Below are 53,808 nucleotides of genomic sequence, written 5' to 3' on the forward strand. Positions count from 1 at the left end.
CGAGGGCAGACGTACGGTCGTGCGGTGGAACGGGGACGGGGTCGCGGCGCCCGCGCCGAGGGCGGCGCCGCTGCATGATGCCGTATCAGACTTCGCGGCAACAGACCGCGGACATACAGCGGCAGAGATCGACATGCAGGCGCGCCACGAGCGGGGTGCTCGCGGCATGACGGAGGCGCACTGCTGTCTTCATGCCGAACACGTTAACACTTGAACTTTGAGAACCTCAAAGTCTTTCTTTGACCATGAGGCAGGGGAGAGACACGGAGAGACGGGACGAAACGCCTCTCGGTGGCGCGGAAAACGGCAAGAGCCCCAGCACGGGAGCGGGTGCTCCGGCCTGGGGCCCTGCGGGACGGCTCACGGGGCGCGCCCGACGACGGGCGCACGTGTGAGGAAGCTTACTGAACGGCGTCCTCGCGGGTACGGTTGGCATCGAGGCGGGCCTTCGTCCGGTCCACCTTGGTGACGATCTGCTCGGACATCTCGTCGCGCTGCTTGCGCAGCAGCACATAGCTGAGCGGGGCGGAGAAGACGAGGCCGAGCAGCATCACCCAGACGACGTTGGAGCCGCCGAGGCCGGAGGGCACCAGCCCGAAGTGGACGGCGACACCGGCGACGAAGAAGCAGCCCACGAAGATCAACAGGCGCAACGCCGTGTACCGGATCATCGCACTCGGCTTGGCAGCGGACACGGCAGGCCCTCTCTTCCCATGAACTGTCGACACACTCCTGCCCGTCCAGTGAAGCATGGCCCGAATTCTCAGGGTTCAGGGGGTTCCCGGGGCAGGCGCCCACCGGTTCAGACGGCCGGACCCAGCGGGAGCAGCATGACGATGTCGTCGCGGTCGTCGCCCGGGGCGACCCGGATGGCGCCCGGGACCCGGCCGACCTCCTTGTACCCGCAGGCGGCGTAGAAGCGGTCGGCGCCGGTGCCGCCGCGGCAGGTGAGGCGGATCGCCTCGATGCCCTCGATGGAGCGGGCCGCGCCGGCGGCGGCGGCCATGAGGTCGCGGCCGTATCCCTTGCCCTGGTGGCGGGGGTGGACCATGACGGTGTAGAGCCAGAGCCAGTGCTTCATCAGCCGGTGGGTGTTCAGGGTGAGGAAGGCGGTGGCGGCGACGGCCCCGTCCTCGTCGCGACCGACCAGCAGCCGGGTGCGGCCCACCTCGATGGCGACGAGGTGGTTGAGCAGCTCTGGCCGGATCTCCTCGGCCGTGACCGGAGGGACGAAGCCCACGGCGCCGCCCGCGTTGCTGACGTCGGCCCACAGGGCGGTGATGCCGTCGCGCAGGGCGGGCGAGAGCGCGGGATCCAGCTCAAAGGTAAGAGTCACGGTAGGAGAGTAACCATTACCCCCCTCGGTCGCCCAAACTGTCCGCAACGCGAGAAGGCCCCGGCCGGGGACGACGGCCGGGGCTTTCGCACGACGCGGTGCACGGAGGTGGGCTCAGACCCGCATCGGCTGCGGCGACTCGCGCCGGTCCGCCTCCGGTCCCGGGTACTCGCGCAGGATCTCGTACCGCGTGTTCCGCTCCACCGGCCGGAAACCGGCGTCGCGGATCAGGTCCAGCAGGTCCTCACGGCCGAGCTTGTTCGGCGTACCGAAGTCGTCGGCGTCGTGCGTGATCTTGTACTCGACGACGGAGCCGTCCATGTCGTCCGCGCCGTGCTGGAGCGCGAGCTGAGCGGTCTGCACGCCGTGCATCACCCAGAAGACCTTGACGTGCGGCACGTTGTCGAACAGCAGCCGGGAGACGGCGAAGGTCTTCAGCGCCTCGGCGCCGGTCGCCATCGTGGTCCGCGCCTGGAGCCTGTTGCGGACCTTGCCGTCCTTCATGTCCACGAAGTCGTGCTGGTAGCGCAGCGGGATGAAGACCTGGAAGCCGCCCGTCTCGTCCTGCATCTCCCGCAGTCGCAGCACGTGGTCGACGCGGTGACGGGGCTCCTCGATGTGCCCGTACAGCATCGTCGCCGGGGTCTTGAGCCCCTTCTCGTGCGCGAGGCGGTGGATGCGCGACCAGTCCTCCCAGTGGGTACGGTGGTCGACGATGTGCTGGCGGACCTCCCAGTCGAAGATCTCCGCGCCGCCGCCGGTCAGTGACTCCAGACCGGCCTCGATCAGCTCGTCGAGGATCTCGGAGGCGCTCAGCCCCGAGATCGTCTCGAAGTGGTGGATCTCCGTGGCCGTGAACGCCTTCAGCGCCACGTCCGGCAGGGCTTCCTTCAGCGCGCTGAGCGAGCGCGGGTAGTAGCGCCACGGGAGGTTGGGGTGGAGGCCGTTGACGATGTGCAGCTCGGTGAGGTTCTCGCCCTCCATCGCCTTGGCCAGGCTGACGGCCTCCTCGATCCGCATCGTGTACGCGTCCTTCTCGCCCGGCTTGCGCTGGAACGAGCAGTACGCGCACGAGGCGGTGCACACGTTGGTCATGTTGAGGTGGCGGTTGACGTTGAAGTGCACGACGTCACCGTTCTTACGGGTACGCACCTCGTGCGCCAGCCCACCGAGCCACGCCAGGTCGTCGGACGCGTAGAGCGCGATCCCGTCCTCGCGGGTCAGCCGCTCGCCGGCCCGGACCTTCTGCTCCAGCTCGCGCTTGAGTCCCGCGTCCACCTGGCCGCCTCCCATTTCCTCCGTACAACGGACCGCACCAACCGTACTCCCCCACCCTTCGGGCGGGAGGTGCCCCCTCTACGGCGCTCCGCGCCTACGGCTCCTCGGGAAGTTCCCCGACCCGGTTCTCCCACTTGGTGGAGAGCACGATCGTGGTACGGGTCCGCGAGACGCCCTTCGTACCGCTCAGACGCCGGATCGTCTTCTCCAGTCCGTCCACGTCACCGACCCGGACCTTGAGCATGTACGAGTCGTCGCCCGCGATGAACCAGCAGTCCTCGATCTCCGCGAGATCCTTCAGCCGGCGCGCCACGTCCTCGTGGTCGGCGGCGTCCGAGAGCGAGATCCCGATCAGCGCGGTGACGCCGAGGCCGAGCGAGGCCGAGTCGACGGTGGCGCGGTAGCCGGTGATGACACCGGCGGTTTCCAGCCGGTTGATGCGGTCGGTGACGCTGGGCCCGGAGAGCCCCACGAGCCGTCCCAGCTCGGCGTACGAGGCCCTGCCGTTCTCCCTGAGGGCCTGGATGAGCTGCCTGTCCACCGCGTCCATATGACTGAAACCTTCCATTGTTCAGCAGTACCGCGAGTCTACGTGTAGAATCTAAGGCATGCAGGGCTCAGGTCCTGCAAATCTTCTAGAACATCCAAGAAATGCTTTCGAATCTTCAGGAGTGAACTTCACCGTGTACACGATCGAGATGGCCTACGCCCGGATGCGCGAACTGCAGGACCTGGCCAACCGCTCGCGTGCCCACCAGCCCGCCGCCGCGCACCGCGTCGACAAGACCCACGCCCCGCGCGCCACCAAGAAGCGCTGACCCCCACCCCTCGCTCCACTCACTCACCCGGGCTGCGGGAGCCGCCACCGAGCTCTCCCTCCCAGCGGCGGTACAGCCGGTGTTCCACCCCGGCCGCGTCCAGCACCCGCCCCGCGACGAAGTCCACCAGGTCCTGGATGTGCGTCGCGCCCGCGTAGAACGCCGGAGAGGCGGGCAGCACGACCGCGCCCGCCTCGTCCAGGGCCACCATCTGCTTCAGCGTCTGGCCGCTCAGCGGGGTCTCGCGCACCGCGACGACGAGCGGGCGGCGCTCCTTGAGCGTCACGCTCGCGGCCCGCTGGAGCAGATCCTTCGACAGGCCGAGCGCCACTCCGGCCACACAGGCCGTCGAGGCCGGCACGATGAGCATCCCCTTCGCCGGGTACGACCCGGAGGACGGCCCGGCGGCCAGATCACCGGCCGGCCAGTGGCGTACGCGCTCCAGCTCCGCGTCGCCCACCGCGAAGGTGTCCGGCTTTCCGTCGGCGCCACGTTCCAGCCAACAGCGCAGGTCCCCGCGCCAGTGCCCGTCCCGGAACGCGATGCCGGTCTCGTCCAGCAGGGTGAGCCGCGAGGCCCGGCTCACCACCAGGTCCACGCTCTCGCCGCCCGCCAGCAGACCGCGCAGGACGGCGGCCGCGAAGGGGGTACCCGAAGCACCGGATACCCCGACAATCCAAGGCCGCCGCTGCTGATGAGTCACTGAAGTCCCGGATTCCACACCTGCGAGCCTATCCGGCACACCCCGGCACCCCGCACCCGGAACCGGGCGGCGGCCCGGGACGTTCCACAGATGACGGCAACCCGGGGCAGGGGCAGACCATGGGCGATTACTGGACCACCGACCGGAACACGGGCTCCACCACGACCGGCAGCGCTCGGGCGCTCACGGCGGGCATCCTCATGGTGGGCTGGGTCGCTCTGCTGTGGATCCTCGAAGTGCTCGACGTGGCGACCGGTCACGCACTCGACACCTATGGCATCAGCCCGCGCGAGATGGCCGAGCTGCGCGACGTGGTGCCCGCCGCGTTCCTGCACAGCGGCTGGGAGCACGTCGCCTCCAACAGCGTCCCGCTGCTGGTCCTCGGCTTCATAGCCGCCCTCGGCGGCCTGCGCAGATTCGCCGCCGTCGTCGTGACGATCATCCTGATCAGCGGCGTGGGCGTCTGGCTGACCGCCCCTGCCTTCACGGTGACGCTCGGCGCCTCCGGCGTGGTCTTCGGGCTGCTGGGCTATCTGCTGGTCCGCGGCTTCGTGGACCGCCGGCCCTGGGACGTCCTGATAGGCATCGGCGTCGCCGTGGTCTACGGCTCGCTGCTCTGGGGCGTCCTGCCCACCGACTCGGGCGTCAGCTGGCAGGGCCACCTCTTCGGGCTCATGGGCGGCGTGGCGGCGGCCTTCTTCTTCCGCCGCCCGCCCGCGCGCCGCGGCCCGGACAACCTGGTCACGGTCTGAGCGGTCCGCTCACGGGGTGAGGCCACGCACCAGCAGGTCCAGCAGCGCGCAGGCGAAGAGCGCCATGCCGATGAAGCCGTTGACGGAGAAGAAGGCGCGGTTCAGCCGGGACAGGTCGTGCGGCCGCACCACCCGGTGCTCGTAGACGAACGCCACCGCGACGATCGCCATGCCGATCCAGTAGAAGACCTCGGCGTCCGTCGCCAGGCCGAACCAGACCAGCAGCCCCGTCGTGACCACATGACAGACCCGCGCACCCCAGAGCGCCGCCGGGATACCGAAGCGCGCCGGGAAGGAGAGCACCCCGTGGGCCCGGTCCGCCCGCACATCCTGGCAGGCGAAGATCAGGTCGAACCCGCCGATCCAGATGCCGACGGCCAGCCCCAGGATCACCGCGTCCCACGACCAGCTGCCGGTCACCGCGAGCCACGCGCCGATCGGCCCGATGGCCTGAGCCAGCCCCAGGATGGCGTGCGGGAAGTTCGTGAACCGCTTGCCGTACGGGTAGACCACCATCGGCACGACGGCCAGGGGCGCCAGCATCAGGCAGAGCGGGTTGAGCAGCGCGGCGGCGCCGAGGAAGACGGCGAGCGCGACGAGCGCCCCCGTCCACGCCGACCTGACCGACACGGCACCGGTGACCAGCTCGCGGCCCGCGGTGCGCGGGTTACGGGCGTCGATCTCCCGGTCGATGATCCGGTTGGCGGCCATCGCGAACGTCCGCAGCCCCACCATCGCGAGCGTGACGAGCAGCAGGACCCCCCAGTGGACCGTGGCGTCCAGCTGGAACATCGCGGTCAGCGCGGCGATGTACGCGAAGGGCAGCGCGAAGACGGAGTGCTCGATCATCACCAGCCGCAGGAAGGACTTCACCCCGCTGTCCGACGGCGCGGACCCGGACACGGACGCCGCCGCCTCTGCCGCACTGCTCACAGTCCGTACTCCTTCCAGCGGCGGTCGACCTTCGCCGCCGTCTCCGGGTCGGACTCGACCATCTCCGGCCAGCCCCCGTCCCGGGTGTAGCCCTCGGTGGGCAGCTTCCGGGTGGCGTCGATGCCCGCCTTGCCACCCCAGAACTGCTGGTAGGAGGCGTGGTCCAGGTGGTCGACCGGGCCCTCGGTGACCGTGAGGTCCCGGGCGTAGTCGGTGTTGCCGAGCGCCCGCCAGGCGACCTCGTGCAGATCGTGGACGTCGCAGTCGGAGTCGACGACCACGATCAGCTTGGTCAGCGACATCATGTGCGCGCCCCAGATCGCGCTCATCACCTTCTGGGCGTGCTTCGGGTACTTCTTGTCGATCGAGACGATCGCGCAGTTGTGGAAGCCACCCGCCTCGGGGAGGTGGTAGTCCACGATGTCCGGCACGATGATCTTCAGCAGCGGCAGGAAGAACCGCTCCGTGGCCCGGCCCAGCGGCCCGTCCTCGGTCGGCGGGCGGCCCACCACGATGGACTGGAGCAGCGGCCGCTTCCGCATGGTGACGCAGTCGATGGTCAGTGCGGGGAACGGTTCCTGCGGGGTGTAGAAGCCGGTGTGGTCCCCGAACGGGCCCTCCGGCAGCATCTCGCCCGGCTCCAGCCACCCTTCGATGACGACCTCGGCCTGCGCCGGGACCTGGAGCGGCACGGTCTTGCAGTCGACCATCTCGATCCGCTTGCCCTGGACGAACCCGGCGAAGAGGTACTCGTCGATGTCCCCGGGCAGCGGCGCGGTGGAGGCGTACGTCACGGCGGGCGGTGCGCCGAAGGCGATGGCGACGGGCAGCCGCTCACCGCGCCTGGCGGCGACCTGGTAGTGGTTGGCGGAGTCCTTGTGGATCTGCCAGTGCATCCCGATGGTGCGCTTGTCGTGGCGCTGGAGCCGGTAGAGCCCCAGGTTCCGGACACCGGTCTCGGGGTGCTTGGTGTGCGTGAGGCCCAGGTTGAAGAAGGAGCCGCCGTCACCGGGCCAGGTGAAGAGCGCGGGCAGCTGCTCCAGGTCGACCTGGTCGCCCTTCAGCACGACTTCCTGGACCGGCGCGTCGTCCGACTTCACCTTCTTCGGCGGTACGTGGACCATCGACCCGAGCTTGCCGAAGGCCTCCCGTACGCCGACGAAGCCCTGCGGCAGCTCCGGCTTGAGCAGCCCGCCGATCTTGTCGCTGATGTCGCTGTACGACTTCAGCCCGAGCGCCTTGAGCAGGCGCCGGTCGGTGCCGAAGACGTTCATGGCCAGGGGCATCGAGGACCCCTTGACGTTCTCGAAGAGCAGGGCGGGGCCGCCCGCCTTGTTCACCCGGTCGACGATCTCACCGACCTCCAGGTGAGGATCGACCTCGGCCTTGACGCGCTTGAGATCACCATCGCGTTCAAGAGCCCGGAGCAGGGAGCGGAGATCGTCGTAAGCCATGCGGTCCAGTTTGTCATCCCCGCCTCCGCGGTCCCGCCGGGGCTCCCCCGGCTCCTGGCCCCGGATGGGCGGCGGCCAGCCGGTACCCTGGCCGCGACACCGGGGAATCCGAGCCCCGCCGCCCGCTCCACTGAGGGACGCGCCATGAGAGCCCTGATGTTCATCCTGCCGCTGGCTCTGATGATCTACGCCTTCATCGACTGCCTGAACACCTCGGAGGAGGACACCAAGCATCTGCCCAAGATCGCCTGGGTCTTCATCATCCTGCTGTTCTGGGTGGTCGGCTCGATCGGCTGGCTCGTCGCCGGCAAGGTGCGCCACAGCGCTGCCGGAGGCGCCGGTCTCTCCTCCTGGCAGCCGGGCAGGCGGCGGCAGTGGGTCGCCCCGGACGACAACCCGGACTTCCTGAAGTCGCTCAAGGACGACAAGGACGCCAAGAAGGCGGAGTCGGAGGCCAGGACCGAGTCCGAGGCCACGGCGGAGGCCGAGGCGAAGAAGGCCGAGGAGGAGCTCAGGCGCCGCGACGGCGGTACGGGCCCCGACGACAAGGCCCCGCCCACCTCCTGACGCTATTCCTCCTGGCAGGGGTGATCTTTCCGACCGGCGCGGTGGGCGCGTCAGCGGGGTGGCGTCGGCCATCCTCGAAGGGGTAACGCAGCAGCAGGCACCGCACGCGTGACCTTCTCCACGGTCCCGCGTGACCCTCTTGAGGAGCCCCCAGATGTCCGCCACCCCCACCGAGACCCCCACCGAGCTCGTCGCCCGCCTCCGCACCACCTTCCGCACCGGCCGCACCAAGGACCTCAACTGGCGCACCGGCCAACTGGAGCGGCTGCGGGCCCTGCTCACCGAGCACGGCGACGACCTCGCCGACGCCCTCCGCGCCGACCTGGGCAAGAGCCGCAAGGAGGCCTATCGGACCGAGATCGACTTCACGGTCCGGGAGATCGACCACACCCTGGAGCACCTCGCAGGCTGGCTGCGGCCCGAACCCGCCCCCGTACCGACGCATCTCGCCCCCACCGGAGCCACCGCGCACACCGTGCTGGACCCGCTCGGCGTCGTCCTGGTCATCGCGCCCTGGAACTACCCGGTGCAGCTGCTGCTCGCCCCGGTCGTAGGCGCGCTGGCCTCCGGGAACTGCGTGGTCGTCAAGCCCAGCGAGCTGGCGCCCGCGACCTCCGCCGCCGTGGCCCGGCTGCTGCCGGAGTACCTGGACACCGACGCGGTCGGGGTCGTCGAGGGCGCGGTCGAGGAGACCACCGCCCTGCTGGAGCAGCACTTCGACCACATCTTCTACACCGGCAACGGCACGGTCGGCCGGATCGTCATGGCGGCCGCCGCCAAGAACCTCACCCCGGTCACCCTGGAGCTCGGCGGCAAGTCCCCGGCCTTCGTCGACCGGGGTACGGACCTCAAGGCCGTGGCGGGGCGGCTCGCCTCGGGCAAGTTCCTCAACGCCGGGCAGACCTGCGTGGCCCCCGACTACGTGCTGACCGACGCGGAGACCGCCCCGGCCCTCGCGGAGGCGCTGGCGGCGGCGGTGGAGGGGCTGTTCGGGGCGGACCCGGCCGAGCACCCGGAGTACGGGCGGATCGTGAACGAGCGTCACTTCGACCGGCTGACGGGCCTGCTGGACTCCGGCCGTACGGTGACCGGCGGCGCCCACGACCGGGAAACGAAGTACATCGCGCCGACCGTCCTGGCCGACGTCGCGCCGGACGCGCCCGTGATGGGCCAGGAGATCTTCGGCCCGATCCTGCCGCTGGTGACGGTGGACGGCCTGGACGAGGCGATCGGCTTCATCAACGACCGGGACAAGCCGCTGGCGCTGTACGCGTTCACCGACTCCCCCGCCGTACGGGACCGGCTGCTGGCCGAGACCTCGTCGGGCGGGGTCGGCATCGGGCTGCCGCTGGCCCATCTGACCGTGTCGGACCTGCCGTTCGGCGGGGTCGGCGAGAGCGGCATGGGCAGCTACCACGGCCGGTACTCCCTGGAGACGTTCAGCCACCGCAAGGCGGTTCTGGACACCCCGCTGAGCTGACGACGTACGAAGGCGCCCCGGACGGTTTCGGTATCCGTCCGGGGCGCCCTCGTCGCTGTGCGGTCTCAGACCCCGGCGTAGGAGTGCAGACCGGTGACGAAGATGTTCACGCCGTAGTAGTTGAACAGCCAGCAGGCGAAGGCGACCAGCGCCAGGTAGGCGGCCTTGCGGCCCTTCCAGCCGGCCGTGGCGCGGGCGTGCAGGTAGGCGGCGTAGGCGACCCAGGTGATGAAGGACCAGACTTCCTTGGGGTCCCAGCCCCAGTACCGGCCCCAGGCGTCGCCCGCCCAGATCGCGCCCGCGATGATCGTGAACGTCCACAGCGGGAAGACCGCCGCGTTGATCCGGTACGAGAACTTGTCCAGCGACGACGCGGAGGGCAGCCGCTCCAGGACGGAGGCGGCGAACTTCCCCGGCGTACCGCCGCCTGCGATCTTGTTCTCGTAGCTGTCACGGAACAGGTAGAGCACCGTGCCGACCGCGCCGAGGTAGAAGACCGCGCCGCAGATGATCGCGGTCGAGACGTGGATCCACAGCCAGTACGAGTGGAGCGCGGGCACCAGCTGGTCGCTGTCGGTGTAGAGCGTCGTGACCGCGATGCCGAGGTCCAGCAGGACCGTGGTGACCAGCGGGAGACCGATCCAGCGGACGTTCTTCTTCAGTGCGAGCAGCACCAGGTAGGAGCCGACCGCCACGGTGGAGAAGGTGATCGAGAACTCGTACATGTTGGCCCACGGGGCCCGCTGCACCGACAGGGCGCGGGTGATGACACCGGCCGCCTCCACGGCGAACGCCACCACGGTCAGCGAGACCGCGATCCGGCCCCACAGGTCGCCCTTGAACGTGCCGCCCGCGGCCCCCGGCCCGTCCGGCACGTCCCGGGTCCCGGCGGCGGCGCGGGTGACGACCTTCGGCCGCTCCAGCACGGCGGTGGAGCCGCCCTGGGCGACGACCACCGGGGCGGCCGCGCCGTCCGGGGAGCCGGACAGCGCGGCGGCCGTGCGGCCGACCTTGCTGCGGCTACCGAGGACCCACTCCGCGATGTGCGCGAAGAAGGCCAGGGTGTAGACGGCCATCGACGAATAGATCAGCACATTGCTGGTGTGCGCCAGGCTCTCGTTGGTAGCGGCGGCGAGATTCACTTCTCAGCCCCTTCGGCAGGTGCTTCAGCAGGGTGTACGGGCCGGTTCCCGGCCTCGTTCGCGTCAGGTTTCTCCGGCGCGTCAGGTTTCTCCGGCGCGACCGGCGCCGTCGTGATGAGGGCGGCCGCGAGGTCGCCCAGCTCCTCCGGCAGCTTCGCGGACTCGCTGCGGCCCAGGCCCGCCATCTCCACGACGGTCACCCCGTCCGCGCCGCGGACCGCCCGGACCCAGACCCGGCGGCGCTGGATGAACAGCGATCCGGCGAGTCCGGCGATGGCCGCGATGGCGCCGCCGAGCGCGAGGCCGTTGCCCGGCTGCCGCGAGATCTGGAAGCTCGCCCACTCCTCGATGCCCTCGAAGGTGATGGAGCCCTCGCCGTCGGACAGGTCCAGCCTCTCGCCGGGGCGCAGCATCTTCTTGAGCAGCTCGCCGTCCTCGTTCTTGAACTCCTTCATCTTGGACGTGTCGAGCTGGTACACGTTCTGCGGCAGGCCGGAGTCCACCCCGAGGGAGCCCCGGTAGGCGCTCAGCGCCAGCACCGGGAACTCCGCGCCGGGGAACTGCGAGAACATCTGCCCCTTGCCGTGGCCCGCGAAGGTCGGGACGAAGAACGCCTTGAAGCCGAGCTGCGTCTTGACGCCGTTCTTGTCGCGGTAGCCGTCCATCACCTTGATCGCGCCGGTGGAGGTGATGTTGTTGTCGATCGGCAGGAGCGGTACGGAGTTCCGTGAGACCACCTTGCCCTTGCCGTCCCGGACGGTGACGACCGGGGCGTAACCGTGGGCGATGAGGTAGACCTTCGTGCCGTCCACGACGAGCGGTTCGTTGACGCGGATGACGCCCTTGCGCTCGGGGCCGTCCGCGCCCTCGGTGTACTTCACCCGGGCCTCGAAGGTGCGGGGCGTGCCGCGCTGCGGGCCGCTCTCCTCGTACGTACCGACGAAGTCGTCCAGGACGAAGCTGAAGGGGGCCAGCGAGTCGGAGTCGTAGAGCGAGCCGGACTTGAAGTCGTCGTACTGGGTGAGCGTGTTGGCGAAGCCGTCGCCCTCCACGACCAGCTTGCCGCCCTCGGACTTGAAGAGCTGCCCGGCGGCGAAGGCCACCAGCATCACGATCAGCGCGATATGGAAGACGAGGTTCCCGGCCTCGCGGAGGTAGCCCTTCTCGGCCGCGACCGCGTCGCCCGCCACATGGGCCCTGAAGCGCCGCTTGCCCAGTACGCCGAGGGCCGCCTCGTGGACCGCCTCGGGCTCGGCCTCCGTGCGCCAGGTGGTGTACGCGGGCAGCCGGGTCAGCCGCTTCGGGGCGCCCGGCGGACGGCTGCGGAGCTGGCCGACGAACTGGCCGGTGCGCGGCACGATGCAGCCGATGAGCGAGACGAAGAGCAGGATGTAGATCGCGGAGAACCACACCGAGCTGTAGACGTCGAAGAGCTGGAGCTTCTCGTAGATCGGCGTGAGGGTGGTGTGCTGGTCCTTGAAGTTCTGGACCTTCAGGTCGTCCACGCTGGTCTGCGGGATCAGCGAGCCGGGGATGGCGCCGAGGGAGAGCAGGAAGAGCAGGATCAGCGCGACCCGCATCGAGGTGAGCTGGCGCCAGAACCAGCGGACCCAGCCGACCACCCCCATGGCGGGGACACCGGTCCCGGGCTCGGACTCGGTCTCGGGGCGCTCCTCGCGGGGCGCCGTGGAGAGCCGCTCGCCGGCCGCGTGGTCGACGCGCTCCTGCTCCCGCTCGGCCGCGTCGGAGTGCTGCTGCCCGCGCTCGGCCGGGTCGGCGTCGGTGCGCGCGCCGGTGTCCGTGCTGTTCGCCTTGCTCATGAACTCAGATCCCCACAACGAAGCCGCTGGACCAGGTCTGCATCTGCTGCATGAGCGTCGCCCACACGCCCGTCAGCAGCAGGAGCCCGGTCACGATCATCATGCCGCCGCCGACCCGCATGACCCAGGCGTAGTGGCGCTTGACCCAGCCGAACGCGCCGAGCGCCTTGCGGAAGGCGACCGCCGCCAGGATGAACGGGACGCCGAGTCCGAGACAGTACGCGACGGTCAGTATCGCGCCACGTCCGGCGGTGGCGCTCTCGGCGGAGAGGAACAGCACCGAGGAGAGCGTCGGGCCGATGCACGGCGTCCAGCCGATCCCGAACAGGGCGCCGAGGACCGGCGCGCCGGCCAGTCCGGCCACCGGCCGCCTGTGGAGGCGGAACTCGCGCTGCGTCACCCCCGGCAGGAGCCCCATGAAGAAGATCCCCATGAGGATCATCAGACCGCCGAGGACCTTGTTGAGCACCTCGGAGTGCATCTGGAGCTCGTCGCCGAAGTAGCCGAAGAGCGCCCCGGTGGAGGCGAACACGGCGGTGAAGCCGAGGACGAAGAGCGAGGCACCCGCCACCACCCGGCCGCGCCGGGCGTCGGCCAGGTCGGTGCCGCTGACCCCGGTGACGTAACTCAGGTAGCCGGGGACGAGCGGCAGGACGCAGGGCGAGAAGAAGGAGATGAGCCCGGCCAGCAGGGCGATGGGCACGGCCAGCAGGAGGGCCCCGCTGACGACGGTGTCGTTGTACGAGGCCAGCGTGACGGTGCTCACGACGGTGCCGTCGTACGGGGCGAGCGGGATCACCGGATCACTTCTCCGCGATGATCGGGTCGATCATCTCGTGCAGCTGCTCGGCGTCCAGCGGCTGGAGCGTGCGGGCCGCGATCTTCCCCTCCCGGTCGACCACCACGGTCGACGGGATGGCCTTCGGGTTCACGGTGCCCTTGGGGAAGCGGAGGATGAGCTTGCCGATCGGGTCGAAGAAGCTCGGGTAGGTGACGCCGTAGTCCTTCTCGAAGTTCACCGCCGGGTCCCGCTGCGCGTCCCGGGTGTTGATGCCGATGAACTGCACGCCCTGGTCCGCGGTCTCCTCGGAGACCTTGGCGAAGTACTTCGCCTCCAGGCGGCAGGGGCCGCACCAGGAGCCCCAGACGTTGAGCACGACGACCTTGCCCTTGTAGTCGGCGAGGTCGAGCGGCTTGCCGTCCAGACTCTCGCCCTGGAGCTTCGGAGCGTCGGGGCGCTCCCCCTTCGCGACGGTGGAGATGCCCCCGCTGCCGGTGACGAAGTTGGTGTTGCCGCCGCCCTGGGCCTTGTTGCCGTCCCCGCACGCGGACAGCGTCAGGGCACCGGCGACGGCGGTGGCGGCGAGCAGGGTGAAGCGGTGTCGGGACGGGCGGCCAAAGCTCATGTGAAAAGTTTCGCATGGCAGTTCCGGGGATCTCCCGCACCCCCCTCGGTGCCCGTAAAGCCCCTTGTCAGGCCTGTTTAAAGAAGGAGTTCCAGCCGCCTGCGGGCGACTGTCCGACGTCCAGGGTGCGGAGCTTGGCGAGGACCGCGGGATCCTGCACGTCGAGCCAGTCGACGAACTGCCGGAAGGAGACGAGGCGCACGTCCTTCTTACCGGCGGTCTTCTTGATCACTTCTTCCACGGCATCCATATAGATGCCGCCGTTCCACTCCTCGAAGTGATTGCCGATGAAGAAGGGCGCGCGATTCGTCGTGTAGGCGCGCTCGAAACCGGCGAGATACGCGCCGGTGGCCTGCTTGCGCCAGCCCGGATAACGCGAGGGCATCCCCTTGGTCGAATTCTGCGACTGATTGGCGAGGATGTTGTAGTCCATCGAGAGGACCTCGAAGGAGTGGCCGGGGAACGGCATTCCCTGCAGCGGGAGATCCCAGACACCTCCGCGCTTGACGGGCCACATCTGGCGGCCGCCGGGCGAGCTGGCGTCGTAGCGCCATCCCAGTTTGCTCGCGGTCGGCAGGAGATTGTCCTGGCCGAGCAGACAGGGGGTTCGGCCGCCGATCAACTCCTTTCGGTAGTCGAACGGCAGCGGGTCCTCGTTCTCCCAGCCGGTGTTGGTCCGCCATTCCGTGACGAACGACACAGCCTGATCGATCTCGCTCTGCCATTGCGCGGGGGTCCAGCGTTCGACGGAACCGGAACCGCCGCAGAAGTGCCCGTTGAAGTGCGTGCCGATCTCATGGCCGTCCAACCAGGCCTGGCGTACGTACTTCAGCGTGTCCTTCACGTGGCCGTCGGTGAGATAGCCGATGTCGGAGGCGCCGCGGGGGTTGTTCGGGGGGCGGTAGAGGGATTTCTTCGACTCGGGCAGCAGATACAGCCCGGAGAGGAAGAAGGTCATCGCCGCGTCGTGCTCCTTCGCCAGTTTCAGAAAGCGCGGGAAGAGGCCGTTGCCGACCTCGCCCGCCCCGTCCCAGGAAAAGATCACGAACTGCGGCGGGGTCTGGCCGGCTTCGAGTGGGACGGGGGCGGCGGGCTGGTGGGGCTGCTTCCCGGTGTCGGCGGTGGAGCCGTCGCCGATGAGCCGGGCCTTGCTCTTCGGCGAACCGTTTCCGCTGTTGCCACCGCTGCCGGTGTCGCCCTTGCCGCCGGTGCCGGTGTCGCCCTTGCCGCCGGCGCCGCCGGACGTACCGCCCTCCGCGGAGCCGGAGGAACCGGAGAAACCGCAGCCGGCGAGTCCGATCGCGGCCGCCGCGCCGAGCCCCGCGCCGAGCAGTCCCCTTCGATTGATGTCGCGCATGCCGTCCCCATCTGCGGTCGTTTTATCTCAAGGCCATACAAACTGCTGAAGAGTGAGAGGCCGTGGGCAACACGACGGTTCCGTGCAATTGGGGAGTTTCTCTACGCTTTACCTTGGGACGGGGTGTCCGGGTAGCCCTGCGGAGCACACGGCCGAGCGGCCGGCCGGGCCCGTCCCACCCTGCGAGTCTGCCGCGTTCACGTCAAGGCCGGTGCCCACCAGCTCCACCAGGGGGGCGACGGCCCCCTGACGAAGAACGGGACCGACCGCAGTGGCGGTCGGTCCCGTGTGTTCATGGCGCGTGGGAAACGCGATGTTCGCGGCGCGTGGGGCGGACGCGATCGCGGCGCGTGGGGCGAGCTACGCGCCGAAGGCCTTCGACTTCCCCTTCACCGGCTTCGCCCCGGCCAGCAGGTGCGCGGGCACCAGGTCCCGGGCCGGCTCCGAGTAGCCCACCGAGACGATCCGGTCACCCTGGTAGGTGAAGCTGGTCAGCGAGGCCAGCGTGCACTGGCGCTTGCGCGGGTCGTGCCAGAGCCGGCGGCGCTCGACGAACGAGCGGACGATCCAGATCGGCAGCTGGTGGCTGACGCAGACCGCCTCATGCCCGCGCGCCGCGTCCTTGGCCGCGTCCAGCGCGCTCATCATGCGGACGACCTGCTCGATGTACGGCTCACCCCAGGACGGCTTGAACGGGTTGGTGAGGTGCTTCCAGTTCTCCGGCTTCCGCAGCGCCCCGTCGCCGACGCCGAAGGTCTTGCCCTCGAAGACGTTGGCGGCCTCGATGAGCCGCTCGTCGGTGGCCACGGCCAGGCTGTGCGACTTGGCGATGGGCGCGGCCGTCTCCTGGGCGCGCTCCAGCGGCGAGGCGACGACATGGGCGATGTCGCGCTTCTCCAGGTGCTCGGCGACCCGGTCGGCCATCTGCCGGCCCAGCTCGGAGAGGCTGAACCCGGCGCGACGCCCGTACAGCACACCGTCCGGGTTGTGCACCTCGCCGTGGCGCATCAGGTGCACCACGGTGATGTCCTTGCGGCTTCCGTTCCCGGCGCCTCCGTTCTCGGCGCTCATGCGGTGGCCTCCGATGCGGCACGGGCGGCGGCGGGCAGGGCGGCGGCGATCCGCTCGATCGCCCGCTCGTCGTGGGCGGTGGAGACGAACCAGGACTCGAAGGCGGAGGGCGGCAGGTAGACGCCCTGCTCCAGCATCGAGTGGAAGAAGGCGGTGAAGCGGAAAGCCTCCTGCTTCTTGGCGTCGTCGTAGTTCCGCACCGGCCGGTCGGTGAAGAAGACCGAGAACATGTTGCTCGCCGAGGAGACGGTGTGCGCGACGCCCTCCTTGGTGAACGCGTCACCCACCAGGGAGCGCAGTTCGGCGGAGACCGCGTCGATCTTCGCGTACGCCGCGTCGTCGAGCAGCCGCAGCTGCGCGAGGCCGGCTGCGGTGGCGACCGGGTTCCCCGAGAGGGTGCCCGCCTGGTAGACCGGGCCGGCCGGGGCGAGGTGCGCCATCACGTCGGCGCGGCCGCCGAAGGCCGCGGCGGGGAAGCCGCCGCCCATGACCTTGCCGAAGGTCATCAGGTCGGGGCGGACGCCGTCGATGCCGTACCAGCCGGACTTCGACGTACGGAAGCCCGTCATCACCTCGTCGGAGATGTACAGGGCGCCGTCCGCCGCGCACAGCTCCTTGAGCCCGGCGTTGAAGCCCTCGGCGGGCGGGACGACGCCCATGTTGCCGGGCGATGCCTCGGTGATCACGCAGGCGATCTCGCCGGGGTGCGCGGCGAAGGCGGCCCGCACGGCCTCCAGGTCGTTGTACGGCAGCACGACGGTGTCCCCGGCCGTGGCGCCCGTGACACCGGGCGTGTCGGGCAGGCCGAAGGTGGCGAGGCCCGAGCCCGCGGCGGCGAGCAGGGCGTCCACGTGACCGTGGTAGCAGCCGGCGAACTTCACGACCTTGGCCCGGCCGGTGAAGCCGCGGGCCAGCCGGATCGCCGACATCGTCGCCTCCGTGCCGGAGGAGACCAGGCGGACCTGCTCGACCGGTTCGATCCGCGCCACGATCTCCTCGGCCAGCGCGACCTCGCCCTCACCCGGCGTACCGAAGGAGGTGCCCCGGGAGACCGCATCCTGGACGGCGGCGATGACCTCGGGGTGGGAGTGGCCGAGAATCATCGGCCCCCACGAGCAGACGAGGTCGACGTACTCGCGGCCGTCGGCGTCGGTGAGGTACGGGCCGGTGCCGGACACCATGAACCGGGGCGTACCGCCCACGGCCCGGAATGCACGCACGGGTGAGTTCACGCCGCCGGGCGTCACGACGGACGCCCGGTCGAACAACGACTGCGAAACTGGGGCTTCGTATGAATACGCCACTTTGGTCCTGATCTGCGATTCGGGTATCGGGAGGCCGGGCCGGAGAATCCAAGGTAATCCCGGCCACCGGTGAGCAGGGAGCGCGCTCCCCTCGTATCACGAAAGAGCGTCGGCACCCTCACGTCTGCGAAACTGGGGCGACATAGGGAAAGCTCACACATGCCATGGTGTCAGAGGCACGGACGGTCTTGCGGACAGGTGTTTCACCGCACGCCCGCGGGGGAGGTCACTGACACGATGATCGGGTTGCGCGGCGGGGGCTGTGTCTCCTAAGAAGTAGTCGGGTGGATGAGATATGCATCGCGGTGGCGGAGTGGGCGAAGGGACCGACGACCTGGGGCCCGAGCCTGCCCGGCGAGGGCGGCACCGGCGAAGGGCCGAGCGCGCCCAGGGCAGGGGCGCGGAGAGCACACCGCCCCCCGGGATCAGGAGCAGTGGCGGGATGGGGGTGACCTACAAGTACTTCGGCGCCCCGGACGGGGCGACCGCCGCACGCGTGCCCATTTCGATGCGCCCGGAGGAACTGGGCGGCGACGAGCTGGGCATGGGCGGCATGTTCACCAAGATCAAGCCGGAGACGGTGGCCGCCATGGTGCTGACCGGCATCCAGGGCATACCCCTGCACAAGGTTCCCCCGCTGGAACTGGTCGTCCTCCACCCCGACTACGCGGTGGTCAAGCTCCCCATGACCGTCGTCGACCCCCTGCGCGGCGTCGGCGAGGAATCCGTCGGCGCGGCGGCCTTCATCTGGTCCACGGTCCCCGACCGCGGCGGCCCGCGCGACGCCTTCAACGTCTACCAGCTGCTCCACGAATGGCAGGACTTCTCCCACCGGCTGCATGACGCGGGGCACCAGGCGTACTGCCTGGTCTGGCCCTGAGCCGGGTTCGCGTACTGCTTGGTCCGGTCTGAACCGGGGTCGGCGCGCCCTGCGCGAGTTCCCGGCCGGTTCTACGGTGGGACCAGGCAGGAGGGCCGCCCATGTCCCACGACACCACCACCGCCATGCGGGCCGCGCCCCGCCTCACGCCCGAGGAGCGTGCGGCGCTCGGCAAGGAGGCACGGCGCCGCTCACCGCGGTCGGGCCACGCCGTGTACGAGCCGTCCCCCGGCCGCCCCGACCCGCTGGCGGTCCTGGAGGCACAGTCCGCTGCCCGGGTGCCCGAGCTCGTACCGATCCGCTACAGCCGGATGACGGAGTCCCCGTTCCGCTTCTACCGGGGGGCCGCCGCGATCATGGCGTCCGACCTGGCCGGCAGCCCGGTCTCGGGGATCACGGCCCAGCTCTGCGGCGACGCCCACCTGCTGAACTTCCGCCTGCTCGCCTCGCCGGAGAGGCAGCTGATGTTCGACATCAACGACTTCGACGAGACCCTGCCGGGGCCCTGGGAGTGGGACGTCAAACGGCTCTCGGCGAGCCTCGTCATCGCGGGCCGGGCCAACGGCTTCGACGACGCCGAGCGCGCCCGCGTCGTGCGCGCCACGGTCCGCTCGTACCGCACGGCGATGATCCGCTTCGCGGAGACGGGCAACCTCGGCGTCTGGTACGCGAAGATCGACGCGGACCTCCTGGAGTCCCTGGCCGCCGGGCGCCACGGCACGCGTCACGGCCGCCGGAACCTGGTCCGCGCGATGGCGAAGGCCCGTACCCGCGACAGCCTCCAGGCCTTCGACAAGCTCACCCGGACGGTCGACGGCCGTCCCAGGATCTCCCCCGACCCGCCCCTGCTCGTCCCGGCCGCCGACCTGCTTCCCGACCTCGAACGCAGCGCCCTGGAGGACCGATTCCGTGATCTGCTCCAGCGGTACGGACGCACCCTCGCCTCCGACCGGCGCACCCTCCTGGCGGACTACCGCCTGGCCGACGTCGCCCGCAAGGTCGTCGGCGTGGGCAGCGTCGGCACCCGGTGCTGGATCTTCCTCCTCCTCGGCCGGGACGACCGGGACCCGCTCCTCCTCCAGGCCAAGGAGGCCGACACCTCGGTACTCGCCGCGCACACCGGCCCGAGCCGGTACCGCAACCAGGGCGAGCGGGTGGTCTCGGGCCAGCGGCTGATGCAGGCGACGAGCGACATCTTCCTCGGCTGGGAACGGGTGGACGGCATCGACGGCAGGCAGCGCGACTTCTACGTCCGCCAGTTGCGGGACTGGAAGGGCATCGCCATGCCGGAGAGGATGCGGCCCAAGGACATGCGGGCGTTCGGCGAACTGTGCGGGGCCACACTGGCCCGCGCCCACGCACGGTCCGGCGACCGCATCGCGATCGCCGCGTACCTGGGTGGCGGCGACACCTTCGACCGCGCGCTCGCCGCCTTCGCGGAGGCGTACGCCGACCAGAACGAGCGCGACCACCGGGCCCTCGTCGACGCCGTACGCACAGGTCGGCTGCCCGCGGCGGAGCCGTCCGCCGGACCGCACCCACCTGCACCTATCCGGTCGGATCGCGCCAAATGAATGGCTGAAGTCCGATCTTCAGCCGACCCCACACTCGCTGCAACGGCTCTTCTCCGCGTACGTCGGGGTGGGCCCGAAGTGGGTGATCCCAGGGGCTTCACCGCGACGGGGGCGTGCCCCCGACGGCGTACGCCGCGCCACCTCCGTAGCCACCCAATTCCCTGGCAGCCCACCCCGCCCCGGTGGCATCCTGACCGGGTGAACGGACCCGAGATCACCCTCGAAGTAGCCCCTGAGCTGCGGCTCTTCGTCCCGCACGACCGACGCCAGGGCGCCACGCCGCTCACCACCGACGGCGCCTCCACCCTCGGCCATGTCATCGAGTCCCTCGGCGTCCCGCTCACCGAGGCCGGGGCGCTCCTGGCGAACGGTGCCCCGGTGGCCCGCTCCCACGTCCCGGGACCGGACGAACACATCGAGGTACGGGCCGTCGAGCGCCCCCAGCAGGTCCCCGGCGCACCCCTGCGCTTCCTCCTCGACGTCCATCTCGGCACGCTGGCCCGCAGGTTGCGGCTGCTCGGCGTGGACGCGGCGTACGAGAGCGAGGACATCGGCGACCCCGCGCTCGCCGCCCTCTCCGCGCGGGAGCGACGCGTCCTGCTCTCCCGGGACCGCGGGCTGCTGCGCCGCCGGGAGATCTGGGCGGGGGCGTACGTCTACAGCGACCGCCCTCAGGAGCAGCTCCGCGACATCCTCGGCCGCTTCGCCCCGGCCCTCGCCCCGTGGACCCGCTGCACCGCCTGCAACGGCACGCTGGCGGTGGCGCACAAGGACGCGGTGAGCGATCTGCTGGAGCACGGCACCCAGCAGGCGTACGACGTGTTCGCGCAGTGCACGGAGTGCGCCCGGGTGTACTGGCGGGGCGCGCACCACGGGCACCTGGAGACGATCGTGGCCGACGCGGTACGGGAGTTCGGGGGCGCGGCGGCGTAGCGGCGGGCCCCACCGGTCCGGCTCAGAAGGCGTACGCGTCCCCCGTGGCGGGCGCGAGCACCTCGTGCACGTCGTTCTCGCGGTCCGTGTCCCGCGCCCCGCCGCTCCAGACGGTGTCCAGCCGTACGACGACCTCATCGGGGCTGCCGGTCAGCGTCAGGTCGAGCGCGGTCTGCCGGGCCCCGCCGGCGGAGCGCAGCCCGCCCGTCTCGCAGAGCACGGTCGCCTTGCCGGCCCGGAGGCAGCCGTACGGCAACTCCTGGCTCGCGGCGAGCGGCGCGGAGAAGCGCAGCCGTACGGTCGAGGCGGTCACATCGGAGGGCCCCCGGTTCTCGCTCCGGATCCGGATCGCGATGCGGTCCCCCCAGAGGGTGACGTACCCGTGATGGGAGAGGTCCGCCCGGGGCGCGGGGGCGGCGGTAGCTCCAAGAGCAGGCGCCACATCAACGGGCTCCACATCGGCAGGCACCGCGGCGGCGCCCGCCCCGGCGGCCGTGGTGCCCGAAGCGGCCGCCCCGCCCGCCACCAGTACGGTCGTCGCCGCCATCGCCGCGGCGGCGGACAGCGGCATCAGCAGTCCTCTACGCGTCAGTCCCATGCCTGAAAGATACGGATACAACCCGATAACCCGATGAAAGGGCGAACTCGACGCGCTCTTACCCACCCGCACAGCCCACGCGGGTCATGTAGGTCACGTATCGCGAACCCGGGACACCCGGACCGGGCGGGCAACGGCTGCCTATCCTTTCCCCGTTACCGATCAACTGCCCGAGGAGATCGCCATGACCGCCACCCCCATCGCCGTCGTCACCGGCGCGAGCAGCGGCATCGGCGCCGCGACCGCCCGCACACTGGCCGCCGCCGGATTCCGGGTCGTGCTCACCGCGCGCCGCAAGGACCGGATCGAGGCGCTCGCCGCCGAGATCACCGAGGCCGGCCACGAGGCGACGGCCTACGCCCTGGACGTGACCGACCGCACGGCCGTCGACGAGTTCGCCACCGCCTTCCGCTCCCTGGCCCTCCTCGTCAACAACGCGGGCGGCGCACTGGGCGCCGACCCGGTGGCGACCGGCGACCCCGCCGACTGGCGCCAGATGTACGAGACGAACGTGATCGGCACCCTCAACGTCACCCAGGCCCTGCTCCCCGCCCTCACCGCGAGCGGCGACGGCACCATCGTGATCCTCTCCTCCACCGCCGCCCTCTCCTCCTACGAGGGCGGCGGCGGCTACGTGGCCGCCAAGCACGGCGAACACGTCCTCGCCGAGACCCTGCGCCTGGAGATCGTCGGCACCCCGGTCCGCGTCATCGAGGTGGCCCCCGGCATGGTCAAGACCGACGAGTTCGCCACCACCCGCTTCCGCGGCGACACCGAGAAGGCCGCCAAGGTCTACGCGGGCGTGGACGCCCCCCTCACCGCCGAGGACGTGGCCGACACCATCGGCTGGGCCGTCACCCGCCCCAGCCACGTCAACATCGACCTCCTGGTGGTCCGCCCCCGCGCCCAGGCCTCCAACACGAAGGTCCACCGCACCCTGTAGCGGATGCGGTGGACCGGGCGGTGGTGAGGCGGCTGGGGCAAAGGGGCCTCAGCCCTTCACACACACCACCTGCTTGAGCTTCGCGACGACCTCGACCAGGTCGCGCTGCTGCTCCATGACCTGCTCGATCGGCTTGTACGCGGCCGGGATCTCGTCCAGGACGCCGGAGTCCTTGCGGCACTCCACACCGCGCGTCTGCTCCTCCAGGTCGCGCACCGTGAAGCGCCGCTTGGCCGCGTTCCGGCTCATCCGGCGACCGGCCCCGTGGGAGGCCGAGTTGAACGCCTTCTCGTTGCCGAGACCCTTCACGATGTACGAGCTGGTGCCCATCGAGCCGGGGATGATCCCGTACTCACCGGAGCCCGCGCGGATCGCTCCCTTGCGGGTGACCAGCAGATCCGCCCCGTCGTACCGCTCCTCCGCCACGTAGTTGTGGTGACAGGAGATCTCCTGCTCGAAGACCGGCTTCGCCTTCTTGAACTCCTTGCGGACCACGTCCTTGAAGAGCGCCATCATGATCGCGCGGTTGTACTTGGCATACTCCTGCGCCCAGTACAGATCGTTCCGGTAGGCGGCCATCTGCGGGGTGTCCGAGATGAACACCGCCAGGTCCCGGTCGACGATGCCCTGGTTGTGCGGCAGCTTCTGCGCGATCCCGATGTGGTGCTCGGCCAGCTCCTTGCCGATGTTCCGGGAGCCGGAGTGCAGCATCAGCCACACGCTCCCGTCACCGTCCAGGCAGAACTCGATCATGTGGTTGCCCGATCCGAGCGTTCCCATCTGCTTCGTGGCACGTTCCTGACGGAACTTGACCGCTTCGGCGATCCCGTCGAACCGCCCCCAGAAGTCGTCCCACCCGGACGTCGGGAACCCGTGCAGCCTCCCCGGGTCCACCGCGCCGTCGTGCATCCCGCGGCCCACCGGAATGGCCTGTTCGATCCTGGAGCGCAGCCGTGACAGGTCGCCGGGAAGATCGTTCGCCGTCAGGGACGTCCTGACCGCGGACATCCCGCAGCCGATGTCGACCCCCACCGCGGCCGGGCAGACCGCACCCTGCATCGCGATCACCGAACCGACCGTGGCCCCCTTGCCGAAGTGGACGTCCGGCATGACGGCGAGACCCCTGATCCAGGGCAGCGTGGACACGTTCCGCAGCTGCTGCATCGCCACGTCCTCGACCGACGCGGGATCGGCCCACATACGGATGGGGACCTTCGCCCCCGGCACCTCTACGTACGACATAGCTCCTCGATTCCCCCGAGATTCCCCCGAAAAGACTGAAAGCGCAAAACCGGGCCCAAGGTCGGCAAACAAGTCGGCCGACCGGCATTCACAGCGGCGCGTGCGATACACATTGTGTCCATCGGCCGCCTCCGAGCGGCAACATGTTTTCCGTACCGAAGGGAGCCTGGGACGGTGCGACACATGGCGTACGTACCCGGCGTCGCGCTCCTCGCAGCGCTCGCCGTCGGCTGCAGTGCCGGCTCCGACGGCAGCGCCACCGACGCCGACAGCAAGCCGGGCGGCCCCACCGTCACCACCGCGCCTCCGGGCAAGTACAGGACCCTGCCCGCGCCCTGCCGCGCCGTACCGGCCTCCACGCTCAAGGACCTGCTCCCGGGCGTCGCGGAGCTGCCCCGGCAGTCGCAGGAGAAGGCGTTGCGGGGGTCGCCGACCATCACGTACGACACCGACCGCAAGGTCGGCTGCAGCTGGAAGGCCGACGCCCCGGACTCCTCCCGGAACCTCTCGATCGACTTCGAACGTGTCGTTTCGTACGACCCCCTCGTGAGCGACGACGACCGCGCCCGCGCCCTGTACGTGAAGAAGGAGAACGCGGCCGAGCTGCCGGGGAGCACCGCGCCCGGCACGGCCCCGGAGAAGGGCGCGCCGAAGACCACGCAGGCGGAGGGGAAGGGGCAGGAGAAGGCGACGGGGAAGCCCGGTGACGGCAAGGGCGCGGAGGATCCCATGCCCTCCGGCTCCGACGGCGCCTCCTCCGGCACCCCGGGGACGCCGGGCGACGACGAGGACCTGCGGCCGCGGGTGGTCGACGGGCTCGGAGATGCCGCTTTTCTGGACGATCTCCTCACCCGGGCAGGTTCCACCGCACAGCACCGCACGGTGAGCGTGGTATTCCGCACATCTAATGTGATCGTCACCGTCCGGTACGGCGAGCAGCCGACCCTCGTCACCAAGGTGCCCGACAGCAAGGAACTGCAGGACAAGGCCCAGGCACTGGCCCGGAAGCTGGCCGAGGCGATCAGCGAGTAGGGCAGGCCCCGGGGCCTGCGGGCGGCCGGTCCGCGGGCCGTCCGGGTCCGTGACGAGGGCGCCGCGGGGGCGCCGCCCGTCGTAACGTGGCACCACGAACGAGACCTCCGTGCCGTCCGAGTGAAGGAACCATGCACCGATCAGCTCCGCGACTGTCCCGCATACTCGCCTGCGCCGCCGTTCCGGTGATGCTCGTAGCCGTCGGCTGCTCGTCGGACTCCGGCTCCGACGCCAAGAAGGCCACGGGCTCCTCCTCCTCGTCGTCCGACGCCGCCGGGGCCGAGCCGACGAAGCCCGCGGTCGAGCCGGCGAAGTTCACCGACCTGCCCGACGCCTGCACCTCGATCGAGAAGAAGACAGTCAAGGACCTGGTGCCCGAAGCCAAGAAGAAGGGCGGCACCGCCGGCCGCTCCAGCGACCTCTCGGTGCGCGGCAGCTGCTCGTGGAACGGGCTGGACGACAAGGGCGTCAACGGCTCCCAGTACCGCTGGCTGTCCGTCGCCTTCACACGCTTCGACTCGGACCAGTCGCTGGGCAGCGGCGCCGCGCGCGCCACCGAGGACTACACGAAGCAGGTGGCCAAGGAGAAGGCGAGCGAGGGCGCGCAGAAGGTCGCCGCGGCCGCCGCCACCGGCATCGGCGACGAGGCCACGGCGATCACGTACAAGCTCAACAAGACGGACGAGGACTTCGAGTACGCCACGGTCGTGGCGCGTACGGGCAATGTCGTCGTCACCCTGACGTACAACGGCGCGGGCTACGCGGGGTCGAAGACCCCCTCCGCCGCCGACATCCTCAAGGGCGCCCAGAAGGCGGCGAAGGAAGCGGTCGGCAAGGTCGACGCCACCGCCGGTTCCGGCAGCGCGGAGGCCACACCGCCGGCCGGGGAGGCCGAGAAGGACGACAAGAAGGGCGACGAGAAGGCCGCGTCGGAGGCCACGCCCAAGTCGTGACCTGAGCCGGCCCGGAGCCCCGAACTCCCAGGCCGCACAGTGTTTTCCGGAGCCCGGTCCTCCGCCGAGGGCCGGGCTCCGCCCCTCCCCGCGCAACGCGACTCGCACACGTGTGCCAGGCTGTGCCAGCGCCGGACGTGGATGCCGGACGGAGAGAAGAAGTCGGGGAGGGGAGCGCCGGTGGCCGCCATACCGCTGACACGCACACACCGGATACTCATCGGGATCGTCGTCGCCGGTGCGGTGGTCATCGCCGCGATCGGGTTCGCGGGCTCCTACGCGGCCGTGCGCGAGCTGGCCGAGGCCAAGGGGTTCGGCCGGTTCTCCCTGGTCTTCCCCATCGGCATCGACGCGGGCATCTGTGTCCTGCTCGCCCTGGACCTGCTGCTGACGTGGATGCGGATCCCGTTCCCGCTGCTGCGCCAGACGGCGTGGCTGCTGACCGCCGCGACCATCGCGTTCAACGGCGCCGCCTCCTGGCCCGATCCGCTCGGCACCGCGATGCACGCGGTGATCCCGGTCCTGTTCGTCGTCTCCGTGGAGGCCGCCCGGCACGCGGTGGGCCGGATCGCGGACATCACGGCCGACAAGCACATGGAGGGCGTGCGCCTCACCCGCTGGCTGCTCTCCCCCATACCGACGTTCAAGCTGTGGCGGCGCATGAAGCTGTGGGAGCTGCGCAGTTACGAGCAGGTCATCAAGCTCGAACAGGAGCGGCTGATCTACCAGGCCCGCCTCCAGGCCCGGTTCGGCCGCAACTGGCGCCGCAAGGCGCCGGTCGAGTCGATGATGCCGCTGCGGCTGGCGAAGTACGGCGTCCCGCTCGCCGAGACCGCCCCGGCCGGGCTCGCCGCCGCCGGCATCGAGCCGGCCCTGCTGCCGCCCGCCCCGAAGGCCGAACTGCCGTACGGGCCCCGGCGGGTGCCGGACCTGGAGCAGAGCCAGGAGCACGGGTACGAGCAGGGGCGCGAGGAGCAGGCGCCACAGCAGGAACAGGCCCAGCAGCACCCGCAGCAGCAACAGCAACAGCAACAGCCGATGTCGCTCCAGAAGCAGGAGCCTCAGCAGCAACTCCAGGCGCAGGCCCAACCCCCCGAGCAGACCCCGCAGGTCCCGCCCACCCACGACAGCCCCTGGTTCGCCGCCCAGAAGCTTCCCGAGGGTCCGCACGCGAGCGCGTACGACCCGCAGCACGCCGAAGGCCTGGAGCCCACGCCCGCGGCCGTCCCCCTGGGCCCCGGCCGCACCCGCCCCCTCGGCAACGTCGGCACGATCGGCGCCGTCCCGCACTCCCGCCGCGAGGCCCCGGAGGCCGTGCGGCAGGAACCCGTGCAGCAGGCCGCCGATGAGGAGCCGCCCGCCGTGCCCGCCCCCGGCCCCGAGGACGCGCCGCAGTTGGAGGAGTGGTCCCAGGAGGACAACGACTTCGCCGACCGCGCGTACGAGGAGTTCAGCGCGTACACGGACCAGGAGGGCCAGTACCCGAACATCGAGACCCTCGACATCCACCTGGCCGACCGGCGCAATGTGCACCACCCGCGCTCGGCCGAGCTGCTCCAGCAGCTGATGCCGCAGTTCAAGGACCTGTACGTGGAGCGGGTCACGGCCGACCAGAGCGCCTGATCCGGAACGCACCGCCGGAAAGACGAAAGGGCCGCCGCCCGGGAGGAGTTCCCGGGCGGCGGCCCTTGTCCGTACGGACGGCCCCGTACGTACCGCGCTACGCGCCCAGCAGCCGGCGCACCCGCTCCGCCCCCACCGCGAGCAGCAGCGTGGGCAGGCGGGGCCCCGTGTCGCGGCTGACGAGCAGCCGGTACAGCAGGGCGAAGAAGGACCGCTGGGCGGCCTTCAGCTCGGGCGTCGGCTTGGCGTCCGGCTCCAAGCCGGCCAGCACCTTCGGCACGCCGTAGACGAGCGTGGTGAGCCCGTCCAGCGACCAGTGCGTGTCCAGCCCCTCCAGGAGGAGGCGCAGCGACTCGCGACCCTGGTCGTCGAGGGAGCCCAGGAGCTCCTTGTCGGGCTCGTCGCGGACGATGGTGCGGGCCTCGGCCGGGACCTGGGTGGTGATCCAGTTCTCGGCCCGGTCCAGGCGCGGGCGCGCCTCGTCCAGCGAGGTCAGCGGGTTCTCCGGGTCGAGCTCGCTGAGGATGCGCAGGGTCTGGTCCTCTGCGCCGGCGGTGATGTCGGCGACCGAGGCCAGCGTCCGGTACGGCAGCGGGCGCGGGGTGCTGGGAAGCTCCCCGGCCGCCGTGCGGACGGCCCGCGAGTACGCGGCGGCGTCGGCGGGCAGCACCGTGCCGTCGGCGACCTTGCGGCCCAGCGAGTCCCACTCGTCGTACAGCCGCTGGATCTCCTGGTCGAAGGCGATCTTGAACGACTGGTTGGGCCTGCGGCGGGCGTAGAGCCAGCGCAGCAGCGGCGCCTCCATGATCTTCAGCGCGTCGGCCGGGGTGGGGACCCCGCCCTTGCTGGAGGACATCTTGGCCATGCCGGAGATGCCGACGAAGGCGTACATGGGCCCGATGGGCTGCACGCCGTCGAAGACCTCGCGGACGATCTGGCCGCCGACGACGAAGGAGGAGCCGGGCGAGGAGTGGTCGACGCCGCTGGGCTCGAAGACCACACCCTCGTACGCCCAGCGCATCGGCCAGTCGACCTTCCACACCAGCTTGCCGCGGTTGAACTCGTTGAGCCGGACCGTTTCGGCGAAGCCGCACCCCGAGCAGGTGTAGTTCAGCTCGGTGGTGTCGTCGTCGTAGGAGGTGACGACGGTGAGGTCCTTCTCGCAGTTGCCGCAGTAGGGCTTGTACGGGAAGTAGCCGGCGCTGTTGCCGCTGCCGTCGTCCTCGTCGGCTGCGCCGGAGCCCTCGGCGGCCTCCAGCTCGGCCTCGTCGACCTTCTTCTGCTGCTGCGGCTTCCTACCGGCCTTGGCGGCGGCCGCCGGGTCCTTCTTCGTCCGGTAGCGGTCAAGTACGGCGTCGATGTCGGCGCGGTGCCTCATCGCGTGCAGGACCTGCTCGCGGTAGGCCCCCGCGGTGTACTGCTCCGTCTGGCTGATCCCGTCGTACTCGACGCCCAGCTCGTCCAGGGCCGCCGTCATGGCGGCCTTGAAGTGCTCGGCCCAGTTCGCGTACGCGGAGCCGGCCGGGGCGGGCACCGAGGTCAGCGGCTTGCCGATGTGCTCGGCCCAGGACGCGTCGACCCCGGGGACCCCGTTCGGGACCTTGCGGTAGCGGTCGTAGTCGTCCCAGGAGATCAGGTGGCGCACGGTGCGGCCGCGGCGGCGGATCTCGTCGGCGACCAGGTGCGGGGTCATGACCTCGCGGAGGTTGCCGAGGTGGATCGGGCCCGACGGGGAAAGGCCGGAGGCGACGACGACCGGTTTGCCAGGCGCACGACGCTCCGATTCGGCGATGACATCGTCCGCGAAGCGGGAGACCCAGTCGGTCTCGGTGCTGGTCTGACTCTCGGCCACGGTCGGCACGTCCTTCTCTCGTCTGTCGGTCCCAGTGGGTTACCGACCATTCTCCCAGCTACCCCCCGTAGCGCGAAAACGGCTTCACGCCCCGTGGGATACTGGGGAGATCCCTTTGTACCCCTACGGAAACGGCAGCCCGTCCCATGCCTGAGCACGGCTCGGTCCCTTCCCTCGCTTCCACGCTCCAGCAGCTGCTGGCGGACGCCCTGACGGCAGCTCTGCCGGATGCCGGCACCGCAGACCCGCTGCTGCGCCGAAGCGACCGGGCCGACTTCCAGGCCAACGGCATCCTGGCGCTCGCCAAGAAGCTCAAGGGCAACCCGCGGGAGCTGGCCGGCCAGGTCACGGCCGCCCTTCCGGCGGGTGAGCTGATCAAGGACATCGAGGTCTCCGGGCCCGGCTTCCTCAACATCACGCTCGCGGACAGGGCGATCGTCGAGACGCTGGCCGCCCGGGCCGCCGACCCCGAGGGCCGCCTCGGCGTGCCGGTTGACGCGGCGGCCGGGACCACGGTCATCGACTACGCCCAGCCGAACGTGGCCAAGGAGATGCACGTCGGCCACCTGCGGTCGGCGGTCATCGGCGACGCGATGGTCAAGATCCTGGAGTTCACCGGCGAGAGCGTGGTCCGGCGCCACCACATCGGCGACTGGGGCACCCAGTTCGGGATGCTCATCCAGTATCTGACCGAGCACCCGGGCGCCCTGAAGCACGAGGGCGACGCGGCGGACGGCGAGGCGGCGATGTCGACGCTGAACCGGGTCTACAAGGCGTCGCGTGCGCTGTTCGACTCCGACGAGGAGTTCAAGGCGCGCTCGCGGGACCGGGTGGTGGCCCTCCAGGCCGGGGACCCTCGGACGCTGGAGCTGTGGCAGGGCTTCGTCGACGAGTCGAAGATCTACTTCCACTCCGTCTTCGACAAGCTCGACATGGAGATCCGCGACCCCGACATCGTCGGTGAGTCCGGCTACAACGACATGCTGGAGGAGACCTGCCGCATCCTGGAGGAGACGGGGGTCGCCGTCCGCTCCGAGGGCGCGCTCTGCGTGTTCTTCGACGATGTGCTGGGCCCGGACGGCAACAAGGTCCCGCTCATCGTGAAGAAGACGAACGGCGGCTACGGCTACGCGGCGACCGACCTCTCCGCGATCCGCAACCGGGTCCAGGACCTCAAGGCCGACACCCTCCTCTACGTGGTGGACGCACGGCAGTCGCTGCACTTCAAGATGGTCTTCGAGACGGCCCGCCGGGCGGGCTGGCTCAACGAGGACGTGCAGGCCGTGCAGCTCGCGTTCGGCACGGTCCTCGGCAAGGACGGCAAGCCGTTCAAGACCCGTGAGGGCGAGAGCGTGCGGCTGGAGGACCTCCTCGACGAGGCGGTCTCCCGGGCCACGGCGGTCGTGCGGGAGAAGGCCGGGAAGGTGGGCCTGAGCGAGGACGAGATCGTGGAGAACGGCCGGTACGTCGGGGTCGGCGCCGTGAAGTACGCGGACCTGTCCACCTCCGCCGTGCGGGACTACAAGTTCGACCTGGACCAGATGGTGTCGCTGCACGGCGACACGTCGGTGTACCTCCAGTACGCGTACGCCCGGATCCGGTCGATCCTGCGCAAGGCGGGCGACGCGGTCCCGGCCGCCCACCCGGAGCTGGCGCTGGCCCCGGCCGAGCGCGCGCTCGGCCTGCACCTGGACCAGTTCGGCGAGGTGCTCTCCGAGGTCGCGTCGGGGTACGAGCCGCACAAGCTGGCCGCGTACCTCTACCAGCTGGCGTCGCACCTCACCACGTTCTACGACCAGTGCCAGGTGCTCAGCCCGGACAACGCGCCCGAGGTCGTCGAGAACCGGCTCTTCCTGGTCGAGCTGACCGCCCGGACCCTGCACCAGGGGATGGCGCTGCTGGGCATCAGGACGCCCGAGCGGCTCTGACCCCACCCCGCTGCTGTACGCAGGTCGGCCCCGGCACCTTCACAGGCGCCGGGGCCGACCTGCGTACGTTCCTACGAGGTCGTCACTGCGGGCGCCCCAGCGCCCACCCCGACACGTCCGCGAGCCGCCCGCGCCACAGCGGCAGCGAGACCGCGCTCATGGCGCCGCCGAGCAGCGTCACGTCCCGCAGGTGGATCCACCGCGGCAGCCGGGCCGTCCGCGCGTCCTGCTCCTGGCCGTGCAGCTCCCGTAGGCCCTGGTCGACCGTCTCGGGGAACTCGGCCAGCAGGTTGGCGCCCTCGCCCTCGACCTGACGCAGGCTCCTGGACCACTCGGCCTTCCACTGCTCGTGGCCGATCGCGTCGCCGTGCAGCAGGCCGCCGGGGTGGGTGAGGGTGAGGGGCAGGCCGGCGCGCGGGTCCTCGTCCAGGAGCTGGATGAGCAGCTGGAGCTGGAGGTCGGGCAGGGGCTCGGTGATCACCGCGGCTGCCGATGCCGGTGAGGTGTCGGCTGAGACGCTCATGGGCCCTTCCCTTCACAAGACGGACGCTGCTCTCCACGCCTGCCCGGTCAGCCCCTGGGCACACGCGCGAATCCGGCCTCAAAGATCCCCGGTGATCCCCGGAGGTCCTCAGAGATAGCGGCGGATCGGTACGACGGCCGCTTCCCGCACCCGCTGGAGGACATCGCGCCGCTTCCACCGGCCCCGCTCGATCAGCACGCTCTTCTCACGGTCCTCGTCGAAGTGGCCGTCCAGCGCGTCGGTGAAGTCGCGGTCCATGACCGCGAGCATGACCTCCTCGTCGTGGTCGAGGGAGCGCCGGTTGAAGTTGGTGGAGCCGATGAGGGAGGCGACCCGGTCGATGGTGACGGTCTTGGTGTGCATCATCGTCGGCTGGTACTGGTAGATCTTCACCCCGCACTCGGTGAGTTCCTCGTAGTGGCGCTGCCCGGCGAGCTGGCAGACCCGCTTGTCGGTGTGCGGGCCCGGCAGCAGGATCTCGACCTCCACCCCGCGCCGGGCGGCGGCGCAGAGCAGGCCGGTGAAGTAGTCGTCGGGTGCGAAGTAGGCGGTGGTGAGGCGGATGCGCTCCTCGGCGGATTCGAGGACGACCCGCATCAAGGTCTGCATGTCCTGCCAGCCGAAGGAGGAGGAGCCGCGGACGACCTGGACGACCGCGTCACCGTGGTGGCCGCTCGCCACGAACCGGTCGCGCTCGTCGAAGAGTTCCTCCTGGCACTCGGCCCAGTTCTGCGCGAAGGCGGCGGCGAGCCCGTCGACGGCGGGGCCGCGGACCTGCACATGGGTGTCGCGCCACTCGTGCTCGTTGCGCGCGTCGCCGCACCACTCCTCGGCTATCCCGACGCCGCCGGTGAACGCGGTGGACTCGTCGGTGATGAGGACCTTGCGGTGGCAGCGGTGGTTCTGCTTGAGCGGCGAGAGGTAGAGCGGCTTCCTGAACCAGGCGACCATCACCCCGGCCTCGTCCATCATGTCCAGCTGGCCCTTCTCGATCAGCCGGGAGCCGAAGCCGTCGAGCATGAGCCGGACCCGGACGCCGGCCCGGGCCCGGTCGGCGAGCGCCTCGGCGAACTCCTGGGCGATGTCACCCCGCCAGTAGACGAAGGTCATCATGTCGACGGTGTGCTCGGCGGACCGGATCGCCTTCAGCATCGCGCCGAAGATCTGGTCACCGTTGCGGAGCGGGAGCAGCGAGTTCCCCTCGGTGGCCGCGATCCCGATCAGCCGCTCCAGCCTGCGTCTGAGCCGCAGGGAGCGCTTCTCGCACACGTCCGGGTCGAGTTCCGCCTGCTCACCGCTCTGCGTACGCTCGCGCGGATCCTGTTCGGCTCGTTCGGAGGCTTCGGCTATGCCGGACATCGGTCACCTGGGGGTACGGGGGTGGGGCCGCCCGCCGTCCGGAGCGTCGCCGCACCGGGACGGGCGTGCCAGGGCGTCGGAGACTGTACTCCTCGGTACGGGCAGGGCTCAGCCCCGCTCCACCCTTCGGGCCCACCTGGCCTCGACTTCTCCCCTCCCTCGGCCGGCTCACCCCGCCAGATACGCCCGCAGGGCTCGTCCCAGTCGTACGAGGAGATGGTGACGGCCGGCGGAGGACGGGGACGAGGCCGGAGCGCCCGCGCCGCCTTCGGCCCGCGCCGCGACGAGATCGGCGGCGACCACGGTGGCCGGCACGAGGAGGGCCGCGACCCCGACGGCGGCGAGGAGCACCCGCGTACGCCACGAGAGCCGGGCCCAGGGGGAGCGGCCGGGAACAGGTTCCGGCACAGGAAGGGGCTCAGTCCGTCTTCCCGATCCTGGAGGACAGCAAGCCGCAGGCCGTGGTCACGCTCGCGCCCGGCGAGCGGGCGTACGCGGACATCGGCCTGACCGGCGAGCCCGGCAAGAGCAAACTCCACAAGAGCCGGAACCTGTCCGCGCACTTCGCCAAGCGCGACGGCTCGACCTACGACACGCCCGCCAATCTCAAACTCCCGGCCGAGACCTCCTGGGACGACAACGGCTTCGTCACCTACTGGCAGTCGGACCTGGCGGACGCCCTCATGTACTGACGCCGGATCGCCCTACAGAGGCTGATGCGTGAACCGTAGGTACGGTTCACGCATCAGCCTCTGCTCCCTCACGCATCACGCATCGGCCGGTGCCGGATCCGTCTCGTACCGCAGGAGCACCACGCCGTTGCCGAACGCCCGGCTCTCCAGGAGCCGCAGCCCCTGCCGGTCCGCCGCGTCCCCGAAGAAGGGGCGGCCCCGGCCGAGGAGGACGGGGTGGATGTAGACGCGGTACTCGTCCACGAGGTCCAGCCGTCGGAACGTCTCCACCAGGTCCGCCCCGCCGACGATCAGGTCCCCGGCGGCCGCGTCGCGCACCGCGCACACCTCGTCCCGGTCCACCTCGCGCAGCAGGGTCGCCCCCGGCCCCACGCTCTCCAGCGTCCGGGAGTAGACGTACTTCGGCATGTCCCGCCAGATGCCCGCGAATTCGGCCATCGGCCCGGCGCCGGCGGGGTCCTGGTCGGCGGTCGGCCAGAAATCCTCCATCAGCTGGTAGGTGACGCGCCCCTCGACGAACGCGCCCGCCGTCCGGAGGTAGTCGTTGAAGTGCTGGTGGACCTCCTCGTCGACGGAGTGCCAGTCGATGTCCCGGTCGGGGCCCTCGAAGAAGCCGTCGAGGGAGACCGAGATGGACGAGACGATCTTGTTCATGGAACCACCCACATCAGGTCGCCGGGAACAGACGACCGCGACGATACGCGCGCACCGGCCGGACGGCCCTCCCACGGAGCCGAGTCAGGCGACGTCACCCGTACGTCACGCGGTCTCCCTGCTTCGCGGCCTGCTTCTCCTCCTGCCGACGCACCATCTCGGCGATCCACGCCGGCGCGAACGGCGACGTGCAGTTCGGCGGGGTCGGGTGGTCCTTGAGCACCTCCAGGCGCTCACCGATGGCGACCGCGCGGGCGCGGTGCCCGGGGTGCTCGATGCCGATCTGGGCCAGGCAGTGGTTCATCGCCCACTGGAGGCGGTCCGGGGCGTCCTTCATCTCCGCCTCCACGGTGTCCAGCAGCCCGGCGAGGTCGAGTCCGTCGGGCTTCTTCGCCACCCGCTCGGTCGTCAGCGCCCACCCGGCGCTCGCGACCACGGGGTCGGGGTCCTCGGTCCAGGCGAGGCGCAGCTCCTCGGCGTGCGGGCTCTTCTTCACGACGTACTTGACGAGCCAGTCGTGCACCTTGGGGGCGCGCGCCTCGCGCAGCATGATGTCCAGCTCGCCGCGGCCGTAGGCCTTCGGCCGCGAGACGAGGATCGCCAGGAGCCGGGCCGCGGTGTCGTCCGTCGCCCAGAGTTCGCGGGCGAGGTCCTGCTGCGTCTTCAGCCGCTTGGCGAGGGCGCGCAGCTTGCCGAGGTGGACGCCGTGGTCGTCGCCGTGCTTCTCGTTGACCGCGCGCATCTTCGGGTCGTCGAGATCCGCCAGCTCGGCCATGACCTGCGCCGTCGGTCTCCCGGTCATCGCGGCCTCCTGTCCGTCCGGAAGTTTCACCCTATGCCCGAGGACGGCCGCCCGCTCCTGGTCATCCGGGGCTGTCAGTGGTGCCCCCTACAGTCACCACCATGGCGACGCTTCCGAACCCCCTGCCCTCCCTGGCCGCTTCAGGCCTGGACCTCCCGCCCGGCTCCCTGGTGGACGCCACACCGGACGGCCCCTGGCACGAACCGCTGCTCTGGTACGCGGACGGGCCCGCCGCTCCCCGTGACTGGACGGCCCTGCGGGCGGCCGGGCGACGGCTGGGGCTGTTGCCGGTGCTGGTCAACGGGGGCGCGCGCGGCCAGTGGCCCGAGGAGTGGGACCTGTGCCCGGACACCACGACGTATCCGGGCGACCACGACGCCGACGAGGTGCTGGCGGGGTACTGGAGGGAGTACGCGGACGACGAGGTCGGCGTCGGCGCGGAGCGCTCCGCCGGCTCCTGGCCCGGCCTCGCCCCGACGCCGGAGCAGGCCGGCGAGGACCCGGACGAGGCGGCCGCCGGCCTCGCGGGCGTGATCACGGCCGACCAGGGCAGCTGGCTCGGCGGCACCCGCATGGCCCTCGTCCCGGCCCGTCGCAGCGCGGACATACCGGCGGCGATCGGCTGGTCCGGCCCGGTGAACCACGAGAACGACGTGGCCCGGCTCTGCGCGGTGCTCCGCTCCTGGGAGGACCGCTACGACGCCCGGGTCGTGGTGCTCGGTTTCGACACGATGATCGTCTCCGTGGGCCGCCCGCCGGCCACCCCGGAGGAGGCCCGCGCGCTGGCCGCCGAGCACTACGCGTTCTGCCCGGACAACATCGACCAGTCCCCGCCGTACGACCTGGACGTCTACGCGGAGAAGCACCTGCTCGACCAGGAGGTGTGGTCGTTCTGGTGGGACTGACCCGGGCTGCCCGGGTCGGCGGCGGGTCGGACCCCAGCAGGGTGAAGGCGGGGTGGCGCTCGCCGCATCCGACACCGCCGTGGTCGCTTTCGTAGCATTCATGGCACTGGTCGACTGGCCCTGACAGAAAGTGTCCACCCCCATGAACGACACGCACCCCCCGACCACGGCAGCCACGGCAGCCGCCGAAGCCGCCGAACGCCTGATAGCCGAGTACCGCGCACTGCCCCCCGGCAGTGACCGCAAGCGCGAGATCATCACCGAACTGGACGCCAACGCACAGGCGTTGCCGTTCCTCGTCTCGGTGGTCGCCGACGCGCAGGAGTACGACCTCGCCCGCGTGGAGAGCGCCACCGTCCTGCGGGTCTGGCCCCCGGACGACCCCGACCTCCGCCGCCGCGCGGGCCGCGCCCTGCTCACCGCCCTGCGGGAACCGGAGGAGGACCTGGTCCGCCAGTACGCGGCGATGTCGCTCGCGCCCTACACCTCGGACCCGCTCGTCGCGATGGCCCTGGACTCCACCGCCCGGGCGGACCAGGACCCGCTCGTACGGGACAGCGCCCGGTTCTCCATCAAGGAGTCCCACCGACTCCAGGAGACCGGAGCCGGAGGGCCCTGAGAGCTCTCAGTTCCTGCGCGGCCCGCCGAGCCACCCGGCGACCTCGGTCGCCCAGTAGGTGAGGATCATCTGCGCCCCGGCCCGCCGGATACCGGTCAGGCTCTCCAGGATCGCCTTGTCCCGGTCGATCCAGCCCTTCTCGGCGGCGGCCTCGATCATCGCGTACTCGCCGCTGATCTGGTACGCCGCGACCGGCACGTCCACGGACTCCGCGACCTTGGCGACGATGTCCAGATACGGTCCGGCGGGCTTCACCATGACCATGTCGGCGCCCTCCTCCAGGTCCAGCGCCAGCTCCCGCAGCGACTCCCGGGCGTTGGCCGGGTCCTGCTGGTAGGTCTTGCGGTCGCCGGTCAGCGAGGAGCCGACGGCCTCGCGGAAGGGGCCGTAGAAGGCGGAGCTGTACTTCGCGGTGTAGGCGAGGATCGACACGTCCTCGTACCCGGTCTGGTCCAGGGCGTCCCGGATGACACCGACCTGGCCGTCCATCATCCCGCTGGGGCCCACCACATGGGCCCCGGCGTCCGCCTGGACCTGGGCCATCTCCGCGTACCGCTCCAGGGTCGCGTCGTTGTCCACGCGGCCGTCATCCGTCAGGACCCCGCAGTGGCCGTGGTCGGTGTACTCGTCCAGGCACAGGTCCGACATGACGACGAGCTCGTCCCCGACCTCCTCGCGCACCGCCCGCAGGCCGAGCTGGAGGATGCCGTCGGGGTCGGTGCCCGCCGTGCCCCGGGCGTCCTTCTTCGCGTCCTCCGGCACCCCGAAGAGCATGATCCCCGAGACTCCGGCCGAGACCGCCTCGACGGCCGTCTTCCGCAGGGTGTCCAGGGTGTGCTGGTGCACGCCGGGCATGGCCGAGATGGCGACCGGGACGTCGATGCCCTCCCGTACGAACGCGGGGAGGATCAGGTTCGCGGGGTCGAGCCGAGTCTCGGCGACCATCCGCCGCATCGCCGGGGTCGTCCGCAGCCGCCGAGGGCGGGAGCCGGGGAAGTTTCCGTACGCAGTCATCCTTCGACGATAGACCCGCCCACATCACCCTCTTACCGACACCCGCGCCGGGAAAGGCCCCGGAAGCAGCGGTGGGCCCGGCCGCCGAAGCGACCGGGCCCCCTCATCCACGTAACCGCTACGTCGTCGTCCGGCGCCTGCGCGCACCCGGGCGCCGCTCGCTCGGCCGGGTCACCGGGTCACCGGCCTCCTTCGCCGCGTCCCGCCGCTGCGCGCCGAAGGCGGAGAGCGCCTCGGCGAGCTTGTGCACGGACGGCTCCGGGGACAGGACGTCAACGCGCAGGCCGTGCTCCTCGGCGGTCTTCGCGGTGGCCGGGCCGATACACGCGATGACCGTCACGTTGTGCGGCTTGCCCGCGATGCCGACCAGGTTGCGCACCGTCGAGGACGAGGTGAACAGAACCGCGTCGAAGCCGCCGCCCTTGATCGCCTCGCGGGTGTCGGCCGGCGGCGGCGAGGCGCGGACCGTGCGGTACGCGGTGACGTCGTCGACCTCCCAGCCCAGCTCGATCAGCCCGGCCACCAGGGTCTCGGTGGCGATGTCGGCGCGCGGCAGGAACACCCGGTCGATCGGGTCGAAGACCGGGTCGTAGGGCGGCCAGTCCTCCAGCAGCCCGGCGGCGGACTGCTCACCCGAGGGCACCAGGTCCGGCTTCACACCGAAGTCGACCAGCGCGGCGGCGGTCTGCTCACCGACCGCCGCGACCTTGATCCCGGCGAACGCACGGGCGTCGAGCCCGTACTCCTCGAACTTCTCCCGCACGGCCTTGACGGCGTTCACGCTGGTGAAGGCGATCCACTCGTAGCGCCCGGTGACCAGGCCCTTGACCGCGCGCTCCATCTGCTGGGGCGTACGCGGCGGCTCGACGGCGATCGTCGGGACCTCGTGCGGCACCGCACCGTAGGAACGCAGCTGGTCGGAGAGCGACGCGGCCTGCTCCTTCGTACGCGGCACGAGCACCTTCCAGCCGAACAGCGGCTTGGACTCGAACCACGCGAGCTGGTCGCGCTGGGCGGCGGAGCTGCGCTCACCGACCACGGCTATGACCGGCCGGTGCCCCTCCGGCGACGGGAGCACCTTCGCCTGCTTGAGGGTCTGGGCGATCGTCCCGAGGGTCGCCGTCCAGGTCCGCTGGCGGGTGGTGGTGCCGCCGATCGTGACGGTGAGCGGGGTGTCGGGCTTGCGGCCGGCCGAGACCAGCTCACCGGCGGCGGCCGCGACCGAGTCCAGCGTGGTGGAGACGACGGCGGTCGCGTCGCTCGCGCCGACCTCGCTCCAGCACCGGTCGGAGGCCGTACGCGCGTCGACGAAGCGCACGTCGGCGCCCTGCGCGTCACGCAGCGGCACCCCGGCGTACGCGGGCACGCCCACGGCGTTCGCGACGCCCGGGACGACCTCGAAGGGCACCCCGGCGGCGGCGCAGGCGAGCATCTCCGCGCCCGCGTCGCCGTCCAGGCCCGGGTCGCCCGCGACAGCACGGACCACCCGCCTGCCGCCCTTCGCCGCCTCCATGACAAGATTGGCCGCGTCCCTGAGAACGGGCACTCCGGCGACTGTTGACGGCACGTCAACAACCGCCAGCTCAGGGGTGCTTACGCCTGCCCGCGCATGGCCGCGAACGACGTCGAGAACGTCCGGTTCGGCGACAAGGACGTCCGCGCTCGCAAGCGCCTCGACGGCGCGCAGCGTCAGCAGTCCCGGGTCGCCGGGACCGGCGCCGAGGAAGGTGACCTGACCTCGTGGGGACAGGGCAGGAAAGTCGGATGCGGCGGGGCCGGTGGGGCTCAAAGTGCTCGCTCCCCCATAAGACCGGCCGCACCCTTGGCGAGCATCTCGGCCGCGAGTTCGCGACCGAGGGCCGCCGCGTCGTCGTGCGACGTGGGGACGGGACCGGTGGTGGACAGCTGTACCAGCGAGGAACCGTCGGTGGAACCGACGACTCCGCGCAGGCGCAGTTCGTTGACAACCTGTCCGTCGACCAGGAGGTCGGCCAGCGCACCCACAGGTGCGGAGCAGCCGGCCTCCAGGGCGGCGAGCAGGGCACGTTCGACGGTCACGGCGACCCGGGTGTACGGGTCGTCGAGCTCGGCGAGCGCGGCGGCGAGGTCGGCGCTGGTAGCAGCGCACTCGATCGCCAGTGCTCCCTGGCCGGGAGCGGGCAGAACGGTGTCGACCGGCAGGAAGTCGGTCACCTCACCGGTCCGGCCCAGACGGCTGAGCCCGGCGGCGGCGAGAACCACCGCGTCGAGCTCCCCGTCCCGCACGAACCCGATGCGCGTGTCGACGTTGCCCCGGATGGGGACGGTCTCGATCCGCAGGCCGCGGGAGCGGGCGTACGCGTTGAGCTGCGCCATGCGGCGCGGCGAACCGGTGCCGATGCGGGCGCCGTCGGGCAGCTGCGCGAAGGTCAGCCCGTCGCGGGCCACCAGGGCGTCGCGCGGGTCCTCGCGCTGCGGCACGGCGGCCAGCACCAGCTCGTCGGGCTGCGAGGTCGGCAGGTCCTTGAGCGAGTGGACGGCGAAGTCCACCTCGCCCCGCAGCAGCGCCTCGCGCAGGGCCGCGACGAACACACCGGTGCCGCCGATCTGCGCCAGGTGCTCGCGGGAGGTGTCCCCGTACGTGGTGATCTCGACGAGCTCGACGGCGCGCCCGGTCACCTCGCGGACCGCCTCGGCGACGAGGCCGGACTGGGCCATGGCGAGCTTGGAGCGCCGGGTGCCCAGCCGGAGCGGCGCGGAGTTCCGCGCGCCCGGCGATGAGTTGTCGGTCATGACCGCCCTCTATTCGGGTCGTTCAGGTCTGCCCGGGAGACGGCGGCCACCGTCTGCGGGTCGAGGTCGAAGAGTTCACGCAGCGCGTCCGCGTACCCGGCACCGCCGGGCTCACTGGCCAGCTGCTTGACCCGCACGGTGGGCGCGTGCAGGAGCTTGTCGACGACGCGGCGCACGGTCTGGGTGATCTCGGCGCGCTGCTTCTCGTCCAGGTCGGGGAGGCGGCCGTCCAGCCGGGCGATCTCGCCGGCGACCACGCCGGCGGCCATGGTGCGCAGGGCGACCACGGTCGGCGCGACATGGGCGGCGCGCTGGGCGGCGCCGAAGGCGGCCACCTCGTCGGCGACGATCGTGCGCACCTGGTCCACGTCGGCGGCCATCGGGGCGTCGGCGGAGGCGTCGGCGAGCGACTCGATGTCGACGAGGCGGACGCCGTCGATGCGGTGGGCGGCGCCGTCGATGTCGCGCGGCATGGCGAGGTCGAGGAGGGCCAGCTTGACCGGTCCGGTGGACTGCGCGGGCAGCGTGACGCGACGGGGCGCGGCCTTGGCCTCCGGGGCGGAGGTGGCGGAACCGTTCTCCACCCAGGCGGCGTGCTGGTCGACGTCGGCGGGGGCCGGGGGGACCGTGACGGCGGGCGCCTCGGCCGGGGCGTCCAGGGTGACGCCGAGGGCGTCGGCCAGGGCGTCGGCGGTGAGGACGAGGCCGGTGGCGCCGGTGCAGGAGACGACGACGTCGGCACGTGTCAGTTCGTCGCCGACCGCCGACATCTCGACGGCGTGCGCGCGCACGGTGGTGTCGTCGCCCTGCTGGAGGATCTCCACCAGCCGGTCGGCGCGGGAGCGGGTCCGGTTGGCGACGACGATCTCGGCGACCCCGGTCCGGGCCAGGGTGGCGGCGGCCAGCGAGGACATGGAGCCGGCGCCGATCACCAGGGCGCGCTTGCCCTGGGCCCAGAGGCCCGGGTCGGCCCCGGCGGCGAGCTGCTGGAGCCCGAAGGAGACGAGCGACTGCCCGGCCCGGTCGATCCCGGTCTCGCTGTGGGCGCGCTTGCCGACCCGCAGGGCCTGCTGGAAGAGGTCGTTGAGCAGCCGTCCGGCGGTGTGCAGCTCCTGGCCGCGCGCGAGCGCGTCCTTGATCTGGCCGAGGATCTGGCCCTCGCCGACGACCATCGAGTCCAGGCCGCAGGCCACCGAGAAGAGGTGGTGGACGGCCCGGTCCTCGTAGTGCACATAGAGATACGGAGTGAGCTCGTCCAGCCCGACGCCGCTGTGCTGGGCGAGCAGGGTGGAGAGTTCGGCGACGCCCGCGTGGAACTTGTCCACGTCCGCGTACAGCTCGATGCGGTTGCAGGTGGCCAGCACGGCGGCCTCGGTCGCGGGTTCCGCGGCGAGGGTGTCCTGGAGCAGCTTGGCCTGGGTGCCCACAGCGAGGGAGGCCCGCTCCAGTACGGAGACGGGGGCGCTGCGGTGGCTCAGCCCGACGACGAGGAGGCTCATGCCGGCATCACGGCGGGCATGTCGCCGTCGGGTCCCTTCCGGCTCGCGGGCGTGGCACGCATCGGCGGGGCCTCGGGGTCGTCGCCCTCCACGGGCGCGTCCTCGCCGGCCTTGCGCTGCTCGTGGAACGCCAGGATCTGCAGCTCGATGGAGAGGTCGACCTTCCGTACGTCGACGCCCTCGGGCACCGAGAGAACGGTCGGCGCGAAGTTCAGGATGGAGGTCACCCCGGCGGCCACGAGCCGGTCGCAGACCTGCTGGGCGGCGCCGGGCGGGGTGGTGATCACGCCGATGGACACACCGTTGTCGCTGATGATCCGGTCCAGGTCGTCCGTGTGCTGGACGGCGATCCCGGCCACCGGCGTACCGGCCATGGCGGGGTCGGCGTCGATCAGCGCGGCGACCCGGAAGCCGCGGGAGGCGAAGCCGCCGTAGTTGGCGAGGGCCGCGCCGAGGTTACCGATGCCGACGATGGCGACCGGCCAGTCCTGGGTGAGCCCGAGCTCGCGGGAGATCTGGTAGACGAGATACTCGACGTCGTACCCGACACCGCGGGTGCCGTAGGACCCCAGGTAGCTGAAGTCCTTGCGCAGCTTCGCGGAGTTGACCCCGGCCGCGGTCGCCAGTTCCTCGGAGGAGACCGTGGGAACGGACCGCTCGGAGAGCGCGGTGAGTGCGCGCAGGTACAGCGGAAGTCGGGCGACGGTGGCCTCGGGAATTCCTCGGCTACGGGTCGCCGGTCGGTGAGTTCGGCCAGTTGCCACGGTGCTCCTGCGGGATGAGCGGGGCTGCAGGCGGCCGTATGTCCCAAGACCGCCCCGTCGAATGCAGGCTATGTCTTTGTGAACGCGTGCACAAAGATGATGTCCGTTTTGTCCGGTCAAAGTGACCGGGGTCACGCACATTGCCCGCGCGGCCCCGGAACCAAGGACCGCATCTGCCCGTTGCAACCTCGAAGGGGGCAAAGCGGTACACACTCCTCACGTCTACGCCCCCGAGACCACTCAAAACGCCCACGATGTTAACCGAGTTTCACGTCCGCACCCAGCGCCTTGCGCAGTCTCGCCGGGTCCACCCGCCAGAACGTGTGCTGTTCGTCATCGATCAGCACCACCGGAATCTGCTCCCAGTACTCCTTGTACAGCGCCTCGTCCTCGGTGATGTCCTTCTCCACCCACGACGCACCGGTCTCCTCACAGACCGCGCTCACCACCGCCCGGGCGTCCTCGCACAGATGGCAGCCGGGCTTCCCCACGAGGGTGACCACCCGCTCGGCGGGCTTCTTCTTCGTACGACGCAGCAGAGGACTCATGCCTCTCATTCTGCGCCCACCCACCAGACCGACGGACCGTCCGGAATCGCCCGATTAACGATGCGGCCTCGCAGAGTTCACACCACCGCATCCCGGCAGGTCGGGCACGTACCGGCGGACTGGCTATGCTCACCGCATGGCCGCTCTTGGATGGCTCACACCCCGTAGGCGTTCCGCAACCGCACGGAGCGTCCTGGCAGGCGAGGCCGCGGCCGAGGCCGCACGCAAGACCTCGGCCGAGGACGAATCCGCCCTCCTGACCGGAGCCCCCGACGCTCCCGAGGAGCCCGCGTTCCCCGTCGCCGGGGACGACCGCGCCGCCGCCTTCTTCGACCTCGACAACACCGTCATGCAGGGCGCCGCCATCTTCCACTTCGGCCGGGGCCTGTACAAGCGCAAGTTCTTCGAGCGCCGCGAGCTCACCCGCTTCGCCTGGCAGCAGGCCTGGTTCCGGCTGGCCGGCGTCGAGGACCCCGAGCACATGCAGGACGCCCGTGACAGCGCGCTCTCCATCGTCAAGGGCCACCGCGTCTCCGAACTGATGTCCATCGGCGAGGAGATCTACGACGAGTACATGGCCGACCGCATCTGGCCCGGCACCCGCGCCCTGGCCCAGGCCCACCTCGACGCCGGCCAGCGCGTCTGGCTGGTCACCGCCGCCCCGGTGGAGACCGCCACCATCATCGCCCGCCGCCTCGGCCTGACCGGTGCGCTCGGCACCGTCGCCGAATCGGTCGACGGCGTCTACACGGGCCGCCTGGTGGGCGAGCCGCTGCACGGCCCCGCCAAGGCCGAAGCCGTACGCGCCCTGGCGGCGGCCGAGGGCCTGGACCTGGAGCGGTGCGCCGCCTACAGCGACTCGCACAACGACATCCCGATGCTCTCGCTGGTCGGCCACCCCTACGCGATCAACCCGGACACCAAGCTCCGCAAGCACGCCCGCGCCCTGGACTGGCGGCTGCGCGACTACCGCACCGGCCGCAAGGCGGCCAAGGTCGGCATCCCCGCCGCGGCCGGGGTCGGCGCACTGGCGGGCGGCACCGCCGCCGCTCTCGCCCTGCACCGCCGCCGCCGCTGACCGCGACCCACGCAACGCGCTGTGCCCGTCAACCGGGCGCCAGGCGGTAGAGCGACAGATCACGAAGCAATCCGATCAATAAGTGGTCACGATGTGCTGCTCGATGCGCCACTTAGCGATACAAGAAGCGACGTAATCGATGATTTAGGCAACTGGGTGTAGCGCCGCCTGCACGAAGCGTTATTCTCCTCAGACGCATCACGGAGACCGCCGCTCGTTACGACGAGTGACGTTTTTCGAACTGCTCGTGATGGAAGCTCTGCCTCTGGGAGTCCCGTGTACCCACACGTCGGGGTTGACGCCTCGGGCCTGGCTACGCTGCGTGCATCGGTCATTGACCGCCTGCGCGGCTTCGTCCCCACCGCGTACGCCGTCCCCGCCTTTGCCACCCCTGCACCTGCCGGCCCGTGCTACGCCATGGCCGAACGCAGTGCGGCGGTCGGAAGACGCAGTACCCGCGCCGCCTCGACCACGTCGACCGTCCGCCGTCCCACGGCCGACAGCGACAGCGCGCGCATGATGGACCTCGTCGAGCGCGCGCAGGCCGGTGAGGCTGACGCCTTCGGCCGCCTGTACGACCAGTACAGCGACACCGTGTACCGGTACATCTACTACCGCGTGGGCGGCAAGGCGACCGCGGAGGACCTCACCAGTGAGACCTTCCTCCGCGCGCTGCGCCGTATCTCCACGTTCACCTGGCAGGGCCGCGACTTCGGCGCCTGGCTGGTCACCATCGCTCGCAACCTGGTCGCCGACCACTTCAAATCCAGTCGGTTCCGACTGGAAGTGACCACCGGCGAAATGCTGGACGCCAACGAGGTGGCGCGCTCCCCCGAGGACTCCGTCCTGGAGTCCCTCTCCAACGCCGCACTGCTCCAGGCCGTGCGCCGACTCAATCCACAGCAGCAGGAGTGCGTCACGCTGCGCTTCCTGCAAGGCCTCTCGGTCGCCGAGACGGCCCGGGTGATGGGAAAGAACGAGGGCGCGATCAAAACGCTTCAGTACCGCGCCGTGCGGACGCTCGCCCGGCTCCTGCCCGACGACGCCCGCTGACCGGGGCAGCCACATCCGCTGTCCGTAAGTGACCTTCCCCTCACGCACTGGTCCGATCATCTTTCGTGCGTAACCCAAGTGCCGCGGCGCTCGTTGTGCGGGTTGCAGGCCCCCTGCCGTCACTCCATGTCCGTAACCACTCACTCCATCGAGTGGAAACGCTCAAGGTGTGCAACCTTCCGGACCGCCAGGGGAGTCGACCGTCATGACGAGAGGAGGTGCCGCCAGTGATCGCAAACGTTTCGGCACACCGGCGGGCGAACGCCTTCGCCCAGGCCCTGGAGGAGCAGACCCCCCAGGGTGCGGCGGCCGTACAGCCCGAGGAGCCGGCCGACCAGGCCGACCGCGGACCGCTGTTGGCCCTGGCGAACGGCCTCGGTGAGCTACCGAAGCCGCAGTTGGACCCCGAGGTCAAAGTGGTGCAGCGAGCCCAGCTCGTCGCGGCCATGGAGACCATGTTCGCCGAGGGCGGCGCATCGACGGGCCCTACGGTGCCCGTACAACGGGGCAAGGGGGCCCACCGGGCCTCACCACTGCGCAAACTGCGACCCCGCTCCCGCTGGGCGAAGGGGCTCACCGCCGGTGGGCTCACCGTGGGTGTGGCAGCCGGAGCGTTCGGCGGGGTGGCCGCTGCCAGCTCCGACGCCCTGCCCGGTGACTCGCTGTACGGGCTGAAGCGCGGGATGGAGGACATCAGCCTCGGCATGGCCAAGGGCGACGCCGACCGCGGCGAGGCCTACCTGGACCAGGCGTCCACCCGGCTCAGCGAGGCCCGCAGACTCATGGAGCGCGGCCGCGCCGGCGAGCTGGACCACGAATCCCTCGGCGCCGTCAGACGCGCGCTCAACGGCATGTCCCACGACGCCTCCGAGGGCCACCGCCTGCTCCACTCCGCATACCAGCGCGACGGATCCATCGGCCCCATCCAGACCCTGGACACCTTCTCCCGCTCGCACCGCTCCGCCTGGAGCAGCCTCCGCGACCGGCTCCCCGTCCAGCTCACCGACATCCGCGACCAGGTCAGCTCCGTCTTCGAGGCCATAGAGGACGACGTCGCCCCGCTCCAGTCCCTCCTCCCCCGCCCCCCGGGCGGCAGCGAGGACACCGGACGCAGCGACACCACCACACCGGACACCGGGACCCCCCGGACCGACGACCCCGCCCCCGCCGCCCCGTCCCCGTCCGAGGGCCGCCCCGACTCCAGCACCGCACCCAAGCCGTCGGACCCCACGGGCTCCCCCGGCTCCTCCGACCCGACCCCCGACGACGGCCTCCTCGGCGGTGGTACGGACGGACTGCTCGACGACCTCCCCACGGACGGGCTCCCCCAGCCGTCCCCGGAGGACCGGCCCAGCACCTCGCCCCGCCCCGCCCCGGACGTCACCCTGCCCCCGCTGCTCCCCGGGCTCCTCCCCGGCCTCGGGATCAGCGGGGAGAACCTCGAGCCCTAGCCGTAGGACGTACGTCGGAGGGGGGCCGGTACGCGGATCGCGTACCGGCCCCCCTCACGTACCCCAACCCTCAGAAGAAGACCGACCGCCGCTGCACGAGCAGCTTGTACAGCGTGTGCTGGATCTGCTCCCGCACCTGGTCCGTCAGGTTGAACATCAGCATCGGGTCCTCGGCCGCCTCCGGCGGATAGCCGTCCGTCGGGATCGGCTCACCGAACTGGATCGTCCACTTCGTCGGCAACGGCACCGCACCCAACGGCCCCAGCCACGGGAACGTCGGTGTGATCGGGAAGTACGGGAAACCCAGCAGCCGCGCCAGCGTCTTCGCGTTGCCGATCATCGGGTAGATCTCCTCGGCCCCCACGATCGAGCACGGGACGATCGGCGCCCCCGCCCGCAGCGCCGTCGAGACGAACCCGCCGCGCCCGAACCGCTGCAGCTTGTACCGGTCGCCGAACGGCTTGCCGATCCCCTTGAAACCCTCCGGCATCACCCCGACGATCTCGCCGAGCTCCAGCAGCCGCTGCGCGTCCTCCGCACAGGCCAGCGTGTGCCCGGCCTTGCGCGCCAGCTCGTTGACGACCGGCAGATGGAAGACCAGATCGGCGGCGAGCAGCCGCAGATGACGCTCGGCCGGATGGTTGTCGTGCACCGCGACCTGGAGCATCAGCCCGTCCAGCGGCAGCGTCCCGGAGTGGTTGGCCACGATGAGCGCCCCGCCGTCCGACGGGATGTTCTCGATGCCCTTCACCTCGACCCGGAAGTACTTGTCCGCCAGCGGCCGCAGGGCCGACATCAGGACCTGGTCGGTGAGTTCCTTGTCGTAACCGAACTCGTCGACCTCGTAATCACCGGTGACCCGCCGTCGCAGGAACGCGAGCCCGCCCGCGATCCGCCGGTCCCAGCCACCGCCGGTCTCGCCCACCGGGGGCTCCGGGGCCTCCTGGGGCCGCTGAGGCTCCTGCGGGTCCGCCCCGGCCTCCGGGGAGGGCTCAGGTAGCCGGCCGCCCGGCAGGGCGCTCACAGGGGCCGTGGAGCCGTCGTCCCGCCCACCGCCGCCGCCCCCGGTCCGGCGCCGGACCGGACGCGAGCCGCCACCGGACCGCGAACGGTCGTCGTCGAACGGAATGACCTTGGCATCCGCCATCGTGGCCGCGCTCCTCTACCTGGCGCCGTGAGTCGTCTGTACCGCGCCGGCCCCGCGCTCCCGCGGCCCGGCACCCCCCGGCAGCGGCAGCTCCGCCAGCCGGTCCACCGCCCTGCCCACCGTCTCCGGCGGCAGCAGCCCCGGCCCCCGGCTCCGCGCGAACTCCGCGAACGTCTCGGCCGTGGTGAACTCCGGCCGGAAACCGAGGGTCTCGCGCATCTGCACGGTCGAGACCACCCGGCCGTGGGTCAGCAGTCGGATCTGCTCCGGCGAGAAGTCGGTCATCCCGATCGTACGGAGCGCCGAGCCGACCCACGTGACCGCGGGCAGCAGCACCGGCACGGTCGGCTTCCCCAGCCGCCGCGAGCACTGCGAGAGCAACAGCACGCCCTCCCCGGCGATGTTGAACGTCCCGCTGTTCAGCGTCCCGCGCCGCGGCTCGCGCGCCGCGATCCCCAGTACGTCGACGACGTCGTCCTCGTGCACGAACTGGAGCCGGGGGTCGTAGCCGAAGACCGTCGGCAGGACCGGCAGCGACAGATAGTCCGCCAGCGGCGAGTCCGGCCGCGGCCCCAGGATGTTGGCGAACCGCAGCACACACACCGCGACGTCCGGCCGACGGCGGGCGAAGCCCCGTACGTACCCCTCGACCTCCACCGCGTCCTTCGCGAATCCGCCGCTCGGCAGCGACTTGGGCGGGGTGGTCTCGGTGAAGACCGCCGGATCGCGGGGCGCCGACCCGTACACGCTCGTACTGGACTTCACCACGAGCCGCTGAACGGTCGGCGACTTCTGACAGGCACCGAGCAGCTGCATGGTGCCGATGACGTTGGTCTCCTTGATCGCCGTCCGGCCGCCGGCGCCGAGCGCCTTGCCGGAGACGTCCAGGTGCACGACCGTGTCGACCGCGTACTCGGCCAGGATCCGCCCCAGGGCGGACTGCCGGATGTCCGCGCGGACGAACTCCGCCTCCCCCAGCGGATGCGAGGGCGCGACCGCGTCCACGGCGATCACCCGGTCCACCCCGGGATCGCGCTGGACGCGCCGGACGAAGCGGCCCCCCAACTGCCGGGCCACTCCTGTGACGAGGACGACCTTCCCCAAGACCAGCGCCTTCCGTCGGACCGGGAAGCGGTACCTGCTTCCCGCGGTAACTTCCCTGGCCGTCACCGTAGCGGGTGGACGCCGCCCTGTGATGACCCCATGCCCCGAAACGCACCGCAGCCCTCCCGCCGGAACGGCGGGAGGGCTGCGGATCTCACGAACTGCGTTCGCCTACTTCTTGTTGCGACGCTGAACGCGCGTGCGCTTGAGCAGCTTGCGGTGCTTCTTCTTGGCCATCCGCTTACGCCGCTTCTTGATAACAGAGCCCACGACTACCCTCGCTCACTTCATCTTCACTGGTGCGGGGCGTCTGGGCCCACACGACCTACGTCGGCCTAGCCTACCCGCCACCGGGTGAGGGACGTAATCCGAGGGCAAACCCCAGGCGTCCGACGGCCTTCCTCAGGGTTCCGAGGGCGGCCTCAGGCTGATTCCACCCCCACAAAGGACTCGCGGAGATACGCGTGAACCGCTTGCTCCGGCACCCGGAAGGACCTTCCCACCCGGATCGCCGGCAGATGACCGCTGTGCACCAAGCGGTACACGGTCATCTTCGACACTCGCATGACCGAGGCGACTTCCGCCACGGTCAGAAACCTGACCTCGTTCAGAGGCCTTTCGTTGTCAGCAGCCATGACCCACCTGTACCTTCCGCACCGGACGCGCACCGGCTTCCCCTCCGGTGACTCTTCGTCGCTGTGCGCTCACTCCCCAGGTTAGGGGCGGGTGGTGCGAGTGGGGAAGAGGAGGGACGTCCGGGCGGCTACGAGGACAGACCGGCCCGGTGGAGCACATACCGCGTCAGTGGCCGGTAGTAGTGCGAACGGACCCCGTCATCCAGCGGTACGACGACCGAAACCCGCCCCTCGGCCTCGCCGACGAAGAGCGCGGGATCATCCGTATCCGCCGGCCCGATCGCCTCGATACCGAGCTGACCTGCACCGCAGACCCACCCGTGATCCCCGATCACCAGCTCGGGAAGAACCCCGTACCGCTCCGCCGCGTCCTGGAGCGCCACCCGGACCGGCAGCGGGGAATGCGTGTGTGCGCCGGTTTCACCACCCGAGGGCCGCCCCCCGGGCTCGCGTACCAGCGCGACCCCCCGTACGTAGTCGAGGTGGTACGTACGTACGCCGAATCGGGTCGTTATGTCGATACATCTCCCCTGCGCGGGGGTGAGGACAGGGCATCCCGCCGACGACAAGGCGTCTGCCAGCCCGGCGTAGAACCCCAGCAGCCGGTGCGGATGCCCGGTCCCCAGCAGCACCGGGGCCCGCAGCGACGCCACCCGCCCCAGCCGCTCCGCGAAGGCGTCCAGCGCGGCCACCGTCCGCTCCGGATCGATCGCGTCCGGACCCGACACATGTGCTGGATCGGCCGAGACCCCGCACCTCTCCGCCATCAGCCGCAGCACCTCCGGCTCGGCCCAGGCCCGCTCGGGCGAGAGCCCGAGCATCACCCGCGGATCGCGCGCGGCGAACAGCCGGTAGCTGCGCAGACTGTTCTCGCGCGACGTGGCAACAGGCCCGGCCAGCCGGGCCGCCAGCAGATGGGCGCGCAACGCCCCGGTGCTCATCACCATCGGGATGCTGCCGTACCGGCCACCCGGGCGGGCCGAAATCCCGGTACGCCCCACCGTTGGCGTAACCGCACGGCACAATGCCCCATCCGGTACGCGGACGTCAGGCGAGCAGCCCTCGCAACGGGAACGCCGCCTTACGGGTAGCGATGACCGCCTGGTCCAGCCGGTCCGCCGGGTCGTACCCGTCCTCCCAGGACTGCCATGAGGGCGTGCGCCCGTCGGTCATCCGGCCGGGGCCCAGCTGCCGCGTACGGGCGTAGACAAGATCCCGCCACGACGGCGGCACCACCGACTCCGGGTCCACGGGCGCGTGCGCGGCGATCCCCACGAGATGCGTCCACGACCGCGGTACGACATCCACCACCGCGTACCCGCCCCCGCCGAGCGCCACCCACCGCCCGCCCTCGGCGTGAGTGTGGGCCAGCTCGTGACAGGACTCCATCACCGCCCGCTGCGCGTCCAGGGAGACGGCGAGGTGGGCGAGCGGGTCCTCGAAGTGCGTGTCGGCCCCGTGCTGCGTGACGAGTACCTGGGGCCGGAAATCGGCCAGCAGCTCGGGCACGACGGCGTGGAAGGCCCGCAGCCACCCCGCGTCCCCGGTCCCGGCGGGCAACGCCAGGTTCACCGCGGAACCCTCGCCCGCCCCGGACCCGGTCTCCTCCGGCCACCCCGTCTGCGGGAAGAGCGTGCGCGGGTGCTCGTGCAGGGAGATGGTCAGAACCCTCGGGTCCTCCCAGAACGCGGCCTGCACCCCGTCCCCGTGGTGGACGTCCACATCGACGTACGCGACCCGCTCCGCGCCGAGCTCAAGCAGCCGGGCGATGGCGAGGGCCGGGTCGTTGTAGATGCAGAACCCGGCGGCCGCGCCCGGCATGGCGTGGTGCAGCCCCCCGGTGAAGTTCACCGCGTGCGCGGTCTCCCCACGCCACACGGCCTCCGCGGCCCCGACCGAAAGCCCGGCGATCAGCGCGGACGCCTCGTGCATCCCGGCGAACGCCGGATCGTCGACGGTCCCGAGCCCGTAGTCCTGGTCGGCGGCCCGCGGGTTCGCGGACGCGGCCCGCACGGCGGCCACGTAGTCCTGCCGGTGCACGAGCCGCAGGGTCGAGTCCCCCACGGGCTTCGCCCCCCGCAGGTCCACCGCCTCATCGAGCCCGAACGCCCGCACCAGCCCCATCGTCAGGGCGAGGCGGACCGGGTCCATGGGGTGACTCTCCCCGAAGTCGTATCCCGTAACTGCGTCATCCCACATCAGCTGTGTGCGGCCGCTCATGCCCGCCACCGTATCGGGCGGGCTCCGGAGCGAACGAGCGGGCATACACCAGCGTCACCAGCACCAGAACCATCGGTACGAGCATGGCGCCCCGGTAGCTCCACGCGTCGCCCAGAACCCCCACGAGCGGCGAGCCCACCAGGAACCCCACATAGTTGAAGATATTGAGCCGGGCCACCGCCGCGTCACTGTGCCCCGGGAACAACCGCCCGGCCGCAGCGAAGGTCTGCGGCACGATCACGCAGAGCCCGAGCCCCAGCATGGTGAACCCGAGCATCCCCACCCAGGGCCCCGGCGCCCCGGCCACCACCGCGAACCCGCCGGCCGCCAGCAGACTCCCGCCCCGCACGACGGCCACCGCACCGAACCGCCGCACCCCGAGGTCCCCGACGGCCCGCCCCAGCAGCGTCGTCACCATGTAGACGTTGTACGGCAGGGTCGACATCTGCTCCGACCCGCCGAGCACGTCCTGGAGGTACTTGGCACTCCAGTTGGAGACGGTCGAGTCACCGATGTACGCGAAACACATCACCAGGCAGAGCGGCAACAGCAGCTTCAACGACAGGGACCCACCGGCCGCTTTCGGAGCCCCTCCGCCGGCCGCCGCCTCCGGACTCCGCCCCTCGGTGTACCACCTGCTGCCCACCAGCGCGGCGGTCAGCAGGAGCGCCACGACGGGGAGGTAGGACGCGAACAGCGACAGATCCCAGCGCGCCCCGACCCACGCCAGGGACGCCCCGGCGATCCCCCCGAGACTGTACGCGGCGTGGAACCCGAGCATGATGGAGCGCCCGGACGCCCGCTGAAGGCTGACGCCCATCATGTTCATCGAGGCGTCCAGCGCCCCGACCGCCAGCCCGAAGACCCCGAGCGCCACTCCGATGTGCCAGAGCCGGCCGCCCGCACCCACCCCGAGCAGAGCGAGAAGGACGAGGGGCTGCGCCCACCGCAGGACGACACCGGGCCGCACCCGCGCGACCACCTTCTCGGTGAGTACGCTGCCGGCGCCCGCCAGGATCGGGACAGCGGCGAGGAAGACGGGCAGCAGCCCGTCGGATATCCCGTACTGGTCCTGCAAGGCGGGGATACGCGTCACGAGGAGAGCGAACGCCACCCCCTGGACACCGAAGCTCAGCGCCAGTGCGACCCTGCCGTGCCGCAAGCCCGCGTCTGTCATGCCCGCGTCTGTCATGGCCGCGAGCGTAAGCCCAGGATCTACCCATGGGTAGGTGGATCAGGCGAGCAGTTCCGGGAGTTGGGCCATGTCCGAGAAGTACCCGGTCACTCCGGCCAGCCGGTCCACGGGCATCATCGACGTGAACCCGTACACATCCATTCCCGCGGCCCGGGCCGCCTCGACGCCGAGCGGGCTGTCCTCGATGACGACGCACCGCTCCGGCGCGACCCCCATCCGCTCGGCGGCGTGCAGGAACAGGTCCGGCGCCGGCTTCCCGCGTCCGACGTCCTCCGAGCTGAAGATCCACTCCTCCTCGAACCACTGGTCGATCCCGGTCTTACGGTGCCCGACCCGGATCTTCTCGTGGCTCCCGGACGAGGCGACGCAGTAGTCGACCCCGTCGGCGACGAGCTTGCCGAGCACGTCCTCGACCCCGTCCACCGCCACCAGCTCCTCCTGGAAAGCAGCAAAGGTGCGGGCGTAGAGGGTGGTCTCGAAGTCCGCGGGGAGCTTCTCGCCACCCCGCTCCTCGACGAGGTCGTGCACCCGGTGCACGGCGGCCCCCATGTAGTCGCGGAGCGACTCCTCGTACGAGGTGGGGTGACCGAGTTCGGTGAGGTAGCCGGCGAGGATGGTGTTGGAGATCGGCTCACTGTCGACGAGCACACCATCGTTGTCGAAGATGACCAGTTCGTAGCGCATGGTTCGACCCTAGACGCTCAGAACGCAGAAAAGCCCCGCACCATACGGTGCGGGGCTTTCCCGGAAAAATTGTTCGGCGGCGTCCTACTCTCCCACAGGGTCCCCCCTGCA

53 protein-coding genes and 1 pseudogene are annotated in these 53,808 nt (G+C 70.8%); 18 read left to right on the forward strand and 36 right to left on the reverse strand.

From position 1 onward, the window contains the following. Window positions 1-401: 401 nt before the first annotated feature. The 4 genes from AMK21_RS20065 to AMK21_RS20080 all read right to left on the reverse strand — a co-directional run bounded on the left by AMK21_RS20065 (window position 402) and on the right by AMK21_RS20080 (window position 3,164). Entirely contained in the window at window positions 402-695 is a 294-nt protein-coding gene (locus AMK21_RS20065) for a DUF4229 domain-containing protein (RefSeq protein ID WP_073879787.1), read from the reverse strand. Window positions 696-802: 107 nt separating this feature from the next. Then, window positions 803-1,336, reverse strand: a complete 534-nt coding sequence (locus AMK21_RS20070; RefSeq protein WP_073879789.1) for a GNAT family N-acetyltransferase — start codon at window positions 1,334-1,336, stop codon at window positions 803-805. Between the two features lie 114 nt (window positions 1,337-1,450). After that, window positions 1,451-2,614 carry an aminofutalosine synthase MqnE gene (mqnE, locus tag AMK21_RS20075; RefSeq protein WP_073879935.1) on the reverse strand — a complete coding sequence of 388 codons (1,164 nt, stop codon included), beginning with the start codon at window positions 2,612-2,614 and terminating at the stop codon, window positions 1,451-1,453. 94 nt (window positions 2,615-2,708) lie between these two features. Beyond that, window positions 2,709-3,164, reverse strand: a complete 456-nt coding sequence (locus AMK21_RS20080; protein WP_030588629.1) for an Lrp/AsnC family transcriptional regulator — start codon at window positions 3,162-3,164, stop codon at window positions 2,709-2,711. Between the two features lie 121 nt (window positions 3,165-3,285). On the opposite strand from AMK21_RS20080, the gene AMK21_RS35145 reads away from it, so the two are divergent. Continuing rightward, on the forward strand, window positions 3,286-3,432 hold the full coding sequence (locus AMK21_RS35145) for a hypothetical protein (RefSeq protein ID WP_158070726.1): 147 nt from the start codon (window positions 3,286-3,288) through the stop codon (window positions 3,430-3,432). A 19-nt stretch (window positions 3,433-3,451) separates the two neighbouring features. Here AMK21_RS35145 and AMK21_RS20085 read toward each other — a convergent pair whose 3' ends face one another. Further along, on the reverse strand, window positions 3,452-4,135 hold the full coding sequence (locus AMK21_RS20085; protein ID WP_073879791.1) for a UbiX family flavin prenyltransferase: 684 nt from the start codon (window positions 4,133-4,135) through the stop codon (window positions 3,452-3,454). Window positions 4,136-4,254: 119 nt separating this feature from the next. Here AMK21_RS20085 and AMK21_RS20090 point away from each other — a divergent pair, with 119 nt between their 5' ends. Beyond that, window positions 4,255-4,887 (forward strand): rhomboid family intramembrane serine protease, encoded by a 633-nt coding sequence (locus tag AMK21_RS20090; protein WP_073879793.1) that lies wholly within the window; start codon window positions 4,255-4,257, stop codon window positions 4,885-4,887. A 9-nt stretch (window positions 4,888-4,896) separates the two neighbouring features. Here AMK21_RS20090 and mqnP read toward each other — a convergent pair whose 3' ends face one another. After that, window positions 4,897-5,820, reverse strand: coding sequence for a menaquinone biosynthesis prenyltransferase MqnP (gene mqnP / locus AMK21_RS20095; RefSeq protein ID WP_073879795.1), 924 nt, complete (start codon window positions 5,818-5,820; stop codon window positions 4,897-4,899). Next, window positions 5,817-7,274 (reverse strand): menaquinone biosynthesis decarboxylase, encoded by a 1,458-nt coding sequence (locus AMK21_RS20100; protein WP_073879797.1) that lies wholly within the window; start codon window positions 7,272-7,274, stop codon window positions 5,817-5,819. The genes mqnP and AMK21_RS20100 overlap by 4 nt, the downstream gene beginning before the upstream one ends. 144 nt (window positions 7,275-7,418) lie before the next feature. On the opposite strand from AMK21_RS20100, the gene AMK21_RS20105 reads away from it, so the two are divergent. Continuing rightward, window positions 7,419-7,841, forward strand: a complete 423-nt coding sequence (locus tag AMK21_RS20105) for a PLD nuclease N-terminal domain-containing protein (protein ID WP_073879799.1) — start codon at window positions 7,419-7,421, stop codon at window positions 7,839-7,841. A 154-nt stretch (window positions 7,842-7,995) separates the two neighbouring features. Continuing rightward, on the forward strand, window positions 7,996-9,321 hold the full coding sequence (locus AMK21_RS20110; protein WP_073879801.1) for an aldehyde dehydrogenase family protein: 1,326 nt from the start codon (window positions 7,996-7,998) through the stop codon (window positions 9,319-9,321). 65 nt (window positions 9,322-9,386) lie between these two features. On the opposite strand, the gene ccsB is transcribed toward AMK21_RS20110, so the two are convergent. The 7 genes from ccsB to hemL form a co-directional block, all read right to left on the reverse strand. After that, the gene (gene ccsB / locus AMK21_RS20115) at window positions 9,387-10,463 is read right to left on the reverse strand and encodes a c-type cytochrome biogenesis protein CcsB (RefSeq protein ID WP_073879803.1); all 1,077 of its coding nucleotides are present in this window, start codon (window positions 10,461-10,463) and stop codon (window positions 9,387-9,389) included. Beyond that, the gene (resB, locus tag AMK21_RS20120; protein ID WP_073879805.1) at window positions 10,460-12,283 is read right to left on the reverse strand and encodes a cytochrome c biogenesis protein ResB; all 1,824 of its coding nucleotides are present in this window, start codon (window positions 12,281-12,283) and stop codon (window positions 10,460-10,462) included. The genes ccsB and resB overlap by 4 nt, the downstream gene beginning before the upstream one ends. A 4-nt stretch (window positions 12,284-12,287) precedes the next feature. Then, window positions 12,288-13,082, reverse strand: coding sequence for a cytochrome c biogenesis CcdA family protein (locus AMK21_RS20125; RefSeq protein ID WP_073879807.1), 795 nt, complete (start codon window positions 13,080-13,082; stop codon window positions 12,288-12,290). A 4-nt stretch (window positions 13,083-13,086) separates the two neighbouring features. Continuing rightward, window positions 13,087-13,689 (reverse strand): TlpA family protein disulfide reductase, encoded by a 603-nt coding sequence (locus AMK21_RS20130; protein WP_073879809.1) that lies wholly within the window; start codon window positions 13,687-13,689, stop codon window positions 13,087-13,089. A 67-nt stretch (window positions 13,690-13,756) separates the two neighbouring features. Then, window positions 13,757-15,046, reverse strand: coding sequence for a hypothetical protein (locus AMK21_RS20135; protein WP_073879811.1), 1,290 nt, complete (start codon window positions 15,044-15,046; stop codon window positions 13,757-13,759). 360 nt (window positions 15,047-15,406) lie between these two features. Beyond that, a complete protein-coding gene (locus AMK21_RS20140; RefSeq protein ID WP_073879813.1) occupies window positions 15,407-16,117 on the reverse strand; it encodes a histidine phosphatase family protein in 711 nt (236 codons plus the stop codon). Continuing rightward, a complete protein-coding gene (gene hemL / locus AMK21_RS20145; protein ID WP_199863240.1) occupies window positions 16,114-17,421 on the reverse strand; it encodes a glutamate-1-semialdehyde 2,1-aminomutase in 1,308 nt (435 codons plus the stop codon). The genes AMK21_RS20140 and hemL overlap by 4 nt, the downstream gene beginning before the upstream one ends. A gap of 442 nt (window positions 17,422-17,863) precedes the next feature. Between hemL and AMK21_RS20150 the strand changes: the two genes are divergently transcribed. The 3 genes from AMK21_RS20150 to AMK21_RS20160 all read left to right on the forward strand — a co-directional run bounded on the left by AMK21_RS20150 (window position 17,864) and on the right by AMK21_RS20160 (window position 20,808). Then, on the forward strand, window positions 17,864-18,301 hold the full coding sequence (locus AMK21_RS20150) for a hypothetical protein (RefSeq protein ID WP_003968390.1): 438 nt from the start codon (window positions 17,864-17,866) through the stop codon (window positions 18,299-18,301). Window positions 18,302-18,402: 101 nt separating this feature from the next. Beyond that, window positions 18,403-19,875, forward strand: a complete 1,473-nt coding sequence (locus tag AMK21_RS20155; protein WP_073879817.1) for a DUF2252 domain-containing protein — start codon at window positions 18,403-18,405, stop codon at window positions 19,873-19,875. Between the two features lie 198 nt (window positions 19,876-20,073). Beyond that, window positions 20,074-20,808, forward strand: a complete 735-nt coding sequence (locus AMK21_RS20160; protein ID WP_073879819.1) for a Mut7-C RNAse domain-containing protein — start codon at window positions 20,074-20,076, stop codon at window positions 20,806-20,808. A 22-nt stretch (window positions 20,809-20,830) separates the two neighbouring features. Here the strand turns inward: AMK21_RS20160 and AMK21_RS20165 are convergent, their stop codons facing one another. After that, window positions 20,831-21,379, reverse strand: a complete 549-nt coding sequence (locus AMK21_RS20165) for a hypothetical protein (RefSeq protein ID WP_073879821.1) — start codon at window positions 21,377-21,379, stop codon at window positions 20,831-20,833. Window positions 21,380-21,590: 211 nt separating this feature from the next. Between AMK21_RS20165 and AMK21_RS20170 the strand changes: the two genes are divergently transcribed. Beyond that, complete coding sequence (locus AMK21_RS20170) at window positions 21,591-22,349, forward strand: SDR family NAD(P)-dependent oxidoreductase (protein WP_073879823.1); 759 nt, start codon at window positions 21,591-21,593, stop codon at window positions 22,347-22,349. Window positions 22,350-22,397: 48 nt separating this feature from the next. Here the strand turns inward: AMK21_RS20170 and AMK21_RS20175 are convergent, their stop codons facing one another. Next, a complete protein-coding gene (locus AMK21_RS20175; protein WP_073879825.1) occupies window positions 22,398-23,591 on the reverse strand; it encodes an RtcB family protein in 1,194 nt (397 codons plus the stop codon). Window positions 23,592-23,774: 183 nt separating this feature from the next. Between AMK21_RS20175 and AMK21_RS20180 the strand changes: the two genes are divergently transcribed. The 3 genes from AMK21_RS20180 (at window position 23,775) to AMK21_RS20190 (ending at window position 27,199) form a co-directional block, all read left to right on the forward strand. Next, a complete protein-coding gene (locus tag AMK21_RS20180; protein ID WP_073879827.1) occupies window positions 23,775-24,623 on the forward strand; it encodes a DUF3558 domain-containing protein in 849 nt (282 codons plus the stop codon). A gap of 131 nt (window positions 24,624-24,754) precedes the next feature. Then, window positions 24,755-25,576, forward strand: a complete 822-nt coding sequence (locus tag AMK21_RS20185) for a DUF3558 domain-containing protein (RefSeq protein WP_073879828.1) — start codon at window positions 24,755-24,757, stop codon at window positions 25,574-25,576. Window positions 25,577-25,756: 180 nt separating this feature from the next. Continuing rightward, entirely contained in the window at window positions 25,757-27,199 is a 1,443-nt protein-coding gene (locus tag AMK21_RS20190; protein WP_073879829.1) for a DUF2637 domain-containing protein, read from the forward strand. A 97-nt stretch (window positions 27,200-27,296) separates the two neighbouring features. On the opposite strand, the gene lysS is transcribed toward AMK21_RS20190, so the two are convergent. Next, window positions 27,297-29,060 carry a lysine--tRNA ligase gene (gene lysS, locus AMK21_RS20195; RefSeq protein ID WP_199863241.1) on the reverse strand — a complete coding sequence of 588 codons (1,764 nt, stop codon included), beginning with the start codon at window positions 29,058-29,060 and terminating at the stop codon, window positions 27,297-27,299. Between the two features lie 137 nt (window positions 29,061-29,197). Here lysS and argS point away from each other — a divergent pair, with 137 nt between their 5' ends. Then, window positions 29,198-30,979: an arginine--tRNA ligase gene (argS, locus tag AMK21_RS20200; RefSeq protein WP_073879831.1), complete on the forward strand. Its 1,782-nt coding sequence runs from the start codon at window positions 29,198-29,200 to the stop codon at window positions 30,977-30,979. Window positions 30,980-31,061: 82 nt separating this feature from the next. Here the strand turns inward: argS and AMK21_RS20205 are convergent, their stop codons facing one another. From AMK21_RS20205 to AMK21_RS36670, 3 genes are all read right to left on the reverse strand, one after another. After that, on the reverse strand, window positions 31,062-31,502 hold the full coding sequence (locus AMK21_RS20205; RefSeq protein ID WP_073879832.1) for a hypothetical protein: 441 nt from the start codon (window positions 31,500-31,502) through the stop codon (window positions 31,062-31,064). A gap of 108 nt (window positions 31,503-31,610) precedes the next feature. Next, window positions 31,611-32,861, reverse strand: coding sequence for a phospholipase D-like domain-containing protein (locus AMK21_RS20210; protein WP_199863242.1), 1,251 nt, complete (start codon window positions 32,859-32,861; stop codon window positions 31,611-31,613). 168 nt (window positions 32,862-33,029) lie between these two features. Next, window positions 33,030-33,269, reverse strand: a complete 240-nt coding sequence (locus AMK21_RS36670; protein WP_267893925.1) for a hypothetical protein — start codon at window positions 33,267-33,269, stop codon at window positions 33,030-33,032. Window positions 33,270-33,271: 2 nt separating this feature from the next. Here AMK21_RS36670 and AMK21_RS20215 point away from each other — a divergent pair. Beyond that, window positions 33,272-33,553 (forward strand): annotated as a pseudogene (locus tag AMK21_RS20215) (hypothetical protein); the annotation flags it as partial. Between the two features lie 75 nt (window positions 33,554-33,628). Here the strand turns inward: AMK21_RS20215 and AMK21_RS20220 are convergent. Beyond that, window positions 33,629-34,207: a dihydrofolate reductase family protein gene (locus AMK21_RS20220; protein ID WP_073879833.1), complete on the reverse strand. Its 579-nt coding sequence runs from the start codon at window positions 34,205-34,207 to the stop codon at window positions 33,629-33,631. 94 nt (window positions 34,208-34,301) lie between these two features. Beyond that, complete coding sequence (locus tag AMK21_RS20225) at window positions 34,302-35,009, reverse strand: DNA alkylation repair protein (protein WP_073879835.1); 708 nt, start codon at window positions 35,007-35,009, stop codon at window positions 34,302-34,304. Between the two features lie 101 nt (window positions 35,010-35,110). Between AMK21_RS20225 and AMK21_RS20230 the strand changes: the two genes are divergently transcribed. Further along, window positions 35,111-35,914 (forward strand): DUF4253 domain-containing protein, encoded by an 804-nt coding sequence (locus tag AMK21_RS20230; RefSeq protein WP_073879837.1) that lies wholly within the window; start codon window positions 35,111-35,113, stop codon window positions 35,912-35,914. Window positions 35,915-36,056: 142 nt separating this feature from the next. Then, a complete protein-coding gene (locus AMK21_RS20235) occupies window positions 36,057-36,533 on the forward strand; it encodes a hypothetical protein (protein ID WP_073879839.1) in 477 nt (158 codons plus the stop codon). Window positions 36,534-36,539: 6 nt separating this feature from the next. Here AMK21_RS20235 and hemB read toward each other — a convergent pair whose 3' ends face one another. The 6 genes from hemB to AMK21_RS20265 form a co-directional block, all read right to left on the reverse strand. Next, window positions 36,540-37,547 (reverse strand): porphobilinogen synthase, encoded by a 1,008-nt coding sequence (gene hemB, locus AMK21_RS20240; protein WP_073879841.1) that lies wholly within the window; start codon window positions 37,545-37,547, stop codon window positions 36,540-36,542. A 118-nt stretch (window positions 37,548-37,665) separates the two neighbouring features. Further along, the gene (locus tag AMK21_RS20245) at window positions 37,666-39,336 is read right to left on the reverse strand and encodes a uroporphyrinogen-III synthase (protein ID WP_073879843.1); all 1,671 of its coding nucleotides are present in this window, start codon (window positions 39,334-39,336) and stop codon (window positions 37,666-37,668) included. Next, window positions 39,333-40,319 (reverse strand): hydroxymethylbilane synthase, encoded by a 987-nt coding sequence (gene hemC, locus AMK21_RS20250; RefSeq protein WP_073879845.1) that lies wholly within the window; start codon window positions 40,317-40,319, stop codon window positions 39,333-39,335. Before hemC ends, AMK21_RS20245 begins: the two co-directional genes overlap by 4 nt. After that, entirely contained in the window at window positions 40,316-41,818 is a 1,503-nt protein-coding gene (locus AMK21_RS20255) for a glutamyl-tRNA reductase (protein ID WP_073879847.1), read from the reverse strand. Before AMK21_RS20255 ends, hemC begins: the two co-directional genes overlap by 4 nt. Continuing rightward, on the reverse strand, window positions 41,815-42,582 hold the full coding sequence (locus tag AMK21_RS20260) for a redox-sensing transcriptional repressor Rex (protein WP_073879849.1): 768 nt from the start codon (window positions 42,580-42,582) through the stop codon (window positions 41,815-41,817). The genes AMK21_RS20255 and AMK21_RS20260 overlap by 4 nt, the downstream gene beginning before the upstream one ends. A 257-nt stretch (window positions 42,583-42,839) precedes the next feature. Then, window positions 42,840-43,130 carry a glutaredoxin family protein gene (locus tag AMK21_RS20265; protein ID WP_073879851.1) on the reverse strand — a complete coding sequence of 97 codons (291 nt, stop codon included), beginning with the start codon at window positions 43,128-43,130 and terminating at the stop codon, window positions 42,840-42,842. Between the two features lie 136 nt (window positions 43,131-43,266). Here AMK21_RS20265 and AMK21_RS20270 point away from each other — a divergent pair, with 136 nt between their 5' ends. The 3 genes from AMK21_RS20270 (at window position 43,267) to AMK21_RS20280 (ending at window position 46,712) form a co-directional block, all read left to right on the forward strand. After that, a complete protein-coding gene (locus AMK21_RS20270) occupies window positions 43,267-44,208 on the forward strand; it encodes an HAD family hydrolase (RefSeq protein ID WP_073879853.1) in 942 nt (313 codons plus the stop codon). A gap of 276 nt (window positions 44,209-44,484) precedes the next feature. Then, window positions 44,485-45,261: an ECF subfamily RNA polymerase sigma factor, BldN family gene (locus tag AMK21_RS20275; protein ID WP_026241604.1), complete on the forward strand. Its 777-nt coding sequence runs from the start codon at window positions 44,485-44,487 to the stop codon at window positions 45,259-45,261. 227 nt (window positions 45,262-45,488) lie between these two features. Beyond that, complete coding sequence (locus AMK21_RS20280) at window positions 45,489-46,712, forward strand: DUF5667 domain-containing protein (RefSeq protein ID WP_073879855.1); 1,224 nt, start codon at window positions 45,489-45,491, stop codon at window positions 46,710-46,712. 70 nt (window positions 46,713-46,782) lie between these two features. Here the strand turns inward: AMK21_RS20280 and AMK21_RS20285 are convergent, their stop codons facing one another. The 8 genes from AMK21_RS20285 to AMK21_RS20320 all read right to left on the reverse strand — a co-directional run bounded on the left by AMK21_RS20285 (window position 46,783) and on the right by AMK21_RS20320 (window position 53,697). Continuing rightward, window positions 46,783-47,859 carry a lysophospholipid acyltransferase family protein gene (locus tag AMK21_RS20285; RefSeq protein WP_073879857.1) on the reverse strand — a complete coding sequence of 359 codons (1,077 nt, stop codon included), beginning with the start codon at window positions 47,857-47,859 and terminating at the stop codon, window positions 46,783-46,785. 15 nt (window positions 47,860-47,874) lie between these two features. After that, a complete protein-coding gene (locus tag AMK21_RS20290) occupies window positions 47,875-48,963 on the reverse strand; it encodes an NAD-dependent epimerase/dehydratase family protein (protein WP_073879859.1) in 1,089 nt (362 codons plus the stop codon). 171 nt (window positions 48,964-49,134) lie between these two features. After that, window positions 49,135-49,233 carry a 30S ribosomal protein bS22 gene (locus AMK21_RS20295; RefSeq protein WP_003948845.1) on the reverse strand — a complete coding sequence of 33 codons (99 nt, stop codon included), beginning with the start codon at window positions 49,231-49,233 and terminating at the stop codon, window positions 49,135-49,137. 152 nt (window positions 49,234-49,385) lie between these two features. Then, on the reverse strand, window positions 49,386-49,598 hold the full coding sequence (locus tag AMK21_RS20300) for a helix-turn-helix domain-containing protein (RefSeq protein ID WP_015609302.1): 213 nt from the start codon (window positions 49,596-49,598) through the stop codon (window positions 49,386-49,388). A gap of 128 nt (window positions 49,599-49,726) precedes the next feature. Continuing rightward, window positions 49,727-50,542 carry a phosphatase gene (locus tag AMK21_RS20305; protein ID WP_073879939.1) on the reverse strand — a complete coding sequence of 272 codons (816 nt, stop codon included), beginning with the start codon at window positions 50,540-50,542 and terminating at the stop codon, window positions 49,727-49,729. A gap of 103 nt (window positions 50,543-50,645) precedes the next feature. Next, the gene (locus AMK21_RS20310; RefSeq protein ID WP_073879941.1) at window positions 50,646-51,818 is read right to left on the reverse strand and encodes an acetoin utilization protein AcuC; all 1,173 of its coding nucleotides are present in this window, start codon (window positions 51,816-51,818) and stop codon (window positions 50,646-50,648) included. Continuing rightward, window positions 51,787-52,995 carry an MFS transporter gene (locus AMK21_RS20315; protein ID WP_073879861.1) on the reverse strand — a complete coding sequence of 403 codons (1,209 nt, stop codon included), beginning with the start codon at window positions 52,993-52,995 and terminating at the stop codon, window positions 51,787-51,789. The genes AMK21_RS20310 and AMK21_RS20315 overlap by 32 nt, the downstream gene beginning before the upstream one ends. Before the next feature lie 57 nt (window positions 52,996-53,052). Then, the gene (locus AMK21_RS20320; protein WP_073879863.1) at window positions 53,053-53,697 is read right to left on the reverse strand and encodes an HAD family hydrolase; all 645 of its coding nucleotides are present in this window, start codon (window positions 53,695-53,697) and stop codon (window positions 53,053-53,055) included. Window positions 53,698-53,808 lie beyond the last annotated feature (111 nt).

It is taken from the genome of Streptomyces sp. CB00316 (assembly GCF_001905595.1).
In the GTDB taxonomy this organism is placed as follows: domain Bacteria; phylum Actinomycetota; class Actinomycetes; order Streptomycetales; family Streptomycetaceae; genus Streptomyces.

Bases quoted from the DNA above. Each gene is read 5' to 3' on its own strand.
- AMK21_RS20080 (WP_030588629.1), bottom strand. From the start codon at position 3,164: ATGGACGCGGTGGACAGGCAGCTCATCCAGGCCCTCAGGGAGAACGGC.
- AMK21_RS20090 (WP_073879793.1), top strand. From the start codon at position 4,255: ATGGGCGATTACTGGACCACCGACCGGAACACGGGCTCCACCACGACC.
- AMK21_RS20100 (WP_073879797.1), bottom strand. From the start codon at position 7,274: ATGGCTTACGACGATCTCCGCTCCCTGCTCCGGGCTCTTGAACGCGAT.
- AMK21_RS20105 (WP_073879799.1), top strand. From the start codon at position 7,419: ATGAGAGCCCTGATGTTCATCCTGCCGCTGGCTCTGATGATCTACGCC.
- AMK21_RS20110 (WP_073879801.1), top strand. From the start codon at position 7,996: ATGTCCGCCACCCCCACCGAGACCCCCACCGAGCTCGTCGCCCGCCTC.
- resB (WP_073879805.1), bottom strand. From the start codon at position 12,283: ATGAGCAAGGCGAACAGCACGGACACCGGCGCGCGCACCGACGCCGAC.
- AMK21_RS20130 (WP_073879809.1), bottom strand. From the start codon at position 13,689: ATGAGCTTTGGCCGCCCGTCCCGACACCGCTTCACCCTGCTCGCCGCC.
- AMK21_RS20135 (WP_073879811.1), bottom strand. From the start codon at position 15,046: ATGCGCGACATCAATCGAAGGGGACTGCTCGGCGCGGGGCTCGGCGCG.
- AMK21_RS20140 (WP_073879813.1), bottom strand. From the start codon at position 16,117: ATGAGCGCCGAGAACGGAGGCGCCGGGAACGGAAGCCGCAAGGACATC.
- AMK21_RS20150 (WP_003968390.1), top strand. From the start codon at position 17,864: ATGGGGGTGACCTACAAGTACTTCGGCGCCCCGGACGGGGCGACCGCC.
- AMK21_RS20155 (WP_073879817.1), top strand. From the start codon at position 18,403: ATGTCCCACGACACCACCACCGCCATGCGGGCCGCGCCCCGCCTCACG.
- AMK21_RS20165 (WP_073879821.1), bottom strand. From the start codon at position 21,379: ATGCCGCTGTCCGCCGCCGCGGCGATGGCGGCGACGACCGTACTGGTG.
- AMK21_RS20170 (WP_073879823.1), top strand. From the start codon at position 21,591: ATGACCGCCACCCCCATCGCCGTCGTCACCGGCGCGAGCAGCGGCATC.
- AMK21_RS20175 (WP_073879825.1), bottom strand. From the start codon at position 23,591: ATGTCGTACGTAGAGGTGCCGGGGGCGAAGGTCCCCATCCGTATGTGG.
- AMK21_RS20180 (WP_073879827.1), top strand. From the start codon at position 23,775: ATGGCGTACGTACCCGGCGTCGCGCTCCTCGCAGCGCTCGCCGTCGGC.
- AMK21_RS20185 (WP_073879828.1), top strand. From the start codon at position 24,755: ATGCACCGATCAGCTCCGCGACTGTCCCGCATACTCGCCTGCGCCGCC.
- argS (WP_073879831.1), top strand. From the start codon at position 29,198: ATGCCTGAGCACGGCTCGGTCCCTTCCCTCGCTTCCACGCTCCAGCAG.
- AMK21_RS20205 (WP_073879832.1), bottom strand. From the start codon at position 31,502: ATGAGCGTCTCAGCCGACACCTCACCGGCATCGGCAGCCGCGGTGATC.
- AMK21_RS20210 (WP_199863242.1), bottom strand. From the start codon at position 32,861: ATGTCCGGCATAGCCGAAGCCTCCGAACGAGCCGAACAGGATCCGCGC.
- AMK21_RS20220 (WP_073879833.1), bottom strand. From the start codon at position 34,207: ATGAACAAGATCGTCTCGTCCATCTCGGTCTCCCTCGACGGCTTCTTC.
- AMK21_RS20225 (WP_073879835.1), bottom strand. From the start codon at position 35,009: ATGACCGGGAGACCGACGGCGCAGGTCATGGCCGAGCTGGCGGATCTC.
- AMK21_RS20230 (WP_073879837.1), top strand. From the start codon at position 35,111: ATGGCGACGCTTCCGAACCCCCTGCCCTCCCTGGCCGCTTCAGGCCTG.
- AMK21_RS20235 (WP_073879839.1), top strand. From the start codon at position 36,057: ATGAACGACACGCACCCCCCGACCACGGCAGCCACGGCAGCCGCCGAA.
- hemB (WP_073879841.1), bottom strand. From the start codon at position 37,547: ATGACTGCGTACGGAAACTTCCCCGGCTCCCGCCCTCGGCGGCTGCGG.
- hemC (WP_073879845.1), bottom strand. From the start codon at position 40,319: ATGACCGACAACTCATCGCCGGGCGCGCGGAACTCCGCGCCGCTCCGG.
- AMK21_RS20255 (WP_073879847.1), bottom strand. From the start codon at position 41,818: ATGAGCCTCCTCGTCGTCGGGCTGAGCCACCGCAGCGCCCCCGTCTCC.
- AMK21_RS20265 (WP_073879851.1), bottom strand. From the start codon at position 43,130: ATGAGTCCTCTGCTGCGTCGTACGAAGAAGAAGCCCGCCGAGCGGGTG.
- AMK21_RS20270 (WP_073879853.1), top strand. From the start codon at position 43,267: ATGGCCGCTCTTGGATGGCTCACACCCCGTAGGCGTTCCGCAACCGCA.
- AMK21_RS20285 (WP_073879857.1), bottom strand. From the start codon at position 47,859: ATGGCGGATGCCAAGGTCATTCCGTTCGACGACGACCGTTCGCGGTCC.
- AMK21_RS20300 (WP_015609302.1), bottom strand. From the start codon at position 49,598: ATGGCTGCTGACAACGAAAGGCCTCTGAACGAGGTCAGGTTTCTGACC.
- AMK21_RS20310 (WP_073879941.1), bottom strand. From the start codon at position 51,818: ATGAGCGGCCGCACACAGCTGATGTGGGATGACGCAGTTACGGGATAC.
- AMK21_RS20315 (WP_073879861.1), bottom strand. From the start codon at position 52,995: ATGACAGACGCGGGCTTGCGGCACGGCAGGGTCGCACTGGCGCTGAGC.
- AMK21_RS20320 (WP_073879863.1), bottom strand. From the start codon at position 53,697: ATGCGCTACGAACTGGTCATCTTCGACAACGATGGTGTGCTCGTCGAC.